Source organism: Colwellia ponticola, from assembly GCF_005885605.1.
GTDB classification, from domain to species: Bacteria; Pseudomonadota; Gammaproteobacteria; order Enterobacterales; family Alteromonadaceae; genus Colwellia; species Colwellia ponticola.
The window spans coordinates 1-57,671 of record NZ_SZVP01000013.1 but is presented as its reverse complement, the minus strand read 5'-3'; the positions used below and the strand labels follow the sequence as shown (position 1 = coordinate 57,671).

General features: G+C 39.2%; 39 protein-coding genes and 6 tRNA genes (1 of these 45 running past the window's edge). 7 read left to right on the top strand and 38 right to left on the bottom strand.

The annotated features are described in order from the left end of the window. Positions 1 to 236, top strand: the 3' portion of a protein-coding gene (locus tag FCS21_RS12560) for a cytochrome b/b6 domain-containing protein (RefSeq protein ID WP_138623896.1). 445 nt of this gene lie to the left of the window's left edge; the window shows 236 of its 681 coding nt (coding positions 446-681); its start codon lies beyond the left edge, outside the window; the stop codon is at positions 234 to 236. Between the two features lie 137 nt (positions 237 to 373). Here the strand turns inward: FCS21_RS12560 and FCS21_RS12555 are convergent, their stop codons facing one another. The 18 genes from FCS21_RS12555 to FCS21_RS12470 all read right to left on the bottom strand — a co-directional run bounded on the left by FCS21_RS12555 (position 374) and on the right by FCS21_RS12470 (position 28,023). Then, on the bottom strand, positions 374 to 2,269 hold the full coding sequence (locus tag FCS21_RS12555) for an Lnb N-terminal periplasmic domain-containing protein (RefSeq protein WP_171035703.1): 1,896 nt from the start codon (positions 2,267 to 2,269) through the stop codon (positions 374 to 376). Positions 2,270 to 2,372: 103 nt separating this feature from the next. Next, positions 2,373 to 2,867 carry a DUF3015 domain-containing protein gene (locus FCS21_RS12550; protein WP_138623894.1) on the bottom strand — a complete coding sequence of 165 codons (495 nt, stop codon included), beginning with the start codon at positions 2,865 to 2,867 and terminating at the stop codon, positions 2,373 to 2,375. Between the two features lie 187 nt (positions 2,868 to 3,054). Beyond that, positions 3,055 to 3,534: a c-type cytochrome gene (locus FCS21_RS12545; RefSeq protein WP_138623893.1), complete on the bottom strand. Its 480-nt coding sequence runs from the start codon at positions 3,532 to 3,534 to the stop codon at positions 3,055 to 3,057. A 223-nt stretch (positions 3,535 to 3,757) separates the two neighbouring features. After that, positions 3,758 to 4,768, bottom strand: a complete 1,011-nt coding sequence (gene pyrD, locus FCS21_RS12540) for a quinone-dependent dihydroorotate dehydrogenase (RefSeq protein WP_138623892.1) — start codon at positions 4,766 to 4,768, stop codon at positions 3,758 to 3,760. A 101-nt stretch (positions 4,769 to 4,869) separates the two neighbouring features. Then, a complete protein-coding gene (locus FCS21_RS12535; RefSeq protein WP_138623891.1) occupies positions 4,870 to 9,774 on the bottom strand; it encodes an NAD-glutamate dehydrogenase in 4,905 nt (1,634 codons plus the stop codon). 586 nt (positions 9,775 to 10,360) lie between these two features. Next, a complete protein-coding gene (locus FCS21_RS12530; RefSeq protein ID WP_138623890.1) occupies positions 10,361 to 12,676 on the bottom strand; it encodes an efflux RND transporter permease subunit in 2,316 nt (771 codons plus the stop codon). Positions 12,677 to 12,835: 159 nt separating this feature from the next. Next, positions 12,836 to 13,870: a YCF48-related protein gene (locus tag FCS21_RS12525; protein ID WP_138623889.1), complete on the bottom strand. Its 1,035-nt coding sequence runs from the start codon at positions 13,868 to 13,870 to the stop codon at positions 12,836 to 12,838. Positions 13,871 to 14,002: 132 nt separating this feature from the next. Then, a complete protein-coding gene (locus tag FCS21_RS12520) occupies positions 14,003 to 15,364 on the bottom strand; it encodes a DUF1329 domain-containing protein (RefSeq protein WP_138623887.1) in 1,362 nt (453 codons plus the stop codon). A 27-nt stretch (positions 15,365 to 15,391) separates the two neighbouring features. Beyond that, a complete protein-coding gene (locus tag FCS21_RS12515) occupies positions 15,392 to 17,473 on the bottom strand; it encodes a DUF1302 domain-containing protein (protein WP_138623885.1) in 2,082 nt (693 codons plus the stop codon). 375 nt (positions 17,474 to 17,848) lie between these two features. Beyond that, positions 17,849 to 18,064 carry a DUF2835 domain-containing protein gene (locus FCS21_RS12510; RefSeq protein ID WP_118056321.1) on the bottom strand — a complete coding sequence of 72 codons (216 nt, stop codon included), beginning with the start codon at positions 18,062 to 18,064 and terminating at the stop codon, positions 17,849 to 17,851. Between the two features lie 154 nt (positions 18,065 to 18,218). Next, on the bottom strand, positions 18,219 to 20,837 hold the full coding sequence (pepN, locus tag FCS21_RS12505) for an aminopeptidase N (protein ID WP_138623883.1): 2,619 nt from the start codon (positions 20,835 to 20,837) through the stop codon (positions 18,219 to 18,221). A gap of 71 nt (positions 20,838 to 20,908) precedes the next feature. Further along, positions 20,909 to 22,387: a Na+/H+ antiporter NhaC gene (gene nhaC, locus FCS21_RS12500; RefSeq protein ID WP_138623881.1), complete on the bottom strand. Its 1,479-nt coding sequence runs from the start codon at positions 22,385 to 22,387 to the stop codon at positions 20,909 to 20,911. 106 nt (positions 22,388 to 22,493) lie between these two features. Next, entirely contained in the window at positions 22,494 to 24,560 is a 2,067-nt protein-coding gene (gene prc, locus FCS21_RS12495; protein WP_138623879.1) for a carboxy terminal-processing peptidase, read from the bottom strand. Positions 24,561 to 24,676: 116 nt separating this feature from the next. Further along, positions 24,677 to 25,339, bottom strand: coding sequence for an RNA chaperone ProQ (gene proQ, locus FCS21_RS12490; RefSeq protein ID WP_138623877.1), 663 nt, complete (start codon positions 25,337 to 25,339; stop codon positions 24,677 to 24,679). 120 nt (positions 25,340 to 25,459) lie between these two features. Beyond that, on the bottom strand, positions 25,460 to 25,747 hold the full coding sequence (locus FCS21_RS12485; protein WP_138623875.1) for a hypothetical protein: 288 nt from the start codon (positions 25,745 to 25,747) through the stop codon (positions 25,460 to 25,462). 88 nt (positions 25,748 to 25,835) lie between these two features. After that, positions 25,836 to 26,300 carry a free L-methionine (R)-S-oxide reductase MsrC gene (gene msrC / locus FCS21_RS12480; RefSeq protein ID WP_138623874.1) on the bottom strand — a complete coding sequence of 155 codons (465 nt, stop codon included), beginning with the start codon at positions 26,298 to 26,300 and terminating at the stop codon, positions 25,836 to 25,838. Between the two features lie 117 nt (positions 26,301 to 26,417). Next, positions 26,418 to 27,209: an SIMPL domain-containing protein gene (locus FCS21_RS12475; RefSeq protein ID WP_138623872.1), complete on the bottom strand. Its 792-nt coding sequence runs from the start codon at positions 27,207 to 27,209 to the stop codon at positions 26,418 to 26,420. A gap of 97 nt (positions 27,210 to 27,306) precedes the next feature. Beyond that, positions 27,307 to 28,023, bottom strand: coding sequence for a YccT family protein (locus FCS21_RS12470; protein ID WP_246047233.1), 717 nt, complete (start codon positions 28,021 to 28,023; stop codon positions 27,307 to 27,309). Positions 28,024 to 28,414: 391 nt separating this feature from the next. On the opposite strand from FCS21_RS12470, the gene FCS21_RS12465 reads away from it, so the two are divergent. After that, positions 28,415 to 30,991 (top strand): TonB-dependent receptor plug domain-containing protein, encoded by a 2,577-nt coding sequence (locus FCS21_RS12465; RefSeq protein WP_138623870.1) that lies wholly within the window; start codon positions 28,415 to 28,417, stop codon positions 30,989 to 30,991. A gap of 127 nt (positions 30,992 to 31,118) precedes the next feature. Here FCS21_RS12465 and prpF read toward each other — a convergent pair whose 3' ends face one another. The 11 genes from prpF to FCS21_RS12410 form a co-directional block, all read right to left on the bottom strand. Beyond that, positions 31,119 to 32,339, bottom strand: coding sequence for a 2-methylaconitate cis-trans isomerase PrpF (prpF, locus tag FCS21_RS12460; protein ID WP_138623868.1), 1,221 nt, complete (start codon positions 32,337 to 32,339; stop codon positions 31,119 to 31,121). 306 nt (positions 32,340 to 32,645) lie between these two features. Next, positions 32,646 to 35,300 (bottom strand): Fe/S-dependent 2-methylisocitrate dehydratase AcnD, encoded by a 2,655-nt coding sequence (gene acnD / locus FCS21_RS12455; RefSeq protein ID WP_138623866.1) that lies wholly within the window; start codon positions 35,298 to 35,300, stop codon positions 32,646 to 32,648. Between the two features lie 181 nt (positions 35,301 to 35,481). Next, positions 35,482 to 36,633, bottom strand: a complete 1,152-nt coding sequence (prpC, locus tag FCS21_RS12450; RefSeq protein ID WP_171035702.1) for a bifunctional 2-methylcitrate synthase/citrate synthase — start codon at positions 36,631 to 36,633, stop codon at positions 35,482 to 35,484. A 170-nt stretch (positions 36,634 to 36,803) separates the two neighbouring features. Next, positions 36,804 to 37,709, bottom strand: a complete 906-nt coding sequence (prpB, locus tag FCS21_RS12445; protein WP_138623864.1) for a methylisocitrate lyase — start codon at positions 37,707 to 37,709, stop codon at positions 36,804 to 36,806. 1 nt (position 37,710) lies between these two features. Next, entirely contained in the window at positions 37,711 to 38,415 is a 705-nt protein-coding gene (locus FCS21_RS12440; protein ID WP_138623862.1) for a GntR family transcriptional regulator, read from the bottom strand. Positions 38,416 to 39,022: 607 nt separating this feature from the next. Then, a tRNA-Glu gene (locus tag FCS21_RS12435) sits at positions 39,023 to 39,098 on the bottom strand. A gap of 226 nt (positions 39,099 to 39,324) precedes the next feature. Beyond that, positions 39,325 to 39,400, bottom strand: a tRNA-Glu gene (locus FCS21_RS12430). A 99-nt stretch (positions 39,401 to 39,499) separates the two neighbouring features. Beyond that, positions 39,500 to 39,575, bottom strand: a tRNA-Glu gene (locus tag FCS21_RS12425). Positions 39,576 to 39,681: 106 nt separating this feature from the next. Beyond that, positions 39,682 to 39,757 (bottom strand) — tRNA-Glu (locus tag FCS21_RS12420). 130 nt (positions 39,758 to 39,887) lie between these two features. Then, a tRNA-Glu gene (locus FCS21_RS12415) sits at positions 39,888 to 39,963 on the bottom strand. 113 nt (positions 39,964 to 40,076) lie between these two features. After that, a tRNA-Ala gene (locus FCS21_RS12410) sits at positions 40,077 to 40,152 on the bottom strand. Between the two features lie 431 nt (positions 40,153 to 40,583). Between FCS21_RS12410 and FCS21_RS12405 the strand changes: the two genes are divergently transcribed. Next, positions 40,584 to 41,471, top strand: coding sequence for a gluconeogenesis factor YvcK family protein (locus FCS21_RS12405; RefSeq protein ID WP_138623860.1), 888 nt, complete (start codon positions 40,584 to 40,586; stop codon positions 41,469 to 41,471). Between the two features lie 343 nt (positions 41,472 to 41,814). On the opposite strand, the gene dcd is transcribed toward FCS21_RS12405, so the two are convergent. Then, complete coding sequence (gene dcd / locus FCS21_RS12400; protein ID WP_138623858.1) at positions 41,815 to 42,405, bottom strand: dCTP deaminase; 591 nt, start codon at positions 42,403 to 42,405, stop codon at positions 41,815 to 41,817. A gap of 98 nt (positions 42,406 to 42,503) precedes the next feature. Then, a complete protein-coding gene (gene apbC, locus FCS21_RS12395) occupies positions 42,504 to 43,718 on the bottom strand; it encodes an iron-sulfur cluster carrier protein ApbC (RefSeq protein ID WP_222927969.1) in 1,215 nt (404 codons plus the stop codon). Positions 43,719 to 43,837: 119 nt separating this feature from the next. Here apbC and metG point away from each other — a divergent pair, with 119 nt between their 5' ends. The 4 genes from metG (at position 43,838) to FCS21_RS12375 (ending at position 49,738) form a co-directional block, all read left to right on the top strand. Further along, on the top strand, positions 43,838 to 45,985 hold the full coding sequence (gene metG / locus FCS21_RS12390; RefSeq protein WP_138623928.1) for a methionine--tRNA ligase: 2,148 nt from the start codon (positions 43,838 to 43,840) through the stop codon (positions 45,983 to 45,985). Positions 45,986 to 46,107: 122 nt separating this feature from the next. Further along, positions 46,108 to 46,527 (top strand): Rcs stress response system protein RcsF, encoded by a 420-nt coding sequence (gene rcsF / locus FCS21_RS12385; protein WP_246047231.1) that lies wholly within the window; start codon positions 46,108 to 46,110, stop codon positions 46,525 to 46,527. A gap of 5 nt (positions 46,528 to 46,532) precedes the next feature. Beyond that, entirely contained in the window at positions 46,533 to 47,342 is an 810-nt protein-coding gene (tsaA, locus tag FCS21_RS12380) for a tRNA (N6-threonylcarbamoyladenosine(37)-N6)-methyltransferase TrmO (protein WP_138623856.1), read from the top strand. Between the two features lie 260 nt (positions 47,343 to 47,602). Next, on the top strand, positions 47,603 to 49,738 hold the full coding sequence (locus FCS21_RS12375) for a M3 family metallopeptidase (protein WP_138623854.1): 2,136 nt from the start codon (positions 47,603 to 47,605) through the stop codon (positions 49,736 to 49,738). A 135-nt stretch (positions 49,739 to 49,873) separates the two neighbouring features. Here FCS21_RS12375 and FCS21_RS12370 read toward each other — a convergent pair whose 3' ends face one another. From FCS21_RS12370 to FCS21_RS12340, 7 genes are all read right to left on the bottom strand, one after another. Then, positions 49,874 to 50,803, bottom strand: a complete 930-nt coding sequence (locus FCS21_RS12370) for a TauD/TfdA dioxygenase family protein (protein ID WP_246047229.1) — start codon at positions 50,801 to 50,803, stop codon at positions 49,874 to 49,876. 34 nt (positions 50,804 to 50,837) lie between these two features. Further along, positions 50,838 to 51,608, bottom strand: coding sequence for a class II aldolase/adducin family protein (locus FCS21_RS12365; protein ID WP_138623852.1), 771 nt, complete (start codon positions 51,606 to 51,608; stop codon positions 50,838 to 50,840). A gap of 235 nt (positions 51,609 to 51,843) precedes the next feature. Next, positions 51,844 to 52,800, bottom strand: a complete 957-nt coding sequence (locus FCS21_RS12360) for an AraC family transcriptional regulator (RefSeq protein WP_138623850.1) — start codon at positions 52,798 to 52,800, stop codon at positions 51,844 to 51,846. Positions 52,801 to 53,085: 285 nt separating this feature from the next. Then, positions 53,086 to 53,715 carry a LysE family translocator gene (locus tag FCS21_RS12355; protein ID WP_138623848.1) on the bottom strand — a complete coding sequence of 210 codons (630 nt, stop codon included), beginning with the start codon at positions 53,713 to 53,715 and terminating at the stop codon, positions 53,086 to 53,088. 117 nt (positions 53,716 to 53,832) lie between these two features. After that, positions 53,833 to 54,693 (bottom strand): TIGR04219 family outer membrane beta-barrel protein, encoded by an 861-nt coding sequence (locus FCS21_RS12350; protein ID WP_138623847.1) that lies wholly within the window; start codon positions 54,691 to 54,693, stop codon positions 53,833 to 53,835. 308 nt (positions 54,694 to 55,001) lie between these two features. Beyond that, the gene (locus FCS21_RS12345; protein WP_138623845.1) at positions 55,002 to 55,805 is read right to left on the bottom strand and encodes a DUF2189 domain-containing protein; all 804 of its coding nucleotides are present in this window, start codon (positions 55,803 to 55,805) and stop codon (positions 55,002 to 55,004) included. Positions 55,806 to 56,120: 315 nt separating this feature from the next. Further along, complete coding sequence (locus FCS21_RS12340; protein ID WP_138623843.1) at positions 56,121 to 57,101, bottom strand: transposase; 981 nt, start codon at positions 57,099 to 57,101, stop codon at positions 56,121 to 56,123. Between the last annotated feature and the right edge of the window lie 570 nt (positions 57,102 to 57,671).

Here is a 57,671-nt window from a genome sequence, read left to right as displayed (position 1 = left end):
TGATTGCCGCTATTGTCTTACATATCGCTGCTATTACTTTTTACTGGCGGGTTAAGAAAGATAATTTAGTGGTACCGATGATCACCGGTAAAAAAACCGCTGAGCAAGTGAACGCATCTGACGCTATTCCTCATTCAAAAATACTGCTTGGCTGTATCATCGCCATCGCTTGTGCGGCTTTTGTGTACTGGTTAGTCGTTATTAATGCACCGGTTATTGAAGAGTTTTATTTTTAATAGCAAGATTAATAATAAGCGAAGTAGCGACTAATTTTTCTGACATCACTGGTGTAATTTTACTAACACCCGTTAGCAGGATTTAGTCCGCTACTTATAGACTCGTTAATAGAGCTGATTAATAAGCATTAAGTTCTTTAAAAGTAACGACGGTATTCCAGCGTAAACTCTTGAAAAGCCTTATTATCATGTAGTGTACTTTCAACATGATGAAAATCTGCTGAAAAGCGTAAACTATCATTATCACCAAGTTGCACACTTTGCTGTAAACTTACCCGACTACGTTTGGTTTGGTCGAATAAGAATTGATAATGCTCTGCTTCAATTAATAACGTACTTTTAGGCCAGTAATAGAGAAACCCGGTATGTAAGCCCGGTGCAACTGATGCATAAGTATCAAGCTTACCATTAAGCTCTAGTCTACCTGTGGCAAATAAAAATACATAACTATTGTCTATCGGTTGGTAACTTACACCACCACCACCAGAGCCTTGGGTGATCAGTACTTCTTTATCTAATGTCCATTGTTGCTCAATACTAATATTCGCTTTCCAAGACCAAGGAGAAAAGTAGCTGTTTCTTGCGGATAACGAGACAATATCAAGTAGTTCTATGTTTTCAACTTTTACCTTACCTCCTTCATAAGCTCTGATCATCACGTTAACCATATTCAATGACATACCTTGATAATAGCCAGGCATAGGATCAAGTAAATCGTGAAAGCTACCTCGGTATTTAAATTCGACAAACGAGTTACCTAAGTTTTGCCCGATACTAACACCTAACATATCGGTTTTATGCCCTTTGTCAGGTCTTTGTGGCTGTTCAATAGGTATAGTAAATGTTACTGGGTTTTCATTGAGCTGTTTTAGTAATAAAAAACTGCGGCGCGTGGTCGCTTTTGGTCGACCATTAAAGGTGTTTTGATAGCGTAAATAACGATAAGCACTATCAACAATAAGTTGTTGTTGTGCTTTAGGTAAATCGGTAAATACCTTTTTCTCTAACAGGCTAATATCTTTAGATAAAGCCAGTGTAATATTTCTTTCTTCATCTGTTAACATCGCCAGTTGTGCTTTTAACTCAGTCAATATTGAAGGGCGGTAATGTGTTTGCGCAATTAAACCAGCGTCTTCGACGACTCTGACCGTATCTAAGGGCATAGCAGTAACAGGAAAATGGTTAGCTAGATATAAATTTGGCCTAGCTACGTCAAGTAATTCAAGTAATCGAAATGAACAGTTCTCATCAAAAAAGTAATATTCAAAACTGATGCCTTGTAGTTCCCAAATATGCGCTAACATGGTGTTTATTTCATCACGAGTTAAGTTAAGTTGGTATTCCCACAAATCTCGATTTTCTAAACGGCTGTATTCTTTAATTTTTTCAAAATATGGGTTGGCGGCAAAATAACCGGGATAACCACCGGTTAACCCTCGCGCGGCATATAAAAAACCGCTGTCCCCTTCAGATACCGTGGCACCAAAATTTAATGCGTAAGAAAGATAAGTTGAGTCTTGCTCTACACTGGCGGGGTCAAAGCGTAAGAAAGTATGCCCGTACATAGAGGAAGGACTGTTTAATTGCGCTGATGCAAAAACGAGTACTACATTGGCGGTATTTAGCTTATTTCGCCAATCGACATACTCTTGACAAATAGCGGGCTTAACCTCTTCACGTAAGCCTTTTATCTGTGCCAATAAAAAAGCACTTCTGGCGGGGAATTTACATTGTGTTTCCGCGTTATTTTTTAATGCTGATATGGTGGCTCTTAATTCACTTTCAGGATGGGTTGCGCCATCACTGGCTAAAAAGAAATTCACATCATCAACGTAACTTTCTAACGCACTCTCTTTTGAATGGGAATTAATATGTAATAACGCACGCCAATGGTCAGTTTTAGATAACTGAGTCAGTGTTTTGTCACTCACTTCAACCAGTTGTTGATGTGATTTTTGAGCTTGTTGTGAGTAAGCTTTTACAGAGAAAAAAACTATTAATGTTATTAGAAAAAGAACCGCGTTACGTTTCATAAAATTATAATTAATCGACATGTTTGTGCATGAATTGACATTAAATCTAGCGAATAAAAAAGGCTACTTACCGTAGCCTTTTTTCATGGGTAAATACTGAGTATTAAACGGTGTATTTAACTAACGCTGCATCATTTTTCATTAAAGAAAACATTGAGCTTACTACATGCTCTGTTGTAGCGTTTTCTGAAGGAAATAATGTATTAAAGTTGTTGTGTAGCGTCGCTTTAAATAATGCACGATCCGCTTCTTTAACACCTAAAGAAACAGCAAGAGCAGTAATAGCTTCACCGTCGCCGCGGGCAACATCTTCACTAAACTCGTCCATAATCATGCTTAAGTCGATCATTTCTTTGCCGCCATAAGTCAACGTACCCGTGGTCGAACAACCATTAGTACCAAATGACATACCAAAAGTGTTATTACCTGTAGAAGCATTTGTTGTTGCAGCAAGTACATGGCTAGGAGTGCCTGATTGACCAGCAAAAAGCATGTTACCCCAACCACATGATTGGCTACCTGGTGCATCTGCTAAAGCGGCTGTAGACACTAGTGAAGTAGAGGCTAACAATGTTGATACGATTAATAGTTTTTTCATAATAAATCCCTATAAAGTTATGTTAAATAATACTTATTTTATAATACAAGCGACTTAGTCTAATACATATATAAACTAAATTCTAGGTAATAATGGACGTATAACAATAGAATTTTAAAAGTAGAATATAAAAAAGCCCTCGACGTATGTGAGGGCTTTAGGGTAATAATCTTAGCAGGTGCTAGGGTTATTCTTCTTTATAATCATCATGGCAACCGCCACACGTTTTACCTACCGCGCCAATGGCTTGTTTAAGAGTGCCTTCATCATTAGATTTGGCTGCAACAATTAATGCTGCTGATGCTTTAGTTAATTTATCAATACTTTGACCGAAATGTTCTTGATCTTGCCAAATTTTATTTAAAGCTGAGGTTTTCACGTCAAATTTTGAGGTATCAACGCGTGTATAGTCTGCAATCATTAATGATAGTTGATTGATGCGAATAGCATTTTGTTCAACTACTTCAGCATTAAGCGGTATTTTACCCTTAGCCATTGCACCTAAAGGACCCATATTACTGCCTAATAGTTTAAAGACTGACTGACGTAATTCAGTCGCTTTAATGGCATGTTTTTCAGAGCTTGCTGGCTGCGCCATGCTAATAGTTGCTGTTAATAAACTTGCTGCTACTGTTACCGCTACAATACTTTTTTTCAGAACACTCATCGGTATACTCCCTTAAATAGTAGTATTACGTAATAACATTACTCACTAATAATACTTACTAATATATATGAATTAATTATATGTTTTTTATTGGTATTAACCGTCTATCTTAACGCAATGTGTGACAACTTCAAGTAGTTCTAATACCAAGACTTAAAAAGTTGTAATGTCCATTAGTAGCCTTGACAGCTAAACACTGAGCCATGATAAAATATCACAAAGCCTATAAACCATTAACTATGTTTTTAACTAGAGGCGGTCCTTGGTAAATAAAGCCGGTATACACTTGTATTAAACTAGCACCTGCTTGCAATTTCTCATTAGCATCGTCACTTGATGCAATGCCACCTACGCCGATAATGGGTAATTTATTATCAAGTGCTTCACTTAATAACTTAATCACTTGCGTGCTTTTATCTTTAACCGGCTGTCCACTTAAACCGCCTTGTTCATCACCAAATTCTAACCCTTCAACACCTTCTCGTGACAAGGTGGTATTCGTGGCAATAACGCCATCAATACCATTATCAATTAACGATTTGGCAATTGACTTCACTTCATCGCTGCTTAAGTCTGGGGCAATTTTAACAGCAAGGGGGACATACTTACCGTACTTTTCCGTTAAAATGCCCTGCTCGGCTTTTAACGCTGATAATAATTCATTTAGTGCATCACCATATTGCAATGAACGTAAACCGGGAGTGTTTGGTGAAGAGATATTCACGGTAATGTAAGAAGCCAAATCATAGACTTTACGCATACAATGCAAATAATCATCTTTGGCATTTTCTTCAGGTGTATCTTTGTTTTTACCAATATTAATACCTAGCACACCGTTAAAATTAGCCGCGTGTACTTGTGATACTAAGTAGTCCACTCCTTTGTTATTAAAGCCCATACGATTAATAACCGCATTAGCCGTTGGTAATCTAAAGATACGTGGTTTGTCATTACCCGGTTGTGGACGTGGCGTTACCGTGCCCACTTCAACAAAACCAAAACCCATGGCTGAAAAAGCATTAATACACTCACCATTTTTATCAAGACCTGCAGCCAAGCCAACCGGATTTGGAAAATTAATCCCCATAACGGTAACTGGCTTATTTTGTACTTGTTGCTTGTAAAGTCTATTAAATGGCGACTTCCCTGTGCTTTTTAAGCCTTTAATCGTTAATTCATGGATGGTTTCAGCGTCAAACTGAAAAAGTACTTTACGAATGGCTGGATAAAACATAATGCCTCGATTGCAAATAATTGAAATAAAAAATCCCCGCTAGGCGAGGATTTTATCAGTTAAACCGAGCATTACAATAAACTTGCTCTGTTTGGCTTAAATTAACTTACTGTTGCGTTATTATTACCCTTTTTTTTGCTTTTCTTAGGTGTAACAGATTGGCAATTTAGGCTCAATAACATTAACTCACGTAAGGCAACTGAGAACTTAGCAAAGTCATGGGTTTGCCCGATTTTAAAATCAGCTAAAATGTGTTTCCAGCGCTCAAGTGGTTGCTCATTAGTGTTAATCCACTCACTAATCAACTGATCTAATTCTGTAAATTGAGCATCACATTGACAACGTAACACCACCGATGTTAGTGAACGTTGTTGCCAATCAAGCTCTTCTCTAAATGAGGCACGCGCCAGCGCTTGCCAATGATTAGCTACGGGTTGACGAGTAATTTGGTCAAGGAACCAATGTAACTCAAGACGAGCACCTAGTTTAAAGTACAAACTAGCCGCTTGCTCAACAGTACAACTATTTTCATGTGCGATTTCAGCAATATCCATCGTTGAAAATAACGTACTTAATTGGGCAACTCGTGTCGCAATAGCAGTAGGCACATTCGCGTCGATTAGATCACTGGCAATGCGTGTTAACGCATTAATTTCATCACTAACAACAAAGTCTGCTAATTTTTCTGACAAAATAGTAAAGGTAGGTTGATACAACGCAATAGACTCAGCTAAAGGCAGTGATTTATTACGGTGACGTAAGAACCAACGAGTTACTCGACGCACTGTTCTGCGATACTGGAATAACATTTCTGTTTGAATAGCGGTTGAGATTTGATTATCTAACGCGACGATTTCATTCCAAAAAGTCCCTAGCTCAAACACCGCGCTAGCAATGGTATAACAGTTAGCTATTTCAGCAACACTAGCGCCTGTTTCTTCTTGCATACGGTTAACAAAATTAAAGCCCATGTCGTTACCAATTTTATTGGCAAGTTTAGTCGCAATAATTTCGGCACGTAGCGGATGCTGCTGCATTTCTGTTTGATATTTTTCACGTAACTGTGCAGGGAACGCCTCAAAAAGTAAACGGTTATGGTATGGGTTATCGGTAATTTCAGCATGGACTAAATCATCTTTTAGTACCATTTTACTATAAGCAAGCAGTACAGCTAACTCTGGACGAGTTAATCCTCGACCTTGTGATAACCTCTCAGCGATTTCTTCATCATCAGGGATAAACTCTAAACTTCGGTTTAATTTACCTGAACGCTCTAATTCTTGAATAAAGCGCACTTGCTCTTTTAATTGATTAACGCCACGCATTGCCGTAATAGATAACGAGTGAGTTTGGCGGTAACAATCTTCAATAACAATATCACCGACTTCCTTGGTCATATCATAAAGCAGTTTATTACGTTGCTTAACCGTTAAATCACCATTTTTCACTAAGGTGTTGAGTAATATTTTAATATTCACTTCGTTATCTGAGCAGTCAACACCACCGGCGTTATCGACGGCGTCGGTATTAATACGGCCGCGATTAGTCGCATATTCAATACGCCCTAATTGGGTAAAACCTAAGTTACCCCCTTCGCCGACAACCTTAGCTTGTAAATCAACGCCATTAATACGTAACGTATCGTTCGCTCTATCACCGACTTCAAGATCAGTTTCTTTGCTGCCTTTAACATAGGTACCAATACCACCATTCCACAGTAAATCAACTTTCATTGATAATAGTGCTTGTATTAAATCGCTAGGTGCCATGCTTTGCTTTTGGGTACCAATCATTTTTTTAATTTCTGGCGTTAATTTAATGGCTTTATCATGACGACTAAATACCCCTCCGCCGTCAGAGATAAGGGCTTTATTGTAATCGTCCCATGAGCAACCTGGTAAATTAAATAAACGTTTGCGCTCTGTATGAGAGCTTGCTGCTTCAGGATTTGGATCTATAAAAATATGCATATGGTTAAAGGCTGCTTGTAACCGAGTATGCTTTGATAACAACATACCATTACCAAATACATCACCAGCCATATCACCAATAGCAACACAGGTAAAATCGGTCGTTTGACAATCAATATCCATTTCTCTGAAATGACGTTTAACCGACTCCCATGCGCCTTTTGCGGTAATCCCCATCGCTTTATGATCATAACCAACACTACCGCCTGAGGCGAAAGCATCACCTAACCAAAAGTTATATTCATCAGAAATAGCATTAGCAACATCAGAGAATGTTGCCGTCCCTTTGTCGGCAGCAACAACTAAATAAGCATCATCTTCATCTAAACGTACTACGTCTTTAGGCGGCACTATCTCACCGGCCACAATATTGTCGGTGATATCTAATAACGCGCGAATAAAGGTGCGGTAACACGCTTTTCCTGCTTCAAATATTTCTTGGCGAGAGCCTTCAGGTAGTTGTTTACACACAAAACCACCTTTAGCGCCAACAGGGACAATCACACTATTTTTTACTTGCTGGGCTTTCACTAAGCCAAGCACTTCAGTGCGAAAATCTTCACTTCTGTCAGACCAACGTAAGCCACCACGAGCCACTTTACCGCCACGTAAATGTACCCCTTCAATTTGCGGCGAATAAACAAAAATCTCAAATTTAGGCACTGGTTGTGGCATTTCACTAATTAATTCTGGCAATATTTTAAATGAAATATAGGGTTTATCACCCGTAACAGGGTCTGCCTGAAAGTAGTTAGTACGAATAGTGGCATTAATCATTTCAACAAAACGGCGAATGATACGGTCATCATCTAAGTTAGCCACGTTATCAAGTGAACTTTCAATATCTGCTAATAACTTAGTCGTGGCTTTTTCTTTTGCTGTTGCACTTGATTTACTCTTTGGATCAAAGCGTAACGTAAATAAGTTGATCAGTGATTCAGCAATTTCTGGGTAGCGCGAGAAAGTATTTTCAATATAGCTTTGACTAAAGCGACCAGCAATTTGACGTTCATATTTAGCAAAGGCACGTAATACTGACACCGCACGTCCTTCAATACCGGCACCTAAAATTAAGCGGTTAAAGCCATCGTCTTCTAGATTGCCATGCCAAACTTTTGCAAACGCGTCTTGAAACAGGGTGTTAACTTTATAAATATCAAACTTACCTTCACCCGTTAGATACATTGAAAAATCGAGTATCCAACTAGTCTCCTCTTCTGTCGTTTTAATTTCATAAGGTCTTTCGCCAATAACACGTAAACCAAAGTTTTCAAGCATAGGCAGTACATCACTTAAGTGAATGGGATCACCTTTGTGAAATAACTTTAATTTTACAAAGCGACTATCTGACTTTTCTTCCAGTGGTTGATAAAAAAGCATCTCTAAACTGTTATCTGCGCTAATATTTTCAAGCTTTTCTATATCAACAATGGCTGAGCCTGGTAACACCTCATCTTTATAAGCTTGCGGAAATTTAACATATTTACGACTTAATGCTTTTGCTTCTGCTTCACCGTAATGCACCCCTAAAGCGCTCACTAATTTATCGTCCCAATTACGTGCCGCTTCATTTAGATTTTTTTCAATTTCTTTCACGTTAAAGTCTACTTTTGTTGAATTTACTTGCACAATGTAATGAGTTCTTGCATGAACCGATTCCGAGAAAAAGGTAGTAAAATCAACCTCTTCATTACTCTTAAATACTGTTTGTAATAACTTTTGCGTTTCTATGCGTAATTGTGTGTTGTAGCGCTCTCTTGGTACATAAACCATACAAGAATAGAAACGATCAAAAGCATCACGACGCACAAATAAACCAGTATAGTCACGTTCTTGCATTTGTAAGATGCCTGTTACGCTATGCAATAGCTCTTCAACAGTCGACTGTAAAACTTCATCTCTGGGATACGTTTCTAAAATATTAATCAGCGTTTTATAATTATGGGTACCCTTGGCAAAAAGAGAAGCGTCACAAACTGCTTTTACTTTAACGTTTATAAAAGGTAAGTCTAAAACGCTACTGGTATAAAAAGCCGAGCCAAACAGGCCAATAAAACGTGCTTCACCAATGACATTACCTTGCTCATCAAAACGTTTAATACCAATATAATCTAATTGCGCTGGGCGATGTACTCGAGAGTGTGAATTAGTTTTGGTTAACACCAGATGATTTTTACCCAAGGCTATTTTACGACCTGACTCACTTAAGCTTGAGACTAAAAGTGGCGCTGAGCCTTGTGAATTTTTCATTAAACCAAGACTAGATTCAATGTCCGCATCAAGTGAAATATCACCTTTTACCGCATTGAGATTATATGAGCGATATCCCATTAAGGTGAAGTTATTAGCAGCAACCCAGCTTAAAAAGCGTAAGGTATCTTCTTTTTCTTTTTTACTGCCGGGGTAGCTGGTTTGTTTCACATCTTCAATGACTGCATTTAAACACGCTAACATAGGCTGCCAATCACTGACGGTTAAATGAATATCTTCAACTACAGATAATAGAGTGCTTTTAATCACGTCTAGCTCGTCTTGGGTTGCTTGACGGTCTATTTCAATTAAAAAAACCGTTTCTTCTGACGTTGCTTTAATTTTATTATCAACAATGGGAGCTAGTTTAGTCACCTCGTGCTTTTTATCACGGATAATTTTAAGAGGGGCATTTAACATTAAATGCGGTGATAAACCTAAACGGTTTAAGGCAATACGGATAGAGTCTACTAGAAATGGCATATCCTGAATAATCACTTCAATAATGGTATGACTAGATTTCCAGCCATTTTTACTTACTGAAGGATTAAAAACATGAATGATAGGCGCATCATCTTTATGTTCATTAAGTGAGCTCCACAAACTAAGTACCGCACCATACATATCGCTTTCATTACGATGGTCAAGATCTAGCGTTGACATACTGCCATAAAGGATATGAGCAAACTGCTCGACTAAAGGCGCTGTTTTACTGTCAACTTTCTGCTGAATAATATGCGCGACATTACTGAGTATAACCGAAGGAGAACCATTTACTGATGCCATAGATGTTACCTTTTCCTTTTAAAAAGAAAGTTTGAAATAACTGATTTTTTGTTTTTTATAAAGCCTGTATTTTACATATTGAGTAAGAGTAACCTTTATCATTATATATAGCCATTACTCATCAAATACTTGGTTGACAGTGTATTTACACTGTAACTATCTTTATTATGAGGCTAACTTTCGACATTATATATTGTTACTAAAGGGGTTATTTTCTTGAGTAGTGACCAACATATAAACCAAAAACCTAGCCTACACTAGTTTATGTATTGAATCTTATGAATAAAGCTAGGCTTTTGCGAGCGATATTTTTTTTTATAATCAGTTAATTTTAAACACTATATCAGTTATTGAACGGTTTATTTTACAGTAGATTATCTTTATGCAGTTATGATAAATAGATAGTTAATAAACCGCATTTTTATTGTTTATTTATGCAGTGGCTGTAAATATTTTTTATTTTATTTCACCGTCTTTTTCATTCTCTTTACGCAAAAAAAAAGCACTTAATTATACAACGAGGTTGTTAATTAAGTGCTTTATTCAGATTGTTCTTTTTTTTACTAAGTTAACACCCGATATTGCCCTATCTCTTATTGCTTTTACTTGGCCATAAAAAAGCGGATAGCGCAGGTAAAATAATAATGGCCGCCAACATATTAACCAGGAACATAAAGGTCAATAAAATACCCATATCGACTTGGAATTTTAAGTCTGAGAAAAACCAAGTCGATACACCAATCGCTAACGTTAAGCCAGTAATTAGCACCGCACTACCTCGTTCTTTTAAGGCCGCAAGGTAAGCATCATGAACATCCATCCCCTCTTTGAGTTTAGTGCTCATGGTTGATAAGATATAAATACCGTAATCAACACCAATACCAACACCTAATGCTATAACAGGTAAGGTTGATACTGTTAAACCAATATCCAGTGCCGTCATTAACCACTGGGCAAGGGTTGATACTACATACAAAGGTACCACGACAACTAAGGTTGCTCTAATACTTCTAAAGCTTACTAAACATAGTGCAATCACCGCGCCATAAACATAAAGCATCATAGGTAACTGCGCTGCTGCTACCGCTTCATTGGTTGCAGCCATCACCCCAACAGGACCTGATGCCAACTTAAATTGTACCTGCTCACTACCCAAGTCTTGCGCTTTAGTTTTAACCGCATCAACAACGGTATCAATGGTATTAGCTTTATGATCTTCTAAGAATAGAATAACCGGCATAACACTACAGTCATTATTAAGCAGACCACTAGAAGATGGCACACGCGCAATAGATTGCACTAAGGTTTGTTGATTACGCGGGATCACTCGCCATTTAGGGTTACCCTCGTTGTAGCCAGCATTTACCAGTTTAGAGATAGACGATAAACTTACCGCTGATTGCACGCCTGGTATATTTTCCATTTCCCACTGAAAGCGATCTATCGTGGCCATGGTGTCGTAATAGGTACACGCATTAGGCGTTGTTTCTATAATGACTGACATATAATCAACACTGATGGCATATCTGTCGGTAATTAAGAAGGTATCTTGGTTATAACGTGATGATTCATGTAAAGCAGGTGCGCCGGCATGTAACTCACCTATTTTTAACGCCTGACCTTTATAAAAACCCACTACAAATAAAATAACGGTAAAAAAGAGTATAACTTTGGCAGGACCTTTACTGGCAAAACTTGCCATCACGGTCCAAACCGCACTTTGTTCACTTAACTGCCCCACTTTTGCACTGACTTTTATTTTGGTAAATGACAATAAAATAGGCAGTAAAATAAGGTTGGTTAGAATAATCATCGCCACACCAATAGATGCCGTGATAGCTAACTCTTTAATAATACCAATATCAATAGACAGTAGTGTTAAAAAGCCAACCGTGTCAGACACTAGTGCCACGCCACCAGGAATTAATAAGGCGCGAAAACTCGCTTGTGCCGCTGAGGCAGGTGTTAGCCCTGTCGCCACTTTTTTAACTACCGAGTTAATCATTTGTACGCCATGACTGACGCCAATAGCAAACACTAAAAAGGGAATCAAAATAGACATAGGATCAAGGCCAAAACCTAGGCTTGACAGCATGCCCATTTGCCAAACCACGGCAACTAATGAACAAAAGATAGGGAGAATAGTTAAACGGATTGAGTGACTAAAGATATAAACCATGACCGCCGTAATAGCGATAGCCAATGCAAAGAACAACACCACGCCTTTAGCGCCTTGTGCAACATCACCGACCATTTTAGCAAAACCAATGATATGGACACTGATGTTGTCACGTTCAAACTCTTGACGAATATCGTTTTCTAGTTGTGCTGCTATTTCAAGGGTATCTAATTTTTCACCCGTATCAGGGTTTATATCTAATAAAGCCGCTTTTACCATGGCACAGCTATAATCGTCAGAAACAATACTTCCAACAATGCCAGCTTTTTCTATATTACCTTTAACAACGCCAAGGCCTTTGGCTGTTGGTTGAAAATCGGCAGGAATAACCGGACCACCGGCAAAACCGTCTTCAACCACTTCAACAAATCGCGTACTCGGAGAAAATAACGATTTAACTTGAATTCTATCAACCCCTGGAATAAAGAAAAGCTTGTCGTGTACGCCTTTTAACGCGTTAAAAAATTCTGGATTAAAAATATCTCCATTAGCATCACAAACCGAAATAAGAATGTTATTAGCACCACCAAAGTTTGCCCTATGCTTTAGATAGGTTTTCATATAACTATGATTTAATGGTATATTTTTAGTAAATGATGCATCAAGTCTAATTTGAGTTGCTTGAAACAAAAAGAAAGCGCTGGTGATAACAAACAACATTAACACCAGAAATTTATGGCGAAATAAGCCTATTTCAACACGATTAGCCAGAGAAATTTTCATAGTAATACTTTCCGAACTTTATTATATTTTTTTTAATGTCATTCCAATCATCATTACTTCATTGTGGTAACTACCAGAGAAAAATTACCTGGGAAATAATGTATTAAGGCTCAACGGTTATATACTTATTGGGGATGTCTCTTATGACTTAATTGACAATCAACCTTTCGATAAATTGATTACTTTAACACCGACATCAGACACCGCGATTAAACGTCCTTTAAACCACACGCCTGCGATTAAGGTTTTACCATCGTGCTGAATTTTTGTAGTAAAGCTTTTACCCTCATCAGTGCTAACAAGTAATACGCCGTTATTACCTAAAATAAAGATACGACCATTATCTTTGCCAACAACAATATCATTTAATAATGCCGTTGTGTCTGTGCTAATTTCATGCCACTGAGTTTGCTCTTGAGCACGACGAAAAACATGACCACGCAGTCCGGCAACTAAAAAATCACCTTTGCCTGTGCTCGCTAATGAAAAGAAAGAGCCTTGATAAAAGCCGTTAACTTTTTGCCAGGTAAAACCAAAGTCTTTACTTTGTGCTAATAAGCCCGTTTCACCGATAAGAAAAAGATTATCGCCATGTGAAACTAGACCGTTAAAGTGCGGTAAAATAAAGGCAATTTCATCAAGATAAGCTTGCTCATCTTCTATTTTTAAGTCATTGATATAATCGACGTCATCGGCGAGTAAAAATTCTTGGTGAAATTCACTTTCCCAGCTGCTACCACCGTCGTTAGTACGAAAAACTTGTCCATAAGCACCAACGGCAATACCTTGTTGTGCATCCTTAAAATAAATATCTAACAGGGGTTTTTGCAATGACGGTAAATATTGCTGTATTTGCCAATTAAGCCCACCGTCTTGACTATGTAATATGGTGGCATCGTGACCCACAGCCCAACCTAGTTGCTCATTTAAAAAAAACACTCTGGTTAAGGTCGCCTGTACAGGCACATTGGCTTGTTGCCAATTTTCACCATCACTTGATAGTAATATATGCCCATATTGCCCCACCGCTACCAGTTTTTCTTCCCCTAGAGGTGAAATATCTAATAACAAAGATTTACTGGCTAGGACTGACTGCGTTGCCGGCGTGGTGGCCGAAGTAGCTGCTTTGCTCTGAGCATGAACCGACGGCAAAGAAATAAAGCAAACTACTGCGAAAACAATTAATAAACGCATAACACTACTCTTTTAATTTTCTGATAATAAAATAAATAAAGAACTGAACTAAAATGCTACAGATCAAACAGTAAAGATGACACAGTATTAAAAAAAACGGCTAACATTTGTCAGCCGTTTCTTTGTTACTGATTATCTACGACCTTCGCGCCTTAATGCCGCCGGCGTGAAATCCCCTTCATCAAGTTTTTGGGTAAAGTCATACATTTTCGCTTCGTTATCTAAGCCCATGGCAATGTAACGACGTGATTGCAGATCATGGAATACGTCAAGTGTCGACCACAGTGTTGGTACGTCATAATAGTTGATCACATGAGCAACACCGACACGGTACAATTCATCACGGTTATCATAAATATCGGTTACCGCAACTTGCCAGCTATCTTCGTCAATATAGAAAACACGCTTTTTATAGATGTGACGAGTACTTTCTTTAAGGTTCGCTTCAACCACCCAAACGCGATGTTTTTCATAACGTACTAAGTCAGGATTAATATGACCCGCATGTAAAATATCTTCATACTTTACTTTATTACTGTGCAGTCGATAATCATTGTAAGGGATCAGTAACTCTTGTTTACCTTTTAATGTCCAGTTGTAGCGATTTGGTGCGCCATTGTACATATCAAAGTCATCAGTGGTTCTTAAACCATCTGACGCTGTACCTGGTGCATCATAAGCAACATTTGGCGCACGGCGAACGCGGCGTTGACCCGTATTATAGGTCCATGCTTGTCGAGGAGTTTTAATTTGATCCATGGTTTCATGTACTAATAACGCAGTACCGGCTAAACGTGCAGGCTCTGTTACCTTTTGTTTAAATTTAAACAAAATATTAGTTTGCTCTAGCTCTTCAGGTGAAGCACCTTCAACGCCGTAAGGTAACAGTAATGTTTCATCTAAACCAACAAAGGTAAAACTGCCCGATGATGTCGGCGATGCTTGACCGGCTTGTCGAGTAACACTTTCACCACGATAACGCAGCGTATGATTCCAAATAACCTCTAAACCGTTTGCCGGTACCGGAAAAGGAATACCGACTGCTGCTTGTTTAATGCCATTACCTTCTTGAACAAGCTCAGCGCGGGTAGCATTATCTTTCACGGCCTGATAAACATGCTCAGGGTATGAAGCGCTTCGACGTGTTTGATAAATATTCATCTTGTAAGTATCAGGATAGGTTTCAAATAACTTAATTTGACCTGGAGTTAACAAGTTTTTGTAATCGCTAAGATTACTTGCAGTAATAGTAAATTGAATTTTATCATCAGGATAAGGGTCAACATGATGCTCACCTACCGTGTAACCAGCAGGTGCCTTAGTAATACCACCCGTCCACTTAGGAATTGAGCCATCTTTATTGCCAGCACGTGTTGCGCCAACCGGTGTTAGTTCTGATGATAATTTTGCCGTTTGCTCAGCAGATATTTTTGCTACAGCGCCCGTTGATAAGACCATAGAGATGGCCAATGATAATAATGTGACTTTATTCATGTTATTTCTCATGAGTTATGCCTTAAATTAGATTGAATATTTGATACTGAAAGAAACATAGTCACGATCTTCCATTTGATTCGTTGTGCCAACACCATCGAAGAAACTGTTATAGGTAACATCTGCTGACCAACTGCTTTGATAGTCAAAGGTTAAGCCTAACGACACTGACTTTCTATCTTCGACAAACATAAACAATGGATCGGGCGTAATACCGGTAACATCATGTGCAAACACTAAACGTGGTGACATGTTAATGCCAGCAACAACGTTGGTATAGTCAAGTTTTGCAATAGCGCGATAGCCCCAAGCAAACTCTGTTGGGAACGGGTTGGTTTCAACGCCGCCTTGTAAGGCTTGGTTCAGACCTGGTGCAGAAGCAATGCCACCACTACGTGCAGTACCTGGTCCATTTAAACGCAAGGTATCTTGATCTGGCATATCATTAATATTAATACCGCCCACTTCCACTAAACCAACAAACTGACTGGCGCCAAACATTGGCCCAAACAAGTGTGTTAACGTCACTTGTGCTTGTATGGTGTCAGATAGGATATAACCATTGGCCGTTTCACCTGCACCATAAGCTGAACCGTCAGCTTTAACCATTTGCGAAACACCGTCTAAAGCAGCGTAAGCCGGGTTGCCTGAATTATAAAGTTGTTGTGGCACCGCCGCAAATAACAACTCAACATCATCAATTTGTAATGGTTCATCTTGGCGATAACTAATTTCACCCGCCACTGCCGTGTTACCGACTGTGGTGTTAAAGCTCATCGCATACATTTTAATGTCTTCTACATAATCAAGCTCAACACGAGAAAAGGTAGTTAACTCGGTATAGTTACCTTCATTAATTTCATTAGCCGCTAAATAGCCAATATCGCCACCAATAGACGTCGCACTAAAGTCAGCAGTAACCCCTGAGAAAATAGGTCGGCGACTATGATAGTTGACATGGTATAAACTAATTTCAGTGTCATTAAATTCAGGTAAAAACCACGATAAACGTAAGCCATATTGGCCACCGTTTTCAGGTTCATTTTCAGCTTTAGTGCCTGGCGCTCGTAAAGTGACACTACCTGCATAAGCAGCGTACATTTTACCTGCTTGCTCAGGCGTTATATTACCCGTTTTAACCGCAGTACCTATATCGTTTAGGCTCTCCATCAGATCATCTAAATTCATATCTGGGCTGCCACCAAAACCTAACTGCACGCTATTATATTGGCCGCCGTCGCCAGCAAAGTCGTTATTTGAAAAATAACTTCCTGGTGGCGGTAAAATCGTTTTTTCCCAGCTGTACTGATAAAACATTTCAACGTTAAAGTTATCAGTAACACCTAAAGACGCCCACAACGCACCAAACGGAATAAAGGCTTCTTTAACTTCTGCGCCAGGTGCACGTAAACGGGCAACATCAACCGGGTTAATTTCACTAATGCCGTGTGAAATTAAGGTACTTTCACCCCAACTAATGACTTGTTCACCAACACGTACTGAAAAAGGCATACCGGAGATTTCAAAGTCGCCATAAACATAAGCATCAAGTAAACGAATATCCTTACATACTTGCTCTCTGGCTTCACCATCACGACAAGGGTCGAAAACATCACCGGTAAGTACGTTAGACGCGGCTCTATCATCATCCATCATAGCGAAGTCGTAAAAATACATACCACGCATGAATATACCGACATTTTGATAGTGAACGTCTAACTCATGCACACCTTTAAATATTTTAGAGAAGCTTTCGCCGGCATTATAATTTAAGTTACCGTTATCACCGTTAGTAGAGTAACCGCCTTCGCCTTGTGCCCATATATCTTCTTTGGTTGGCGAAGGTGAGAATATTGAGTAATTACTAAAATCATAACCATTATTGGTATTGTTAGATTTACCGACATTATCATTCCAGTTTCTATCTTCGGTACGCCAGCTTGAACCAACACTGAAGGTAGAATCAAAACTGATCTCTACATCACCCAACTCAAATCTTGCTGCTTGAGCATTATTAACCACAGAAGTTAATAATGTCATTGAAAGCGCAGCAGCAATACCAATAGCTAAAGGTTTTTTGGCAAAGCCATGTTGAGGCTTGTTTTTCATCTATTCTCTCCCCTGTTCAGAACATAACGCTAAATAAAATATCACGTTAAGTTCATCAGCATGAATGTAATCAAAAGTTAGTTTTTGTTATATTATTTATCTAACATCAGCAATAATTACATCATTTGACTTAGGTAGCAAGCGTTAAAGATGTGAGTTAAAGCGCTATTTTTTAATGACTTGCATTCAAGTAGTCGTGTATTTTAATGTTTCGTTTAAAACTACTGTTTGAAAATCAAAAAATATAGAATAGTGTTTGTTTTATAAGTTCATGAAATAACGCTTATTTGTTTAGCTTACGATAAGAAATCGTTAAGCCAAATGGTCAGACCACCGTTTCAAGTCTTTACTCTATTTAAAATAAATATAATAAAATTATTTAATTTTGGTTAACGATAAAAATTTATTTTGCTGAGTTTGCAAACAAAAGGTACCTTGAATACCGCTTGCTGTTAGGTACTTTCGTAAGTGCATCGCCGGAAACTGCACTTTAATACCTTGAGTTGTGGTGACAACAACGTTTTGAACTTTTCCTTGATAATAAGGAAAAAACTCTGTCGTGGTAATATGAATAGAAAAGTAATATTTCATCGTTTTATAGTTTTATAGTTTTATAGTTTTATAGTTTTATAGTTTTATAGTTTTATAGGGCTGTCGTTAAATTTGTTACTAAAGATAGGAGTGTTCTGTTATAGGGTCAGGCGTTTTGTTAAGTCGTCAACAAAACACCTGACCCTAGATAAGTTTAATCACTTAACGCTGCATCAAGCTTTTCTTTTAAATCATTCGATAAATTAGGCAGTGTGTGTAATGTTATCAATGCCGCTTTCATTAGCTGCTGATGCGCTAGGGTAAAGCGCTTATACTGAATTAACGGTGTTATTAATCGTGAGGCTACTTGTGGATTAATTTCATTTAATTTAGCAATTTGCGCCGCTAAAAACTGATAACCTCGCCCTGTTGGACAATGAAAATATCGCGGATTGTTCATAGCAAAAGCGCCAATTAAAGAACGCGCTCTATTAGGATTTTTTAAACTAAACTGCGGGTGAGCTAATAAGCTGTTTAATTGACTAAAAATATCATCACTAACGACACTCGCATTAAGTGCAAACCATTTATCCATCACTAACGTGGTCTGCTGCCACTTTTGTTCAAAATGTTGTAACTGTTGAGCCAAATCAGCTAAGTTATTTTTGGCGCTACAGGTTAAAGCCGCCAAGCTATCGGTCATATTTTCTTGAGCAGTATCATTATTGTTAGTCGCTTGCTGGTATTGCTCAGCAACGACATAATGATAATCAGGTAAGAGACTTAAATAACTTAAACAAACATTTTTCAATGCTCTTGTCGCCGCAGCACTGTGTGAAGCATTAGACTGCTGACACTCTTGATAATTAACAAGTAATTGCTGCCCAGCGCCTTGAGCAATAAAACTTGCTAATGTGTTTAACGCATTAGTTAACGCAATAGGGTCAATATCAGCCATTAAGCTCGCTGCTTCATCAAAGCTAGGCAGGGATAATTGTTCTGCAATAAAAGCGCGATCGCCACCACTGGTTAATATGTCATTAATACTAGTGATTAAAACATCAGGAATAACATAGCTTGCATCAAAGGTTAATTGCTGTATGTAAGACATAACAAGCTTTTGCCCTGCATCCCAGCGACAAAAACTATTATCAGCTTGCTTCATGATAGTAAGCAAAGCGCTGTCATCTTGAGCAAAAACAAGTTTAACCGGCGCACTAAAATCAGCTAACATTGCTAACGTAGGCTTGCTACTAAAACCACTAAACTGCCAACATTGCTTAGTTTGCGTTAATTCAAGTAATTGACGCTGGCTTGCTATGCCATCGCTGTGGCTAATCAACTCAACGTTAATAGGAATATGTAACGCTTGTGGATTTGGCTGTTTATGAGTTACTGGGGATTGCTGTAATAACGTTAATGTATAGAGATTATTTTGTTGATCAAAATCTTCTTCAACGGTAATAACTGGCGTTCCTGATTGGCTATACCATAACTTAAATTGTGTTAAGTCTTTACCACTGGCGTCACTCATCGCGTTAATAAAATCATCGCAGGTAACTGCCATGCCATCAAAACGAAAGAAGTATAAGTCCATACCTTTTCTAAAGTGATTAACACCAATTAAGGTATGTAACATACGAATAACTTCTGCGCCCTTCTCATACACGGTTAAGGTGTAAAAGTTATTCATTTCAAGTACTTTTTCAGGACGTATTGGATGCGCCATTGGACCAGCATCTTCTGCAAATTGTTGCGAGCGTAATAAGCGGACATTTTGAATTCGCGTTACCGCACTGGAATGCATTTGGGCACTAAATTGTTGATCTCTAAAAACCGTTAAGCCTTCTTTTAAACTCAATTGGAACCAATCACGACAGGTAACGCGGTTACCTGTCCAGTTATGAAAGTATTCATGGGCAATTACCGCTTCAATATTAAAATAATCGCTATCGGTAGCACATTGACTATCGGCTAGGACATATTTTGAATTAAAAACATTTAAGCCTTTGTTTTCCATTGCCCCCATATTAAAAAAGTCAACCGCAACAATCATGTAACTATCTAAGTCATACTCAAGGCCGAAGGTTTGTTCATCCCACGTCATTGATTTTTGTAATGACACCATGGCATGTTTAGCTTTAGACAAATTCCCTTTATCAACAAATATTTCCAAGGCGACTTCACGTCCAGATGCCGTGATAAATTTATCTTCAAGTAAGTCAAAGTCACCAGCAACAACGGCAAATAAGTAACTCGGTTTGGGGAAAGGGTCATGCCAAGTAACAAAGTGTTTATTATTAGCTAACTCGCCACTCGCTATTTTATTACCATTAGATAATAAATAAGGATATAAAGCCTTATCGGCAATAACTTTAGTGGTAAAAGTGGCCATCACATCAGGCCTATCAAGATAATAGCTAATTCTGCGAAAGCCTTCCGCTTCACATTGAGTACAAAATGCGTCGCCTGATTTAAATAAGCCTTCTAATGCGGTATTTTCTTGTGGGTTTATCTCAGTAGTAATAGTTAACGTAAAGCATTTATCTGTTGGTAAACTACTTGCTGGGATAGTTAACAATGTTTCACTAAGCTGATATTGCTCTGTACTTAAGGCTTGGTTATTAAGCACTAAGGAGACTAAGCTTAAATGCTCACCGTTTAGTACTAATGCTTGTTGACTATCGCCCTGTCGCGCTATGGTCAGTTCGCTAATCACCTGACTACAGCTATCCTCTAAATAAATCGTTAAATTTACCGTACTAATAGTAAAGTCAGCAGGACGGTAATCGGCTAAAAATCGTGGTGCTGTATCTGATAAGGTGGTTGACATAAAAGTGCCTTACTTGAATATAAAAATTAAGTCGTCGTTTACTGTGTTGCTTACTGCATGACTCATACTTACTACACAGCTTGTTCGGCTGTATTATCACTCGTTTTTTGCGTTAATTTTTTTATATTAAAACCAATAAAACCATAAACAACCGCTAAAATAGGGTTTATCCAGTTAAAGAAACAGTAAAACATGTAGTCAAGCGGATTAACTAACAATACCCCTGACATATAAACCGCACAGCTATTCCATGGAACAAGTGGTGAGGTGATTGTCGCTGAATCTTCTAATGTTCTACTCAAGACCAATGGATCTAAGCCTCTACGCGCATACTCTTCTTTATACATACGACCGGGCATTACGATGGCTATATATTGATCTGCTGTTAATATGTTAGCACCAATACAGGTTGCTACGGTACTAGCGATAAGGCTACCCGTTGATTTTGCTGATTTTAAAATAACATCAACAAATTTTTTCAACATACCTAGGTACTCTAACACAGCACCAAAGCTTAACGCACAAATGATAAGCCACACGGTATTAAGCATACTTGACATGCCACCACCGCTGAGTAATTCATTTAAATCTTTATTACCTGTTTCAATGACAACGCCATCAAAAAAAGCAGTCCATACCACGGTAATATTAGCGGTTAACACATCGGTATTGCTACTGGCTAAGCGTAAAATAAGTTCTTGTTGAAATAACACTGCCCATAGTCCACCGGTTAAAGCACCAATAGCCACTGCAGGAAAAGCCGGTACTTTTTTAATGGCTAACGCTAGAAGGACAAATAAAGGCACTAAATTAAACAAAGATAAGTTAAATTGCTCGCTTAGTTGCTTACTTAATAACTCAATTGATTGATAATTATTACTCGTTGTTTCAGTAAACCCTAAAATAATAAAAAGTATTAACGCCGTGGCAATAGACGGCATAGTAGTCCAAAACATATAGCGTATATGAGCAAATAGCTCACTACCAGCAATGGCTGGTGCTAAGTTAGTTGTTTCAGATAAAGGTGATATTTTGTCGCCAAAATAGGCGCCAGAAATAACAGCACCTGCAGTAATGGCTGGCGATAACCCCAAACCTTGCGCGATACCAATTAATGCGACACCAATGGTGGCAGCTGTTGTCCATGAGCTGCCAATACTCATTGATACCACTGCACACATAACACAAGCTGCAGCATAGAACCAAGATGGATCGAGTATGTTCAAACCGTAATAAATCATAGTGGGCACGGTGCCAGATAACAACCAAGTACCAATAAGTGAGCCCACCGCTAATAAAATCATGACTGCGCCTAATGACAAAGCAATACCGTTAGTGATCGCTTTTTCAACATCATGCCATTGATGACCATTTTTTATGCCAATGACAATCGCTACGCCCATGGCGATAAGCAGTGCAATTTGGTTAGGTCCGTAGGAGGAGCTATCCCCGAAGTAACTAACGGCTACGGTGAGTAACGTAACTAAAGTGATCACAGGAATAGAAGCATCCAATATAGTTGGGCTTTTACTTTTAGTTAACTTGGCCATGAAATGGAAGCCTTTTCTTATTTATCGATAACGAAGGTATTAAAATAAAAATAAAGCCGCCTCTGCGGGCGGCTTTATCAAGTTCATATTGTCAGTGTTGTTTTGCTTATTTTTTACTGTTTTGTGTTTGTGCTATTTTATCTAATGAAATGAAGTCAAAGGTTATACGAGCGGCTTCATCTAAAAATGGGTCAAGTTCATCAAGCTCTTCAGGTAGGTCCTCCAAATCGGTAACCTTATCTTTACCTAACAGCGCAAGTTGTTTATTCACCCGTAATAGACGTTTATTTTTACGCTCTTCTCGTTCAGCTTTTCGGGTTACAAGATTTAATGAAATGGTTTTATCATCTTTTTCTGCTTTGTAAGTATTAATGTCTTCAAGTAAATCATTAAACTCCGCATTATCCTTAATACGCTGTTGATAACGTGAACTTAAATACTCAATATCTTTATTAAGCACATGCAATGGCGTGTAACTTGCCTGCGGTATAAAATCCCAAGGTAGCGCATTTTCTTCTTTGCTTTCACCCCAATCTTCTGGATCTATTGCTGTAGGAAAAGATATATCTGGTAACACACCACGGTGTTGTGTACTACCACCATTGATACGATAGAATTTAGCAATAGTGTATTGAATACTACCTAAAGGCTTTTCGTACAAATCATATACGCGACCTAAGCCACGGTGCTGCTGTACAGTGCCTTTACCAAACGTGTGCTCACCAATAATAACGCCACGACCATAGTCTTGTATTGCCGCTGAAAATATTTCCGAGGCAGAAGCACTATAACGGTCAACCATCACGCTTAATGGGCCATCAAAAAAGCTAACGCCATCGCGGTCACTATTGACTTGAATACGGTTTGCGCCATCTCTAATTTGTACCACAGGGCCTTTGTCGATAAACAAACCGGTTAATAATGTTGCTTCACTTAATGAACCGCCACCATTGCCACGTAAATCAACAATAATACCTTTAACGCCTTGCTCTTTTAAGCTAGCTATTTCTTTTTTAACATCTTGCGATAAATTATTATAAAAACTTGGGATAGTAATAACACCCAGCTTTTGACTATCAGCATCTTCTGGTTTTTCTAAATAAACCGCTGACTTGGCTGCTCTATCTTCTAATTTAATAATATCTCTAACGATAGAAACAATAGTAATATTAGCCGCATCGTCACTATCACCAGAAAGTATTTGTAAACGTACGGTCGTGCCTTTAGCGCCTTTAATTAACTCAACTACATCATCTAAACGCCAGCCAATAACATCCTCAAAGTCCTTATCACCTTGAGCGACACCAACAATACGATCTTTTGATTTAAGTTGGTTTGATTTATCTGCCGGCCCACCAGTAACAACACGGTGAATAACAGTATAATCTTCAACAGAGCGAAGCTCTGCACCAATGCCTTCTAGCGATAAGTTCATATCGACTTGAAAACGTTCAGCATTGCGTGGCGATAAATACGACGTATGTGGCTCAACAACTCGTGCAAAACTGTTCATCAACAGCTGAAAAGCATCTTCACTTTCGCTCTGTTTTAAGCGTTTAATCGCATAATTGTAACGTTTAGTTAATACTTCTTTAATTTTTGGCCATTCTTTATTGGTTAGTATCAAGTTTAATACGTCTGATTTAACCTTTAAACGCCATAGTTCGTCTAGTTCTGCTGTATTAGCAGGCCAAGGAGCCTCTTCACGATCAAAAACATAAAGCTCTTCTTTGGTAAAATCAAAAGGATTTTTATCTCCCTTGCTATCTAACAAACTGACTGCGTATTCATAGCGCTCTAAACGTCGTTGTAAGTTAACATTAAAAATGGTGTAAGCAATGTCTAGCTTGCCACGCATCAACACCGTATCAAATTCAAGGCGATGTTGTTGAAAGCTTTCAATATCAGTAGCTAAGAAAACAGTGCGCGCATAATCGAGTTGCTTAATAAAGCGATCAAAGACTTCGCCTGATAACGCATCATCAATCGTTACTTTTTTATAATGTGCACGGGTAAATCGTGACGTAATTCGCTTACTTGCTGTAGTATGCTGAGATTCAGGCATGAGTACAGGAAGCTCTTCTGGGGTATGTGGTTTTTCAAACGCAAAAGCACTGACTGATAAACCTACCGATAAAGAAACAGCGAGAGCGATACGACAAAATTTTTGCATGCATTAACTTCCTATTCAATTTGCTATATGACCCAAAATTTTATTGAGCCTAGTCGCCAAATGTAGTGAATTTATAATAACTAATGAGACATTACTAATGACGACCTGTTCACTTTTTATAAGTAAATGTTTTGTAACTGGGTTTTAATAACCATGCCCGAGTCAAGTTGCACACTAATATCTTTACCTGAAATTTCAGTGATAGTGGCTTTCATTGGTGAATTACCTAGCTGAACTCTCACTTGACTACCCACTTTGATTGACGTTGATTCAACAGGCTTAAGTGGCGCTACTTCTTGCTTAGCGGGCTTTTTAGCGGCTGACTTAACTGTTTTAAATTTAGCTGTATCGCGCTTTTTATCTGCTGGCTTAGAAGTCGCCGCTTCTGTTGAGCTTGGCTTAGCTTTATACGGTTTTTTGCTATCGCTGTCTGTCACTTTTTTGTTACCAAATTTTTCTTGGCTTTCTTTAAGTGCTTTACTGGCATAAGCAGCTTGCTCTTCATCTATTTGAGCAACTTCTTTACCCTCAATATCTACACGAGCAGTGCCAACTTTAATCACTTTAAGGTAGCGCCAGCTGCTTGTATAATGTCTTAATGCTTGACGTAAGCGGGTTTTACTAACCGTTTCATCACCATCAAGCTTTTCAGCTAAGTCTTGGAATATACCAATTTTAAGTGGTTTAACAGGACCCTTAATTGAAAAACACGCGGGGAATTTTTCAGTTAAGTAAGCGATAATATCTTTAGTACTTGTACGTTTAATTTCAGTTTCCATGACTACACTTTTTTATACAATTTAAATTAAATTAAGCTAACTTGATTTTTCAAGAAGAATGACTCAACAGGAGAGTTATCGACAAGAAAATAGCGCCAATGTTTATCTTTATTTTTAACATTACTCTTCTGATTGGAGATGTTGCTCTGGATTATCAAGCACATGCTTACACCAATCGTATATATCATCTGTTTCTATATCAGCAATTTCTTCTTGACCTATCCAAGTATCCCAAATCAATGCTAATAACTGCTCTAATATTTCCGTTTCAATATCTTCGTCAGCTAGGTCGTACATAGTATGATAAATTTCATTCATACGTTCAGCAACTTCTTCTTCTTGACCATCCCAGTCACCAACAATTTCTTGGGTGACTAGGTAGTCATGAATGACCACAAATTCTTTCATTAAACCTTCACTTTGCTCTGTTATTAGTTACTACAACGAATTAGCACAACTGATGTTACCAAGCATAACGACTGAGGTGTTAACCTTGTTACTCTACTATAGATTGTTCAAATGCTGCTACTATGGCTTGCATGCCTTGTTCATCTTGCAAGTCAAAGCGTTCAAAGACAGTGCTGTCGATATCTAAAACAGCAATAACCTTACCTGATACAATGACAGGGATAACGAGTTCTGAGTTACTACTGGCATCACAAGCGATATGACCATCAAAATCATGGACATTAGCAATACGTTGAATTTTAGCGGTTGCGGCACAAGTACCACAAACGCCTTTACCCAAAGGTATCCGAATACAGGCAACCTTACCTTGAAAAGGTCCAAGTACTAACTCGTCGTTAACAAGACGATAAAAGCCAACCCAGTTAACATCCTCTAGTCGTTCAAAAAGTAAGGCGCTAATATTAGCCATGTTCGCAATAATATCAGATTCATTACTTATTAGTGCTTTTGTTTGCCCTAATAATTCTTGATAAAATTCTGCTTGTTTACTCATAAAAAAATACCATTAGTTAAAGCACTAATTAAAAGGCGCTAACATACCTAAAAATGCACAATAATTAAAGCTTTTCTCGAGCAATTGCCCAACTTTTACTTATTATAAGCTCATTAATCACTCTTTAAAGCTAAATTCAACCAAAACACGGGCAGTAATGGTTTGGCTACCGGTTAACGAGGTATGTGAAGTTTCACTGCTATCACTCATCATTGCTTTAGCGTACATCGGTCTATAGTGATTACTTGAAAGCTCTTTTATTAAGATTAACTCACCTAAATCCCGACCTGCCTGTTTACTCATACGTTGCGCTTTTTGTTTTGCCTGACTAATCGCTTGTAATAACGCTTGTTGATAATACTCTTCACGCCCTGCTACGCTCATAGACAATGCGGAAATATGGCTCACATTGACTTTAATAATCTGTGTTAGAAAATGATCGTACTGCTCTATATCATTAAAATTAACCGTGATTTGACGACTTAATTCAAACAAAGGTTTTTTATGTTCATTAATATGGTTAGTTTGTTGCTTTATCGTTTGACCATCAATATAAATATTGCCTTGTTTAGCTTTTTGATACTCAAGACCTTGTACTGTAATTGAAGGATCTTCTTCTACTATGCGTAAATTAACCCGTGCAGAAGCGATATTATTTTCTTCTATTGACAGCGATTTAGCAGCAGCAACGACCATATCACTTTTTTTATCAACCAACACTTTTAACTTACTTGGCATACGACCACGCTCAGTAATAGTTAACGTTAAGGAGAATTTGTCAGGGGTAACAACAACACTGCCCTGGCCTGACACCTCAATACCGACATCGGCATAAGCCGTCAATGAAAACAATAGGAAGATACATAATACTGTAGCACTTGCTGTACGAATAAAAGTGAATAAACTCATCACAATTCCTTCAGTTAAGATATTAAATTTTTAAAACCGTGTTAGTCTGCTTCATCTACATAGTGGTTATATAATGTAGTTAATTAGTTAGTTTTACTTAGTTAAGTGCTTTGTTTTTACTCATAAAATCAAGAAATTTATTTTTTTCATCTGCGCTGGCTTTTTGCCACCAATATTTAAGCATGGCAACCGTATCCGCATTTTTTATCACTTGCTCGCTAAATGTTTGATCATCGGTGATTGGATTGGCGGTATTCTCATTAATGTTATCATTGTTAAGATGAGATATAGCGGCCGGAGCTGACAAAGAGGTCACTACCTTAGCAACCTGTTGCGCCAGTTTATAATCATCTAGTTTTTGTAGCGCTAACACCAGCTCTTGCTTATGCTCATCACGTAAAGTTAACTCAGGCGAGCTCACAAAACGCTCTGCGGCTGCTAAGTTATTAATCTCAGTGGTACTTAATAAAAGCTTTTGCTGCGTTGTAACGTTAAATCTAACAACAAAGTAATCTGACGTTACTAGTCTATCTTCTGCAAAATCAATGTCTTCAAACACATCTTTGTACTTAATCACTAAGCTATGCTGTCCTGGCGTTAATTCAAGCTGTTGCTTTTTAGACAAAAAACCATGGTCAACGGTTTTATCATCAACATCACGCACTATCAAATTATCAGTAACCGTTAAGGTCGCTGCACTGGCCTGAACCGCAATAAAACCGCTTAATAATAGGCTAGCACAAAGACTACTGACGACTGATTGATTAAATAAATTTTTACAGCGGGTTAGCTTACTCGTGGATAATATAGACAAACTTGAATCCTTTACAACAATGATAAGTAACCTCCTTTATAAACTGACTAACGACTGAATTAAAGTAAATTCGAGTAAAAAAAGGTTATTACTTAGGTGTTTACTTAAATCTATAGTTATTGCAGCTATGACACATATTGAAAAACCTTAGCTAAATCAAAGTACTTCTTCATTTATTTCTAAGTATTTTTAATAATATTTTTTTCCTAACTTACACGTAAAACTAAAGTATACATGTCATTACTAGTGGAGCGTGCCTATACTGATGATGTTGACCAATCATGTCATTAACAGCAGTGTCAACGAGTACTACATTGAACATCCAGCTAAAGAGTAAACTAAATATTGATTTACATCATTCAATAATCAACATAATAAGAGAGAGATAATAATGAAGAATAAAAGCATACCTATCGCACTCATTCCTTTTTTACTTAGCGCAGCCAGTCAAACCGCCCTAGCACAAGAGCCAGCTCAAGCCACTGAAACTGAAGTAGAAAAAATAGCGATTATTGGTAGCCGAGTCGCTGGTCGATCTGCTGAGGATTTACCCGTACCGGTCGATATCTTATCGGCTGAAGCATTAAGTAATACCGGTCAAACCGAAGTCGGCCGTATGTTACAAGCTATTGCACCTTCTTTTAACTTCTCTAGCTCTTCTATTAGTGATGGTACGGATGCATTACGCCCTGCGACCTTACGCGGCCTAGGGCCAGATCAAACCTTAGTACTGATTAATGGTCGACGTCGTCACCAAGCCAGTTTAATTCATATCAACACTTCTGTGGGTCGTGGCACTGCTGGTACAGATATGAACGCTATTCCAGCTGCGTCTATTAAACGCATTGAAGTTTTACGCGATGGCGCTGCCGCGCAGTATGGCTCTGATGCTATCGCAGGGGTTATCAATATTGTGCTTAATGATGCCAGTGAAGGTGGTAAAGTTGCAGTATCGTATGGCGAATACTCTGAAGGTGACGGAGAAACAACCAATGTGGATATTTCTAAAGGCTTTAGTTTAGGAGACAATGGTTACTTAAATACTACCTTAAACTTTAGAGACCGTGGCTACACTGATCGCGCAGGTTTACATGGCTCATGTCAATTTTCTGGCTGTACTGAGCTAGCCAATGGTAATTTCTTAGTAGGTGACCCAAGAGAAATTACTGCAGATCGTAATACCTTTAGAATTGGCGATGCAGACTCTAGTCAGTTTGGTTTAACCATTAATACCGGTTATGAACTAGGTGACGGTGAATTATACGGTTTCCTTACCTATTCAAATCGCGATAATGAATCAGCGGCCTTTTTCCGTCACAACGACAATACTGGTGGTAATGCCCCTCTACAAGATGGTGATGCAACGATACCTGCGGGTTTTTTACCGAAAATCAATACCGATATCAAAGACTTTTCTTATAACTTTGGCTATCAAACCAGTTTTTCTGATGGTTCAACCTTAGACCTTTCATACACTTATGGTCAAAATAATATTGATTATGTCACCAGTGATACCATTAACTCTTCTTACGCTAATGCATTACAATACAATCCTAATGGCACGCTTTCTGATATGACATCAGATGCAATTCGAGCATCTATTCCGCGTCAAGCAGCGGCTTACGGATTAGAGTTATCATTGCAAACGTTAAACCTTGATTATACCCAAGACTATGATCTATTTTCATTAGCCATGGGCGCAGAAATTAGAACGGATCAGTTTATCGTCACCGCAGGTGATGAATACTCCTACCGCGACTACGACACTGATGAATTGGGTAACAGTTTATATCCTGATGATCGCGCAGCAGGCACTCAAGGTTTTGGCGGCACAGCTCCTATGCAAGCCGTAGATGAAACTCGTGATGTTATTTCTTTTTATATTGATGTTGAAACTGATATTACTGAAGATTTAATGGTCAGTGGTGCGGTTCGTTATGATGATTACCAAGGCTTTGGTGACAGTACTAACTTCAAGCTTGCGGCTAATTGGTCAGTGACTGAAACTATCGCTATTCGTGGCGCTATGAGTACGGGTTTTAGAGCGCCATCAATGCAGCAACTTTATACTGACAACATTAGTACGCAGTTTCAAACTAATCCGAACAACCCTGGCGGCGATCAAATTGCCGTACAAGTGGGTACCTTTCGTAATGACTCAAACCTAGCTAAAGCGATTGGCATTCCTGAATTGAAAGAAGAGGAAGCCACCAACTTTAGTTTAGGTACCGTGATTAATATTACTGATAACATTAACTTAACCATTGATTGGTATTCAATTGATATTGATGATCGTATTGTCTTGAGTAATTCATTAGGTCAAGGCTTATCACCCGCTTTAGACGCAGCCTTAACCGCTTCAGGTGCTGGTGCCGGACAATTTTTCCTTAACGGTGCTGATACTGAGACCACAGGCGTTGATATTATTGCTACTTGGAATACTGAGTTATTAGGGGGAGACTTTAACTTAACCGCTGCGGCTAACTTTACTGAAACCGACGTGGTAAATATCTATACTCCGCCAAACAGTGCATTAGATGGTATTGACCCTAGTGATGTTTTTTCAGAGCAAGCTATTTCTATTATTGAAGAATGGCAACCACAAGACCGTATCAGTTTAAGTGGTTTATACACTATTGGTGATGTCAGTATTAACTTAGCCTTTAACCGTTATGGTGAATACACAGTAACCGATGGCGGCACGCAAACCTATGGCGCTGAAGTGTTAACGGATTTACGTATCAACTATCAAGTAACGAAGAATTTATCGCTTAATGTTGGCGGTAATAACTTGTTTGATGTTTACCCTGATAAAAATACTATCGGTAACTCACGCTCTGGCACCATAGAAGATGCTAACGGTAATATTGTCGTCAGTAGCCCTGGCGTATTTACTTATTCACGTCGCTCAGCACCTTTTGGTTTTAATGGTGCATTTTACTATGCCGGTGCTGAATTTACATTCTAGGCTGATGTAGTCCTAACTAATAACAACTATGCACTAACTAAAAGCGCAGCGTGATCGATTTAAGATTACTCTGCGTTTTTTATTATTGATATACTTACTCTATTAACCAATCACCTATTGTGATTTATTATGATAAAGTCGGTATCCGTACCCAACCTTCCATCAGTACCCGAGCACTTCGGCTCATTATTACCTTATTTACTGTCCATTTACCGTCAATTTCTACCGCTTGTGCGCCTACTTTGAGCGTGCCGGACGGATGACCAAAGGTCACTGAACTCTCTACTTGGTTTTGAGTAACTGACTCGTCAGTAGGTTCTATATTTGCCTTAGTACGACAAGCCGCCAAGTTGACCAAAGTCCCTGGTATAGCTGCCGCCGTACCAATAGCAACCGCTGCTGTGCCCATCATCGCATGATGTAATTTACCCATAGATAACGCGCGCACGTGTAAATCTATATTACTAGCCGCAACACTTTTACCACTGGAAGTAACATAGTCTTGTGCCGGTGCCACAAAAGCAACTTTTGGCGTGTGTTGGCGTGCTTTTGCTTCCTCAACATGACTAATTAAACCCATTTTAATAGCGCCATAAGCGCGAATAGTTTCAAAACGTGCCAGCGCATCTTCATCATTGTTAATCGCGTCTTGCAGTTCAATGCCGCTATAACCAATATCTGCCGCATTTAAGAAAATAGTTGGGATACCTGCAGTGATCATCGTCGCTGTAAACGTACCTACACCAGGTACGGCTAACTCATCAACCACATTTCCCGTTGGGAACATGGCTTCTGAGGGGTCTACCGGTGCAATAAATTCAACCGGTACTTCAGCGGCAGGAAAGGTCACGCCGTCAAGCTCAAAGTCACCGGTTTCTTGTACTTCACCGTTCGTAATAGGAACTTGTGCAATAATAGTTTTAGCAATATTTTTCTGCCAAATACGCACAATACACACACCATTTTCAGGAATACGATCTGGGCTCACTAAACCTGACATAATCGCAAATGAACCCACCGCAGCGGTTAAATTGCCACAATTACCTGACCAGTCAACAAAGGCTTTATCAATAGCGACTTGACCAAATAAATAATCAACATCGTGATCGGCTTGCGCTGATTTTGCTAGGATTACCGTTTTACTGGTACTAGAAGTTGCCCCGCCCATTCCATCAGTTTGTTTGCCATAAGGATCTGGGCTACCGATCACGCGTAATAACAACTTATCGCGTGACTCACCTGGCACCTGGCAGCATTCGGGTAAGTCTGTTAAATTAAAAAATACCCCTTTGGACGTACCGCCACGCATATAAGTAGCCGGTATTTTGATTTGTGGTTGGTATTGCATAGTATTCCTTTATGTTTTCACTGCTCAAAAGGAGATTTAGCTGCGTTGAATGACGTCACATAGAAATCTATGCTTCTCTGATTCGCCTTGCTAAATAACCTTTTGCTTTGCGATTTTTAAACTAATGAAAAACAGCGAATTAGCTTTCTCAGTTATCTTTCTAAATGACTTCGCTAACTTACTGTTAAAATTATTTAATTACGTTTGATGATTCAACGAATTATTTTTATAAGAGAGCAAGACGGTCGCGCACAATGTGTACCTACACATGAGCACGACCAACGCAGCTGTCATGAAAATAATCGTTTAGGCATTAGACTCCAAGAAATCGTTGGCAAACTTTTGTAACACCCCACCAGCAGCATAAACAGATACTTCTTCTGCGGTATCTAAACGACACTTCACTGGTATTTCAACTTGCTCACCACTTCTACGTGTCATCAATACACTCATAGTGCCACCAGGAGTCATGTTTTCAATATGCCCTTCACTGTTAACGCCTTCAACATCAAAGGTTTCAGTGCCATCAATATGATAAGTATGACGAGTTTCACCCTGTACAAACTCAAGTGGCAATACGCCCATACCCACTAAGTTAGTACGGTGAATACGCTCAAAACCTTCAGATATAATGACTTCAACACCGGCTAAACGAACCCCTTTGGCCGCCCAATCTCGTGAAGAGCCTTGACCATAGTCAGCACCGGCAATAATGATTAATGGCTGCTTGCGCTGCATGTAGGTTTCAATGGCTTCCCACATGCGAGACTCAGTACCCTCTGGCTCAATACGCGCTAAAGAACCCTGTTTTACTTCACCGTTATCATCTTTACACATTTCGTTAAATAATTTCGGGTTAGCAAACGTTGCTCGTTGCGCGGTTAAGTGATCACCACGATGGGTAGCGTAAGAGTTAAAGTCCGCTTCAGGTAAACCCATTTTAGCTAAGTAGGCACCCGCTGCACTGTCTAACTGAATGGCATTTGACGGTGATAAATGATCGGTCGTAATGTTATCGCCAAGTACTGCTAATGGCACCATACCTTTCATAGTACGAATCCCAGCCATCGCCCCTTCACCTTCTTTATTCCAATAAGGTGGACGACGGATATAAGTACTGGTTAAGTCCCAGTCATATAATGGACTTTTAGCTGGTTCAAACGCACCTAAATCAAACATTGGCGTATAAATTTTCTTAAATTGCTCAGGCTTAACACATGAAGCAACAATAGCATCGATTTCTTCATCTGATGGCCAAATGTCTTTCAAGGTAATATCATTACCCTTTTGATCTTGACCTAAAATGTCTCTTTCAATATCAAAACGCATCGTACCTGCAATCGCATAAGCAACCACTAATGGTGGTGATGCTAAAAACGCTTGCTTGGCATAGGGATGAATACGACCATCAAAGTTACGGTTACCTGACAATACCGCTGTTGAGTATAAATCACGGTCAATAATTTCTTGTTGAATTTTAGGATCTAACGCGCCACTCATACCGTTACAAGTAGTACAGGCATAACCCACAATACCGAAGCCTAGCTTTTCCATTTCAGTCAGAAGTCCTGCTTCTTCTAAGTAAAGCTTGGCGACTTTTGAACCTGGGGCAAATGACGATTTAACCCAAGGTTTACGCACTAAACCTAGTTCGTTAGCGCGTTTAGCGATAAGGCCAGCAGCAACAACATTACGAGGGTTTGAGGTGTTAGTACATGAAGTGATAGCGGCAATAATGACTGCGCCATCGGGCATTTGACCATTCGCTTCTTGTTCTTTACAAGTGCTTAAGTCTTTAGCAATACTTTTTGACACTAAGTCGCTAGTTGCTAAACGGCGATGCGGATTAGAAGGACCTGCTAAATTACGTGTAACCGTTGATAAATCAAATTCGATTACCCGTGGATACTGGGCTTCAACTAAATCATCGGCCCATAAACCGGTGTGTTTGGCATAAGTTTCAACGAGCTCTACTTGCTCAGGTTCACGGCCAGTCATTTTCAAATAATCAATGGTTTGTTCATCAATATAGAACATACCGGCCGAGGCACCATATTCTGGTGTCATGTTTGAGATAGTTGCTCTATCACCAATGGTTAAGGTTTTAGCACCCTCACCGAAAAATTCTAAATAAGATGAGACCACTTTTTGATCACGTAAAAATTCAGTGATTGCTAGTACCATATCGGTCGCGGTAATGCCGGGTTGACGTTTACCCGTTAACTTAACACCAATAATATCAGGTAAGCGCATCATCGATGGACGACCTAACATAACCGTTTCAGCTTCTAAACCACCGACACCAATAGCAATAACACCTAAGGCATCAATATGTGGTGTATGGGAATCAGTACCCACACAAGTATCAGGGAAAGCAACACCATCACGAGATTGAATAACCGGAGACATTTTCTCTAAGTTAATTTGGTGCATAATACCGTTACCGGCTGGAATAACATCAACGTTCTTAAACGCCGTTTTGGTCCATTCAATAAAGTGAAAACGCTGTTCGTTACGTCTGTCCTCAATAGCGCGGTTTTTATCAAACGCTTCTGGGTCAAACCCTGGCGCTTCTACAGCCAAAGAGTGATCAACAATTAACTGAGTTGGTACTACCGGATTGACTTTGGCAGGGTCACCGCCTTGTTCGGCAATAGCATCACGAAGGCCGGCTAAATCAACTAACGCGGTTTGTCCTAAAATGTCATGACAAACAACACGTGCTGGATACCAAGGAAAATCAAGATCTTGTTTAACTTCAATAATTTGCTTTAACGAATCGGTCAGTGTTGCGGGATCACATTTACGCACTAATTGCTCGGCAAGTACACGTGACGTGTAAGGTAGTTTAGCGTAAGCACCTGGCGCAATGGCCTCGACGGCTTCACGGGTATCGTAAAAATCTACATTAATGCCATTTACTTTATAACCCGGTAACGGTTTGCGATATTGGTAATTCATAACTTAATCCAGTGAATATTTCTAATAACAATAATTAAAAATAAAGGTATTAAAAAATACCTTTATATTAATCGAGTCTAGACGAGGGGAGTTGCTTTGAGTTCAAGGCGGACGATACGACGCATAGTTTACTATGCGCGTTGAGGTCCAACGACGAAATCAGAGCAAATACCAAGTCTGCTTATCTAGCAGAGATAGGCTGAACCTTACGTGGCTCACTACCCGTATAATCAGCACTTGGACGAATTATACGGTTATTAGCACGTTGCTCCATCACGTGAGCCGCCCAACCGGTTAAGCGTGAACAAACAAAAATCGGCGTAAATAACTTGGTAGGAATACCCATATAGTTATAAGTAGAAGCATGGAAAAAATCAGCATTACAGAATAATTTTTTGGTATCCCACATAAATTCTTCACACGCGACTGAAATGTCGTATAAAGAAGTATCACCATTCTCCGCGGCTAATTTTTCAGACCACGCTTTGATAACTGTATTACGCGGGTCTGAAGTGCGATAAATAGCATGACCAAAGCCCATGATTTTTTCTTTGCGGGCTAACATACCAGACATTTGCTCTTTAGCATCAGTAGGTGATTTGAATTTTTCAATCATATCCATCGCCGCTTCATTAGCGCCGCCGTGCAATGGTCCACGCAAGGTACCAATAGCACCCGTAATACATGAGAACATATCTGACAAAGTTGATGCACAAACACGAGCGGTAAAGGTTGACGCGTTAAATTCATGCTCCGCGTATAAAATTAACGAAACATCCATCACGCGTTTATGCTGCTCTGAAGGCTCTTCTTGATTTAATAAGCGTAAGAAGTGGCCACCTAATGAGTCTTCATCGGTCATACAGTCAATTTCAACACCGTCATGTGAAAATTTATACCAATAACACATAATGGCAGGAAACGCCGCTAGCAAACGATTAGCTGCTTGATTTTGTTCAGAAAAATCTTTTTCTGGTTCAATATTGCCCAACATAGAGCAACCCGTTCGCATAACATCCATAGGATGAGTATCTTTAGGAATTAATTTCAATACCGATTTTACTGCATCAGGTAAGTCGCGCATTGGTTTTAACGCTGACTTATAAGCCGCTAATTGCGCTTGGTTTGGTAATTCGCCATTAAAAAGTAGGTAAGCCACTTCTTCAAACGTTGCGTTTTCAGCTAAGTCAGCAACATCATAACCACAGTAAGTTAACCCTGAACCTGATTTACCTACGGTACAAAGTGCAGTTTCACCGGCGCTTTGTCCGCGAAGTCCTGCCGTATTTACTGGTTTGCTAGCCACTGTTTTTTCTGCTGTTGTATCGGTCATAATCTTTTTCCTTATTTTATAATATTCATCACAAATAATTTTTTGTATCAAGGTTACTGAGCTAGTCGCTCAGTAACTACAGACGTTATACCATTCCTTACAATCAATTCCTTGCCTCTAAGCATTTAAACTCTGGCTAAGAGATCACTTTCTTATATGGATTGGTATTATTACTTATTCTTACCTTCAGAGAAGAGCGCATCTAGCTTCTGCTCATAATCGTGATAACCAAGGTAGTCATATAAATCCATACGGGTTTGCATATTTTCAATTTCAGCTTTTTGATCGCCATCAGCTAATAAGGTTCTATAAACGGATTCAGCTGCTTTATTCATCGCGCGAAATGCTGATAATGGATAAAGTACCATCGCACAGCCCCACTCACCTAATTGTTCTTTATTCCACAACTCTGTTTCACCAAATTCAGTAATATTAGCTAATACCGGTACATCTAATGCTTGTGTAAAGGCGCGGTAATGCTCTTGTGTTTTTACCGCTTCAGCAAAAATACCGTCAGCGCCTGCAGCAACATAGGCTTTTGCACGCTCTAATGCGGCTTCAATACCTTCTTGTGCAAACGCATCTGTACGCGCCATAATAAAAAAGTCAGGGTCAATACGCGCATCAACAGCAGCGCGAATACGATCTGCCATTTCTTCGGTTGAAACAATTTCTTTATTAGGGCGATGGCCACAACGCTTTTGCGCCACTTGATCTTCTATATGTACCGCTGCTGCACCGGCTTTTTCCATATCTCGAATTGTTTTAGCAATATTAAACGCCCCACCCCAGCCGGTATCAATATCAACTAATAACGGTAAGCTTGATGCGTTAGTAATGCGTTGTACATCGGCAACCACATCATTGAGGGAAGTCATACCTAAATCAGGTAAGCCGTAAGAAGCATTAGCAACCCCGCCACCAGATAAGTAAATAGCTTGGTGACCAAGTTGCTGAGCCATCATTGCACAGTAAGCGTTAATGGTACCGACCACTTGCAAGGGTTTGTTGTTTTCTAGGGCAAGACGAAACTTTTTACCCGGTGAAAGTGCTCTTGTTGATACATTTACTGACATCTTAGATCTCCTCAGATTTTTGGGCTGCTTCTTGTAAAGCAATTTTATTTTCAATATTTTTTCGTGATGCAGCAATGTGACGTCGCATTAGCATTTCTGCTAATTCTCCATCTCTATCTGCAATCGCTTGAATTATTCGAGAATGTTCATCAAAAGCACGACTAGCTCTTGGGCTATTCATGCCAAATTGACAACGGTACATGCGAACTAAGTGGTATAACTGCCCACAAATAAGATTAATTAACTGCTGATTATGGCTACCAAGAATAACCTTATAATGAAAATCAAGATCTCCTTTTTCTTGGTAGTAAGCTACACCATCTTGCAATGCTTTATCACCAGCATGTTGAGTTAGCATGTCTTGCATATAGGCTATCTCTTCATCCGTCATATTCAACGCGGCTTGTCGACACGCCATACCTTCTAGTGCTTCTCGAGTGATATAAAGTTCAAGTAAACCTTCAATGGTACAATCGACAACGCGTGAACCAACATTGGCTTTACGTTCAATTAAATGACATTTTTCTAGGCGATTTAACGCTTCACGCAACGTAGAGCGACTTATTTGGTAGTGTTTCGCAAGCCCGGGCTCACTTATTTTACTGCCTGCAGCCATATCTCCTTCAACAATAGCATGCTGAAGTTGTTCAAAAACTTTATCCGCAGTGGTAACTGCCGCCTGTGTTGTTGGATTTTGTAAAAACATAACTGTCTTTTAAGCCTGATATAAAAGTCATATTAGCTTTGTCACCAAAACATAAAATTGTCGACAAACCTAACGATATGAATCCATAGTAACCTATTTAAAGTAATATTCAAGTAGACTTAAGTATAATTGTCGACAATATTAAATATTTGTAGTGAGTATTGAGGCTAATAACCTTGATAAGTGGTAGTTTAGGGGCTAAATAAAGGGGGAAAAGAATGCTTGTTCAGGAAAATGTGCTCCTGCATTCTCTAATAAGCTACCTGCGTGTAACGCTCTTGTCAAATCAATAACGCAGCATGTAAGCCTTTGATTAGGGACTCGCCCTCTGGGAGCGTATAGGCACCATGATAACGTCACAAAATCTATTGGATGGGGAATTAAGCTATATCGACACAAATTTTATTTGTGCTAATGTCGTCCATGCTGTTCTAAGTGGTCACTTATTTATACCAAATGTTGTAAATAAAGAGGGAGAAAGAATCGTTGCTCAGCCAAGCTGATAATTGACAGCTAAAAATTAAGCAAAAAAAAACCCACGCAATATCTACATATTGCGTGGGTTTTCTCATTATTTATTTAGTTCACTCTATTTAGTTAAATAAAGTGGCATCCCTAAGGGGATTCGAACCCCTGTTACCGCCGTGAAAGGGCGGTGTCCTAGGCCTCTAGACGATAGGGACACTGATTGATTTAATCACTCTATTAATAACGATAAATAGCAGTAGATATAAAATCATTTCAAACTATCTAGCAGATCACTCTGCTGATTTACTTAATCAACAATACGATTAAACATCATTGAAAAATAAAACTCTAAATTTCTTATTTAAATATTATTAACATAATATTTTTCAGTAATAAGATAACTGTATGCTCTCTTTATTATACCGTTAACGTATAAATAAGTGGCATCCCTAAGGGGATTCGAACCCCTGTTACCGCCGTGAAAGGGCGGTGTCCTAGGCCTCTAGACGATAGGGACACAGGATTTAGTCGTTACTAACATGACTAAATTCAGAACCGCTTAATTTTTAAAAGTCTAAGCAACTTTTCTACTTAATGCTCATTCTCAAAAGAGAATTGGCATCCCTAAGGGGATTCGAACCCCTGTTACCGCCGTGAAAGGGCGGTGTCCTAGGCCTCTAGACGATAGGGACACAGGATTTAGTGGATTACTAAAGCAACACAGCTAAATACAGAACATGCTTAATTTTTAAAAGTCTAAGCAACTTTTTTACTTAATGCTCATTCTCAAAAGAGAATTGGCATCCCTAAGGGGATTCGAACCCCTGTTACCGCCGTGAAAGGGCGGTGTCCTAGGCCTCTAGACGATAGGGACACAGGATTTAGTGGATTACTAAAGCAACACAGCTAAATACAGAACATACTTAATTTTTCATAAGTCTAAGTAACTTAATTTCCCTTACCTTCTATCTATATACATATAGATTAAAAGATAAAGAGAATAGTGGCATCCCTAAGGGGATTCGAACCCCTGTTACCGCCGTGAAAGGGCGGTGTCCTAGGCCTCTAGACGATAGGGACACAAGGTAGAATGTTTATTATAAAAATATTATTTATAATAGTAACGAACTAACTAAACTATCTATTTTTTGTTAATGATTACTTTACAGTTCACGTTAACAAAAAACCTAATATGGTGGAGCTATGCGGGATCGAACCGCAGACCTCTTCGCTGCCAGCGAAGCGCTCTCCCAGCTGAGCTATAGCCCCGAATTATTCGAGTTGTTTAACAACTGGCCTAATAGCTATTAAACATGCTTTCAACCAGTGGACCTAACACTTGCTGAAAACGAGGCGCATTATGAGCAGCAGCCGATAAACTGTCAACACTTATTTGTAAAAAAAAGCATTTAATTACGAAGAAAGTGTTTGTTTGATCGCATAATAACCAACCTGACTATTTATTAACTAATACAAACTAACTTGCTGTAATATTAGTGTAATTATTAACCAGACAAAATAGCTTAGTCATTTATGCATCTTACTTAACCTGTCTATTTAAGCATAATGAGGCAATGCCATCGGGATAACTCTCTATATCGTTATATTGGCTTAGCTGAGCTTGCCTACTTTATTTTAATGTCATTTAACGGTATGGTTTATAGATCTTAGCTATATATACAAATAAAGCAGTAAAGCGTATGCCGCTCAAAAAAATTAACATCGTCGCTATTGGTGGCGGACACGGCTTAGGTCGTGTACTTTCTACTCTTTCATTTATGGGCAATAAACTCACCGGTATTGTAACAACCACTGACAATGGCGGTTCAACAGGTCGCTTAAGACAACGAAGCAGTAGTATTGCTTGGGGTGATTTACGTAATTGTTTAACGCAGTTAGTTGATCCAAACACCGTTGGTAGCCAATTATTTAATTTTCGCTTTGAAGGTAATGATGAGCTTGGTGGTCATAACCTAGGTAACTTAATCTTATATGGCCTTGGTAAAGTGCAATCACGCCCCATGGACTCTATTAAGCTAGTACGCCGTATATTAGGGGTAAGAACTCATGTATTACCGATGTCGGAAACACCCACTGATTTAATGGCTTTTTATCCTGAAGGGCGCTGTCGCCTTGGTGAGTTGTCTGTCGATGAAATGCCAATTATGCCTACCGACCTTATGCTAGCGCCTTTGGTTAAATCCGTTAAGCCCTGTATTGACGCCATTAATAATGCCGATCTTATTATTCTTGGTCCTGGTAGTTTCTTAACCAGTGTAGTGCCGCCTCTTTTAGTAAGAGATATTGCCAAAGCATTAGATAAGCGCAAAGGCCACTGTGTTTTTATTGAGAATATTGTTGCCGAAAAAAGCCCAGCTGCAGCATTATCCCTAGATGAAAAGCTTGACTGGATTAAAAGAAATATTGGTTGTATGCCCATTGATAGTGTTATTTGTCAAGATGAACAACTGAACTCAAATAGAGTCAATATTATTTGCCAGGACCTGCGTAATGATGACGTGGCGCATCATCATGATAAAGCCAAACTCATTAGTGCATTAGAAGCCTGTTTAATACCAATCTATTAAGTTATTTCCCACTCAGCCAGAATTAAAAGGCTTAGAGGCAAGGCATTGATTGCAGAGAATGGTTATTCCCTTGTCAAAATCAATAACGCCGGCTATAAGCCTTTTAAACTGGCCCTTGGGAGCTTATTAGCAAACTGATAACCGCACAAAATTGATGAAATATAGTCTAACTATACTCAACCAATTTTGCTTGTTCTAAGCTCGCTAATATAGCGCTGAGTTGGGAATAAATTTAATAGAATTGGTATAACACAAACACCTAGTCCAACTAAAACAAAAATAGCGAGCTAAGCTCGCTATTTTACCATTACCTTACCACTGTTTTTCTAAAGTAAATTAAAGGCTATTTGTGATCATCTTGGCTTATCCGGCTAGCAACAGCGCCTTTTTGACCTCGATATTTTGCATCTTCACGTTTGTTATAAGGGCGCTGAGCACTTGATGACATGGTTTCAAAGTTTAACGCCGCTATCTTCATTTTAGGACGAAGGGCTAGCGGTAACTTACCACTATTATAAAATTCTAACACGATTTGACCAGACCAACCTGGATCAATACGATGTGCGGTTACATGAACCATTAAGCCTAAACGCGCCAATGATGAACGACCATCAAGCCAGCCAACAATATTATCTGGTAAGGTGACTGACTCTAACGTTACCGCTAATGCTAGTTCACCTGGATGTAAAAAGAACGCGTCACCATCAGCAACATGAATTTCATCACTCATAATAGAGTTCATTGCTTCTTGTACTTGCGCCTTAGGTGCGCTCAAGTCAATATAGGGGGCGGTATGCTCTTGAAACACTCTAAATTCATTACCCAATCTAATATCGACACTTACCCCTGAGATCATTGAAATATCAGGTTGTGGCTCAATAATAATTGAACCTTCATCAAGGTATTTTTCTATATCTTTATCACTTAATCTCATAATGGTTTGTCTATACTCTTAATTTACTTGGGTTAATTTTTTAATTTAATTTGCTGAACTAAGCAAAGCTGAATTGGGCTTACTTGGCCTAATGCTCGTTAAGGCTTAACAATTACTGTTGCAGTGAGTGGGCTGGCATTATCACACTGTAAAAATAATTGGGCCGACATATTTCGCGCTATTTTACGGTAATGATTAGCTATTTCACCAGTGCTATTTTCAATTATGTCCGATTCTCCAAAATCAGCGTCTTGGCGAATACCAATATCTAAAGGTAATTGCCCTAACAAATGGGTTTGGTAATCTTGTGCCATATGCTCACCTCCTGCTTCGCCAAAAATATGACTTTTATGACCACAGTTTTCACAAAGGTGATAACTCATATTTTCAACAATACCTAATACTGGTACCTTAACTTTATCGAACATGGCAATACCTTTCACGGCATCAATTAAGGCTATATCTTGTGGTGTCGTCACTATCACGGCAGCTGCCACAGGCACTTTCTGCGCCAAAGTCAGTTGAATATCACCCGTACCCGGTGGCATATCAATGAGTAAATAATCAAGCTCAGGCCAGTCGGTTTCATTTAATAACTGATTAAAGGCCGTACTCGCCATAGGACCTCGCCATACGGTAGCATCGGCTTCATCAACTAAGAAGCCAATCGACATAGCGCTTAAGCCTTTAGCATTTAGCGGCGTCATTAGCTTACCATCACTAGAGCTTGGTTTTTCGTTTTTAATACCTAACATCGAGGGAATTGATGGACCGTATATATCGGCATCCAAAATACCTACGCTAGCGCCCTCTGCCATTAACGCATAAGCTAAGTTAACGGTTGTCGTTGATTTCCCCACCCCACCCTTACCTGATGCGATGGCAATAATATTAGCAATTTTACCTTGTGCTGGGCTTGCTTGTTCAGTGCCGTTTTGTGTTTTGTTCAGGGTAAATTGACGTACCGGTTTTATCGCTAACTCAACGTTTATACTTACCGGGCATACTAGGCTTTGCGTTAATGTTTGCGCCAGTAAATCGAGCTCACCTTGACAAACAAATGGCATCACTAAATTAATGGTGATTTTTTTAGGTTTTTTTGCTTTGTTATGATCTTGCGTAATCGTTAATTGTTGGCAAACAGCCAGCACACCTTGCGGAAAATTATCAGTCACATAATGCGACAATGACTCGTTAATTAATTGCTCTATTTCAACGGGCGTTAGTGTTTCGTTGTTTGATTTCATATCAACTTCGGGCGTTTTTTGTGAGAATATTTTACCAAACTTTTTACCTAACTTTTGACCTAACATAGTAACTTTGAGACCTTTATAAAAAAAATTGCTAAATTAGTTGCATTCAACTAATGAAAATCATTAGTAAATTCTGTACTATTGCCAACATTATTGCCATCAAAAAACGATTATTTTTCATGTCTGACACTACTTTATCTGCAGCTACTTCAAACACTGCTTCAAATGCTTTACAAGAAAAGCGTAAAATTCTTGTCACTTGTGCCCTACCTTATGCCAATGGTTCAATTCATTTAGGTCACTTACTCGAACATATTCAAACTGATATCTGGGTACGCTTTCAGCGTATGCGTGGTCATGAAACGTATTTTGTTTGTGCTGACGATGCACACGGTACGCCTATCATGCTTAAATCTCAGGAATTAGGTATTACCCCTGAAGAAATGATTAATGGTGTCCGCGAAGAACATATGCGCGATTTTGCCGATTTTCATATCAGCTTTGACAACTACCACACCACACACAGTGAAGAAAACCAAACACTGGCTAGCGATATTTATAATCGTTTACATGCTAAAGGTCATATAAAAACACGCGTTATTTCTCAACTATACGATCCTGAAAAAGGTATGTTTTTACCTGATCGCTTTATTAAAGGCACTTGCCCTAAATGTAAAAGTGAAAATGAAAACGGCGATAGCTGCGATAGCTGTGGCGCAACGTACTCACCGACTGAGGTCATTAACCCTCGCTCAGTAGTATCAGGCGCTACCCCCATATTAAAAGACTCTGAGCATTACTTTTTTGACTTGCCAGCGTTTGAAGGCATGCTTAAAGACTGGATCCGCAGTGGTGCATTGCAAGAAGAAATGGCCAACAAACTGTCTGAATGGTTTGAGCAAGGCTTAAAACAATGGGACATTAGTCGCGACGCGCCGTATTTTGGTTTTGAAATACCCAATGCTCCAGGTAAGTTTTTCTATGTGTGGTTAGACGCACCTATTGGTTACATGGGCAGCTTCAAAAATCTTTGTAATAAAGATAACACGATTGATTTTGACAGTTTTTGGAAGGAAGGCTCTGATGCTGAGCTTTATCACTTTATTGGTAAAGACATTATTTATTTCCATAGTCTTTTCTGGCCCGCAGTGCTCGAAGGCGCTGGGTATCGTAAACCAACCAGTGTTTTTGCCCATGGTTTTGTTACCGTAAATGGCGAAAAAATGTCTAAATCTAAAGGGACTTTCATCAAAGGTCGTACTTACCTCGACAACTTAAACCCAGAATATTTACGTTATTATTATGCAGCTAAATTAACCAGCCGTATTGATGACTTAGATTTAAATCTGGAAGATTTTGCCCAACGCGTTAACTCTGACTTAGTCGGTAAAGTAGTTAATATCGCTTCTCGTTGTGCAAGCTTTATTAGTAAACGCTTTGATGGCATGTTATCAACGAATATAGACAACCAAGCACTAGCTGATGAAGTAATGGCTGCGGGTGACAGTATTGCGGCTCATTATGAATCGCGTGATTTTGGTCGTGCTATGCGAGAAATCATGGCATTAGCTGATAAAGTCAATGAATATATCGCCATTAAAGAACCATGGCAGTTAGTGAAAGATGAAACCAAGCAACAAGAAGTACAAGACATTTGTTCGCTAGGTATTAATATGTTCCGTACTCTAATGATCTATTTAAAACCAGTATTGCCGGTACTTGGCGATAGCACAGCAGCGTTCTTAAATGATGAGCTAGTTTGGGAAGGCCACAAAACCTTATTAACAGACCATAAAATCAATAAATTCAAAGCATTACTGCAACGCGTTGATATGGATAAAGTTAATGCCATGACCGAGGCGTCAAAAGACAGCTTAGGCGGCGCAGAACAAGCAGATGAAAAACCAGCCAAGAAGAAAGCCGCTAAGCCAAGTAAAGCCGTTGATAATTCAGCTGCCTTAGCAGACCCGTTAGCAGCAGACCCTCTTTCTGAAGAAATTAGCTTTGATGATTTTGCTAAAATTGACTTACGTATTGCTAAAATAGTTAACGCTGAACATGTTGAAAAAGCAGATAAGTTATTAAAACTTACCTTAGCACTTGATGAAGCCGGCACCGAAACACGTCAAGTGTTTGCCGGCATTAAATCCGCTTATCAACCAGAAGATTTAATTGGTAAGCACACGGTAATGGTCGCTAACTTAGCACCACGAAAAATGCGCTTTGGCATGTCAGAAGGTATGGTATTAGCTGCAGGACCTGGCGACAAAGACTTATGGATATTAAATCCAGAAGACGGTGCTAAAGCCGGTATGCGTGTTAAGTAGCTAAACAATACGTTAAGTACTACTCTACGTAAAACTCACAAAAAAGGTATGGTAATGCACTATGCCTTTTTTATTACCTGTCACTTTATACTGTCACTTCATACATAATTAAAGGATATCGTATGCGTTTTATTTTTATGACAACGTTTATATCAAAAAAGCTGCTAGCAACCACTTTACTCACCGTTATGCTAGCGAGTTGTAGCGGTAACTATACTTTCAATAGTAATGTTAAGCCTGACAATGCTAAGCAATACTTTAGCGCGAGCAAGGTTAAAGTGTTTAACGATGAAGCTGAGTTTATGTCAAGCTTTAACTATGTCGGCTTAGTTGAAGGTTTTGATTGTCAAGAAAAGCCACACCTTGCACCACCTGACGCCGCTAACGCGCGTACTCAAGCAAGACAAGCGGCATTTTTACAACAGGCCAATGGCGTTATTTTTACTAGCTGTATTGCAATAGAAACTAAGCACTGTGTTGCGCAAACGGTTTGTTATGGTAAAGCCTACCGATTAGGGCCTCCACATGAGCCAATAGAGTAATAGTAATGTCAATAAACTGTGAAGGCTTTGCTCAAAATAAAAGTAACAGGCAGAGTAAAAAGTTAAGTGAAAAACCAAATCAAATTAAAGAACAAAATCAGGCTTATACCTTTAATGCCATAGGCGTTATTGAGTCTCCCTATCAAGAAAAATTTGCTATTCCTCGCCAACCCAACTTAGTCACTGCAGCCAAAGGTAAAGTGGTACTTATCGGTGACGCTAATAACCATGAATTGGTGCGCGATATTGAGCAGTTTAGTCATTTATGGTTACTGTTTGTTTTTCATGGCACCCAAGAGCAAGGCTGGAAACCCCTAGTACGCCCTCCTCGTTTAGGTGGTAATGTAAAAACCGGTGTACTGGCGACCCGCTCTACCTTTCGACCAAACCCTATTGGTATGTCGGTGGTCAAGCTTGATAAAGTAGTGACTAAAAACCAACAAACCATTTTACATATTTCTGGGCTGGACTTATTAAACGCCACACCAATTATCGATATAAAGCCTTATGTGCCTTACTCCGATGCCATTGTTGATGCCAAAGCAGGCTTTGCTCAACAGCAACCTGATACCAGTTTATCCGTGGTTTTTAGCGAACAAGCACAAGCTGATTTACTCCACTATAAACAGCATAATAGCGAATTGGCGTTATTGATAGAACAAGTGTTAAAGCAAGACCCTAGACCTGCTTATAAACGAGGCAAAGCAGACGATAAGCTGTATGGTATGAGCTTATATGACTTAAATATTCAATGGCGATTCACCACCTTAGATAGCGTTTTGGTGGTCAATATTACTCAGGCTAATGCCAGTTAACGAGCTAGTTAACAAGAGAGTTATGCGCCAATATTTATCAACAAAACGGTAACGCTAAGCAAGCACCAGTAAGCGACAATGCTGCTTTTTGACTGTTTTTAGAGCGACTTATGACCTAGCCGTCTATAATTTCTTACACTTTTGCGTTTAAACCCCATTTATTACCGATGAACAAGATTGTATATAACGCTACATTTGGTAAATTAACTAAGTTTCCCATCCGCATAGCCTATTTCGGCTAATACTTTTATGGAGTTATTATGCGTAAGACATTAATCGCGACTACAATTGCTAGTGTTTTTATATTATCAGCCTGCACATCAAACGATTCAAACAATATGGCAAAAGAAAGCGCTACCCAAGAGCAACACATTAACGCTAACAATGTCTTGCTTAAACCAAGCCCCTTACAATATATGGCACCTGAGTTTACTAAATTTGGCACCAAAGATTACCAAGCCGCATTTGATGCAGGTATTGCACAGCACAATGCAGAAATACTGGCCATTGCCAACAACCCAGCGCCAGCCACTTTTGAAAACACTTTAGTTGAAATGGAACTGGCAGGCGAGCTACTAAACCGTGCATCAGCTGCGTTTTATAACCTATCAGGCCTTATTTCAAACGACGAATACCAACGTATTGATAAAAAAATGGCGCCGGTTTTCTCGGCTCACTCTGATGACATTTATTTAAATGGTGCATTGTTTAAACGTGTACAAACGGTATACGACAATAAAGATAAGTTAAGCGCTGAAGATCAACGCCTAGTCGATTTTTACTACAAACAGTTTGTAAAAGCCGGTGCAAAATTAAACGATGCTGAAAAAGCAAAAATGCGTGAAATCAACGCAGAGCTTGCAAAACTATCAACTGAATTTTCTCAAAACGTATTAAAATCGTTTAAAGAAGATGTCATTGTGGTTACTGATAAAAGCAAACTTGCGGGTTTATCTGAAGGTGAAATTGCCGGTCTTGCAGCCGCTGCTGAAAAAGCAGGCAAAGATGGCTACATGATCACCTTAGTGAACACCACGCAACAACCTATTTTAGCAAGCCTTGCAAATCGCGAACTACGTGAGCAAATTTTTAAAGCATCAACCAATCGTGCTGCTAAAACAAACGGCCCTATCATTATTAAAGAAACTAACCTGCGCGCACAAAAAGCAGAACTGTTAGGCTTTAAAGATTGGGCCTCATATGTAATGACTTCACGCATGGCGCAAACTACTGATAACGTGTACGGCATTTTAGATGACTTAGCGCCAAAAGCCGTTGAAAAAGCGCAAGCAGAAGCACAAGCAATTCAAAAAGTAATTCATGATTCGGGTGAAAACTTTAAACTTAAACCATGGGATTGGTCTTTCTACGCAGAAAAAGTACGCGCTGAAAAATACGACCTAGATCCAGCATTGGTTAAGCCTTACTTTGAAATGCAGTCGGTTATCCATAACGGTCTGTTCTTCGCTATGGAAAAACTTTACGGTATTACCTTTAAAGAGCGTAAAGACCTGCCGGTTTACCACGACGATGTAATGGCATTTGAAGTATTTAACGCCGATGGCAGCGCCATTGGTTTATTTTACATGGACCCATATGCACGTGAAGGTAAGCGTGGCGGTGCATGGATGAGTGCATACGTAAGCCAAAGCGGCTTAAAAGGCACTAAACCTGTTATTTACAACGCACAAAATATTCCAAAGCCGGCTGAAGGCGAGCCAACGCTCATGACGTTTGACGAAGTATCAACCTTATTCCATGAGTTTGGTCATGCGGCGCACGGGCTTTTCTCTGACGTTAAATACCCAAGCCTTGCGGGTACTGCCACCGCTCGTGATTTTGTTGAATTTCCATCTCAAGCGAATGAAGATTGGATGATTGAGCCAAGTGTATTAGCTAACTACGCTAAACATTACAAAACAGGTGAGCCAATCCCTCAAGCACTACTAAATAAAGTACTTGAGTCGCAAAAGTTCAACCAAGGTTTTGGTACCACTGAATACTTAGCTGCCGCACTACTGGATATGGAATGGCATTCATTTGGTTCTGATAAGAAAGTTGCTGACGTACAGCAGTTTGAAAGTGATGCATTAAAAGCACACGGTATTGATTACTACCCGGTACCACCGCGTTACAAGTCAAACTACTTTAGCCATACCTTTGCTGGTGGTTATTCCGCAGGGTACTACGCTTATCTATGGACTGAAGTATTTGCCGCAGACGCTTTTACTCACATGGAAAACAACGGTGGCTTGACGCGTGAAAATGGCGATAAGTTCCGTAAAGAAATCCTGTCTAAAGGTAACAGCCGCGACTTAATGCAGAGCTATATTGAGTTTAGAGGCCAAAAACCAACGACAGATGCACTACTTAAACGCCGTGGTTTAGTCGACTAGTTAACGACTTAATTAGCGGCTTAGTTAGTGATATAGTTAAGTGGATAGCGATGTTTATTAAAATCGCTATCCCTTATTCAGTTATTTCAATTATTTCAATTATTTCAATTATTTCAATTATTTCAATTATTTCAATTATTCAGTTGTTAACACTCTACCAAGCGTCACATCACCTTTAATCGTCGTGCGGTTAATCACACGTTTTACACCTACCTTGGTACCGGTTGTACAATGCATTGCACGCCAGTTATCCCATAAAACCAAATCGCCTTTTCGCCATTGGTGAAAATAGGTAAACTCTGGCTGAGTCGTGTGTTTTATTAAGCGCTCTAATAGCTCAATAGACTCATCATTTGATAAACCAAACTGCTGAGGCGTCACCACTCTGTCCAAAAATTGCTCTACTACTTCCAGGACTTTACGACCGCTGATAGGGTGCGTAACTACCGCTGGGTAGGCTGCATCAGGAAAGTCAGGAAAACCTATATCCGTTGGCTTCATTGGGCTATTAGGTCCTGGCTCATAACCGTCTACATTGACATAACGCATGTGCCGACGCTGCATGCTGAAGCTATACACTACCTCTAATTTCTCAAGTATGGCTTTGGTTTCATCATCAAGGGCGTCATAGGCTTTGGCTAAATCACCAAAGCCAGTAAGACCATCTTCTTCAGCCACCACTACCGCTCGCAAAAGTGCGCCATGGTTTGGTCTAGCCGTGTAGTGTAAGTCCATGTGCCAATCTAAGCGGCCTACTATTTCTTGACCTTTATAAAAGGCGGTTTGGAATTTATCCATGTCGCCACCATTTTTCAATTCAAATAACTCTGGGTATTCGTCGTTTTGCGTGACTTTCAAAGGATGGAGCTCTAAATCACCAAAAATGCGACTAAATGCTATTTGTTTTTCAGGATCGACGTCTTGATCGCGAAACACCAATATTGCATGCTCGTACCACAAGGCTTTTAACGCTGCTTTTATTTCATCAGTTAACGGGGCATTAATATCAAAACCTGATACTTCTACACCAACATTATCAAGCGGAGTAACGGTAAGTGTCATCATTTATTCCTTATTTTTAACGCTAAGCTGTAGAAGTTTACTCCACTAAATTCGGATCAAGGCGCAACTCTTTGCGCGCCATGGCTTCCCAAATAAACGGAAATCCGTTGTCATCAGCAATAGAAACTTTGTTAACTTCTTCATCACTTAGCGGGGTTCCGCCGCCGCCTAACTCAACTTGATAAGCACGCTTACTGCGCCACTCTAAGGTAATGGCGCGAAGGTGTGCTTGACGCAAATCTTTACCAACCACTAATGAGCCATGATTAGCTAACAAGGCCCATTTAGCATCGCCTAAAGCTTCAACCGCAGACATACTGGTCGCTTCATTTTCAAAGGTACCTTCATATTCGTTATACAAAGGCAGCTCAACACCACAGTAGGCACTAGCCTGATCATAAACGGGTGGTACTCTTTGCATGCACGCCCAAATACCGCTGTAGTGTGGATGGTTATGAATAACCACGTGCGCATCAGGGCGCATAGCATGTAGCTGTAAATGCAGACCAATGGCGGGGGTCACGTTCCATTCACCTTCAATAACATTACCTTTGGGGTCGAGGGTTACAATATCGCTGGCTGTCAATTCACTCCACGCTAACTCCCATGGGTTAGTTAAAATATTACCGTTTGGTAAACGATAGGTGATATGTCCAGCAATATGATCATCCCAGCCTTCACGCACCAGCATACGGCACATCAGCGCAACTTGCGCTTTATCGCTTAGCTCTGGTAGTAATGCTTTACGCCCTGGTCGTGTTGCAAATCGATCGAGCATAGCCTGGTTAACGCCGTCATATTTTTTCATGATAAATGTCATCCTGTTGTTTAAACGCAGAAAATAAAAGCTTTACCTACACTTGGACGAGTAATAAACAGCCTTTTATTTGCTATAAAATATTAAGTCGTCGTTAAGATAGTCGCTAATATAGTAGGTAATACGCCTTAGCTAAGCTTGTCCAATTTAGCCAATTTATTATCTGATATAGCCATTAAAAGGACATCATCTACAGGGACTATCTATGGCTATCTACCTACAGATATTATTTAACGTCAAACAAGGCTTGTCGAAAGGCACGTGGCGAAAGCCCAGTCCATTTTTTAAAAGCGCGATGAAAGCCAGAGCTGTCTGCATAGCCAAGTTGTTGCCCTATTCGGGTAATAGACAAAGTAGGATCGCTTAAATGGCGTCTGGCGTGAATTTCTTTGACTTGGTCAATAAGCTGCTGATATCGCCAACCTTGAGCCAACAACTTACGGCTTAAGGTACGTGGGCTGCAGTGTAGCCTCATAGCTGCTGCATGTAGAGAAGGTGGCGCGGCAGGGTCTTCAACAATAATTTGTGAAAGACGCCATGCAATATCGCCTTGATTGTGGGTAATACTTTTTTCTTCACAAAGTTTTTTATATAGCGTCACACTTTGCGGACTGGCCTGAGGCAAGGGTTTATCTAAAATGTCTGCGCTAAAGAATAGTTGCGTCGTGGGTGCATCAAATTCAATAGGACACTGAAAAATAGCTTCATAACGCGCAATATGAGCAGGTGCTGGGTAATTGCACCTCAATTTGGTGATTGGCAATGCCTGACCAAGCACCCAACGAGCCGTAGTAACAATATTTGCTAAGATATCTTCAATGGCAAGTAAACGCAGTTCGCCAAGCTCTGTTTTAGCATCAATTTGATAACAACCTTGCGCTTGAATTTCGCTAAAAGAGGTTACCACTAAGTTACCTGAAAACCGTCCTGAGTAACTTTGATACTTCAATCCTGCGTTACTCGCTTCACGCAAAGTGGCGCTACTTATCATTAAGTAGGCAAGTTGGTCATGCGTCGCAATTGAGCGCTGCAATCCTAATATTAATCCTAGGTCACTGCCTTTATAACTACGCTGAGCATCAACTAACAAGCCTTTATGCTGTTTTGCACTAATTAACGCATCATGTCCGTGAAGATCAATATCATTAATAGCATTTTTGGCGGCAATGGCCTTAGCATCCATGCCGACACTAGCAAGAAAATCGAGCAGCCAAATAATATAACGTGCATCAGTATATATGACTTTATTCCTTATAATAATCAGCTTACCGTGAAGCTGATGCAGTACATTGAAGTGTAAGTAGAATAAACGACATACATGTTCTATTCAACAGGTGTTGATTATACTGACCTCACTGATGATAAAATGATTGTTTGAGTAGTGTTGAGTGAAGATAAATAGCGCTTCAATTACGTTTGTCATTTTTGCAACCAAGGAGTAATAGCTGCGCAGTGAGGTTGATAACCATTAATTTGAGCGAGTGACAATAACTTTTATACCCAATGCTACCATTGCCCCACCTAGAGTACGGTCTATCCAATGACCATACTGCTTAAAGCGAAGATTAATTGAAGGCCGTGATAAAATACCAACCAGTAACGAAAACCAAGCAAATTGTATGAGCATAATCCATGCACCGTATATAGCTATTTGATATATCGGCATATCCGGAGATAAAACAACGGTAAACAGAGATACAAAATATATTGGTGCCTTAGGATTTAAGGCATTACATAAAAAACCGACCCCGATGCTTTTCTTTGCTGAATATTTTTTCGCTGTAGTGGCATTCGTTTCGTTTTTACCCGTAGATTTAGCGTTAAGACCTTTAATCCCCAGATAAATAAGGTAACCACCACCTAGTATTTTAATAGCCCAAAGAGCACTTGATGAATTGGCAACCACAGTGGCTAAGCCAAAAGCAGAATATGTAATATGAATAGAAAGCCCTAATGTAATGCCAATACTACACATTAACCCTGCTCTTTTTCCATTGCATAAGGTTTGCTGTGAGACTAAAACAAAGTCAGGTCCAGGCGATGCCGCCGCTAACAAATGGATAGATGAAATTAATAATAAACCTTGTATAAGTTCCATTTAAACACCTCAATTAATATTATCGGTTAAAATAAGCGACCAAGCAGTAAAAGCCAACTGTTTTTACTCTGGTTGAGCAACTTAGCTTTTATAGCGTTCATACTAAAACATTAACGTTTAAAAATGTGTCATGACGCCGAAAAAAACACCTTTAAATTCAAGTTCAGTATATAAATTATCTACATCTTCAAATTCCATTTTCAAAATTCTATAGCCTAAGGTCACATTAAAAGCCACCACGCTGCTATCAACTAGATCGTAACTTAAGCCAACTTGATAGTCATAAAGTGAATGATCCGCGATTAATAAAAAATCACCTTGGCCAAATACACTTAGCCCCCTTAGCGGTAAGTTAATGTTTGTAGCAACATAGAGCATAGGCTCAATGTCGTTGGTCTTTATTTTATCTGTCGCAATAGTCGTTGTTGTTTCTGTAACAATATGGCCATGTTCTGGGTGCTCTTCAGCATCCAAACCACCATCATGACTTGTCATAACAGTAGTTGTTGTATCCGTTTCAGTGACAGCACCATCAAAATCTCTAGCGGTTAAACCCAAATCAAATGAAAATAAGCCGTTATCAAATAATGGGTAATATAAGGTATAATCTACATAACTGATATCAACATCTGTATCAACATTGTTATAAATAACGGTACTGTCATTGTCGATGCTAAACCTTTGCGTTGAATTAGTTTTCCCTACATTATCAAGCCTAGTACTTGAAATACGTAGATTAGGGAGCATAGAGAATGGATGTTTAACGCCAATAAAGTAGTTACTTTGCTGTGTTTTTTTTAAATTAAAGCCACTTAGCGTATTTTTTTTACCAAAAAAACCACTTACCTCACTTTGCCAGATTTGACCGCCCAGATATAGACCAACCTTATTATTTTCTTGTGGGGTAAAAGTAAACGCAGCTTGTACATTAGCAGTAAAAAATGCCATAAGCATTACTGAAAAAACTATTTTTTTCATTGAGTTATTATCCTTAATTTGCGAACGACATATTCCATATTTTAGCTAGTCGCCATCACAGTTATAAACACAAACACTTTATTATGGGTGGCATGATAAGTACTACCAAACCCTTTATTATGGGTGGCATGATAAGTACTAAAAAATAATAATATCAACTTAAGTAGTAGATTTCATTATTGTGCGTAAAGTAAAAGTGTATTTCAATCAATGAGTTTTAAGTCAGGTTGGGTATATTTTTCTGTAGTATATATAATAAAAAAGCCACTCAACAGTGGCTTTTCTGGATGAAATATTAGTAAATAAACTTATTCATAATCTCGTTGGCGTTTTGTTTTGATAACGGCAATATAGGCGTGCCAGCTAGCAAAAGCTAAAATTGGCATCGTTATAATAAATCCAATCCCTAACGTTAAAACACTAACACCTACCATAGTTAAAATGATCAAAGACCAAATAAACATGGTCATCGCGTTTTTATTGACCGCTTTAACCGACGTTGTTAATGCGGTCATAATATCAACACGCCTTTCCACCATAATTTGTGGCGTAAAGGCTGATAGAGTAAAAACAACCACTGATATTATCGCACCTGCTGTTACTCCCATAGCAAGAAAGCTAATTAACTGTTCAAGAGAAGGATCGACTTGGCTAGGATATAAAACGTGTATAAGCGCAGCTATACGCATCCATGCCATCATAATAATAACTAATACCAATGCAAAGCCCCACTCACCTACAGGATTACGAAACATTGACTTCAAGCTATGGGTAAATGTTGGGGTATGGCCTTTTTCTAACTCCCAAGCCACATCATATAAACCGGTCGCAAAAGCAGGCCCAATAACCGCAAAGGCCACCGTTGCCGGTAGAATAAATAAATGATTTTGAGTAGATAACACTAAGAAGCAAATACTGATCGGTACAATACTAAACAACAAGCCGTAGCTTAATGCAATTAATGGTGCATTGAAAAAGTCTTTCACTGCTAAACTTAGCCAATGAAAAGGCGCAAAAGCTGAAACAACATTAGCATCAATAGCTCGACTAAAATCTCTCGTTTTTACTGTGTTTGTTTTTTCTTTACTGTATTCAATATGCGAAGTAGCCATGGTGACTCCCGTTAAACATTAGTTAAATATCAAGTGTAATGATTAATACGGATATAATAGTCAAGTAGATCATTATGAATTATGCTTATCGCCTGCTTATCGTGCCAGCCATAATAACGATAGTGTTACAGATGAAGTAATGATTAAAGAGGTGTAATCTACATAAAGCGAATTGAGAGTGTGATGAACTATTTTTCTATTAACTTTTACACTTATAGTCTTTAAGTCGAAGGGATTAGTGTAATTTTGATATAGCTACGCCTGCTATCTTGAAGGTAACGATAATATTTATCCATTAATCTATGCATTGATACGTTATGCGCTATTCAAGCAAGCTTTAGCATTCGCTATGCCATGAGTGCGCTGCAGACCCACATGCGCACTAAATTCACATAAGTGCTCGACAGTACCTACCGCACCGGTGAAGATAACTTCAAAATCATTGGTTAATTTTAACCAACTTTCATCACTGAGGTGAAGTCTGCTTAGGATATCGGTTACCTCTGCATTGATTACGCCGCGTTTATCTTCTCTAAGTACTCGCCCTGTTTCATCAACCAGTGTTAAATAGTCTTGTAAACTAAAACAAATACCCTTGCATTGGGTTTGATGTGCATTACCAACAAAGGGTAATAATTTTTTGGGTTGCTTGCCTTTAATGGCGGCTTTGATACGTAATTGAATACTGGTGAAATCAGATTGCTCTGGCGTCGCTGCAATCGCTGCCCGTACTGGGTTTAAATCAACATAAGCCATACACGATAATAACGCCCCTTCATCAAGCAGTGCTTGGGATGTAAAGCGCCCTTCCCAAAAGTGCCCTGTGCAGTTATCTTCTCGGTTCGCTTGGCGTGCTATCGGCTCATTGAGTGAGCGCATAAACCAGCTGATATCAATTAACCGCTGTTTGTAAACCTTCGCAGTGCTTTCAACCATGGCGAGTTGAAACTTATCAAGAGCTTGTTTTTTAGCATATTGTTGGGTGAGTAATGTGCCTTTAAATAACTGATGCCAGCGCATTAATACTTCATCAATTGACCAACTTTTCACTTGCTCACTATCAACATGCAACACTAAATGTAAATGATTATGCATCACCGCATGAGCGCAAATATCGATAGCAAAGACTTGAGATAATTGAAACAGTCGCTTTTCAATCCAGCTACGCCTGTGTTCAAAACTGACACCCGTCTCCTTATCTACTCCACATAAAAACGCCTTACGTACCGTGCGACTGCAAAGGTGATAATAAGGCGTATCCAATAAACTAATTTGTTGTGAACGAGGCTTCGCCATGACAATCACCAAGCTAAGTGAGAAAAGGTAAAGTAAGTCTAGTGCATTGAGTGAAATATAGACAGGTTATTATGGGTGGCATGATAAGTAGCAGTTATTTGTCCTGTTAATTTGTTTGTTATATGCAAACTACATGGCAAGCACTACCTTACCAAAAACACCAAAGTTTATAGCGTGGAATGAGTAGAATTAAAAAACAGATCACCACGACACACCAAACTTTGAATTTTGAGCCACTCGCCAAACTGCTTAAGCGAATGCTCCAAAACTAGAAATTACCGCAAAACGTATTGAGCGATAAACAACGAAACTTAGTTGGCGAAAAACTGCTAAGCCAAAAGCTATAACAAGGTTTTATAACACATAACTCACCACAAAAAAGAACGATACAAGCGCCCTGCTTTGTTAATAAATACAAAAACTAACCATTAAATGATTCGAATTCGTGGTGACATATAGACACAATGACTTCCCACGAGGTGCTAGCCTCTGAACGTGGGTTAGTTTGACAAACCAGAGCCATACTATATGTGTCAACAATATAAAACAGAGGCTAGCATGATAAAACAT

Coding starts and splice junctions, on each gene's coding strand:
- FCS21_RS12555 (WP_171035703.1), bottom strand. CDS start 2,269: ATGAAACGTAACGCGGTTCTTTTTCTAATAACATTAATAGTTTTTTTC.
- FCS21_RS12550 (WP_138623894.1), bottom strand. CDS start 2,867: ATGAAAAAACTATTAATCGTATCAACATTGTTAGCCTCTACTTCACTA.
- FCS21_RS12545 (WP_138623893.1), bottom strand. CDS start 3,534: ATGAGTGTTCTGAAAAAAAGTATTGTAGCGGTAACAGTAGCAGCAAGT.
- pyrD (WP_138623892.1), bottom strand. CDS start 4,768: ATGTTTTATCCAGCCATTCGTAAAGTACTTTTTCAGTTTGACGCTGAA.
- FCS21_RS12535 (WP_138623891.1), bottom strand. CDS start 9,774: ATGGCATCAGTAAATGGTTCTCCTTCGGTTATACTCAGTAATGTCGCG.
- FCS21_RS12530 (WP_138623890.1), bottom strand. CDS start 12,676: ATGAAAATTTCTCTGGCTAATCGTGTTGAAATAGGCTTATTTCGCCAT.
- FCS21_RS12525 (WP_138623889.1), bottom strand. CDS start 13,870: ATGCGTTTATTAATTGTTTTCGCAGTAGTTTGCTTTATTTCTTTGCCG.
- FCS21_RS12520 (WP_138623887.1), bottom strand. CDS start 15,364: ATGAATAAAGTCACATTATTATCATTGGCCATCTCTATGGTCTTATCA.
- FCS21_RS12515 (WP_138623885.1), bottom strand. CDS start 17,473: ATGAAAAACAAGCCTCAACATGGCTTTGCCAAAAAACCTTTAGCTATT.
- FCS21_RS12510 (WP_118056321.1), bottom strand. CDS start 18,064: ATGAAATATTACTTTTCTATTCATATTACCACGACAGAGTTTTTTCCT.
- pepN (WP_138623883.1), bottom strand. CDS start 20,837: ATGTCAACCACCTTATCAGATACAGCACCACGATTTTTAGCCGATTAC.
- nhaC (WP_138623881.1), bottom strand. CDS start 22,387: ATGGCCAAGTTAACTAAAAGTAAAAGCCCAACTATATTGGATGCTTCT.
- prc (WP_138623879.1), bottom strand. CDS start 24,560: ATGCAAAAATTTTGTCGTATCGCTCTCGCTGTTTCTTTATCGGTAGGT.
- proQ (WP_138623877.1), bottom strand. CDS start 25,339: ATGGAAACTGAAATTAAACGTACAAGTACTAAAGATATTATCGCTTAC.
- FCS21_RS12485 (WP_138623875.1), bottom strand. CDS start 25,747: ATGAAAGAATTTGTGGTCATTCATGACTACCTAGTCACCCAAGAAATT.
- msrC (WP_138623874.1), bottom strand. CDS start 26,300: ATGAGTAAACAAGCAGAATTTTATCAAGAATTATTAGGGCAAACAAAA.
- FCS21_RS12475 (WP_138623872.1), bottom strand. CDS start 27,209: ATGAGTTTATTCACTTTTATTCGTACAGCAAGTGCTACAGTATTATGT.
- FCS21_RS12465 (WP_138623870.1), top strand. CDS start 28,415: ATGAAGAATAAAAGCATACCTATCGCACTCATTCCTTTTTTACTTAGC.
- prpF (WP_138623868.1), bottom strand. CDS start 32,339: ATGCAATACCAACCACAAATCAAAATACCGGCTACTTATATGCGTGGC.
- acnD (WP_138623866.1), bottom strand. CDS start 35,300: ATGAATTACCAATATCGCAAACCGTTACCGGGTTATAAAGTAAATGGC.
- prpC (WP_171035702.1), bottom strand. CDS start 36,633: ATGACCGATACAACAGCAGAAAAAACAGTGGCTAGCAAACCAGTAAAT.
- prpB (WP_138623864.1), bottom strand. CDS start 37,709: ATGTCAGTAAATGTATCAACAAGAGCACTTTCACCGGGTAAAAAGTTT.
- FCS21_RS12440 (WP_138623862.1), bottom strand. CDS start 38,415: ATGTTTTTACAAAATCCAACAACACAGGCGGCAGTTACCACTGCGGAT.
- FCS21_RS12405 (WP_138623860.1), top strand. CDS start 40,584: ATGCCGCTCAAAAAAATTAACATCGTCGCTATTGGTGGCGGACACGGC.
- dcd (WP_138623858.1), bottom strand. CDS start 42,405: ATGAGATTAAGTGATAAAGATATAGAAAAATACCTTGATGAAGGTTCA.
- apbC (WP_222927969.1), bottom strand. CDS start 43,718: ATGTTAGGTCAAAAGTTAGGTAAAAAGTTTGGTAAAATATTCTCACAA.
- metG (WP_138623928.1), top strand. CDS start 43,838: ATGTCTGACACTACTTTATCTGCAGCTACTTCAAACACTGCTTCAAAT.
- rcsF (WP_246047231.1), top strand. CDS start 46,108: ATGCGTTTTATTTTTATGACAACGTTTATATCAAAAAAGCTGCTAGCA.
- tsaA (WP_138623856.1), top strand. CDS start 46,533: ATGTCAATAAACTGTGAAGGCTTTGCTCAAAATAAAAGTAACAGGCAG.
- FCS21_RS12375 (WP_138623854.1), top strand. CDS start 47,603: ATGCGTAAGACATTAATCGCGACTACAATTGCTAGTGTTTTTATATTA.
- FCS21_RS12370 (WP_246047229.1), bottom strand. CDS start 50,803: ATGATGACACTTACCGTTACTCCGCTTGATAATGTTGGTGTAGAAGTA.
- FCS21_RS12365 (WP_138623852.1), bottom strand. CDS start 51,608: ATGAAAAAATATGACGGCGTTAACCAGGCTATGCTCGATCGATTTGCA.
- FCS21_RS12360 (WP_138623850.1), bottom strand. CDS start 52,800: ATGGATGCTAAGGCCATTGCCGCCAAAAATGCTATTAATGATATTGAT.
- FCS21_RS12355 (WP_138623848.1), bottom strand. CDS start 53,715: ATGGAACTTATACAAGGTTTATTATTAATTTCATCTATCCATTTGTTA.
- FCS21_RS12350 (WP_138623847.1), bottom strand. CDS start 54,693: ATGAAAAAAATAGTTTTTTCAGTAATGCTTATGGCATTTTTTACTGCT.
- FCS21_RS12345 (WP_138623845.1), bottom strand. CDS start 55,805: ATGGCTACTTCGCATATTGAATACAGTAAAGAAAAAACAAACACAGTA.
- FCS21_RS12340 (WP_138623843.1), bottom strand. CDS start 57,101: ATGGCGAAGCCTCGTTCACAACAAATTAGTTTATTGGATACGCCTTAT.